The 57,093-nt window shown below is 43.5% G+C and carries 57 protein-coding genes; 40 read left to right on the top strand and 17 right to left on the bottom strand.

Annotation, left to right across the window (positions count from 1 at the left end):
* Positions 1-257 precede the first annotated feature (257 nt).
* The gene (locus ASG85_RS15935; protein WP_060646829.1) at positions 258-1,424 is read right to left on the bottom strand and encodes a M20 family metallopeptidase; all 1,167 of its coding nucleotides are present in this window, start codon (positions 1,422-1,424) and stop codon (positions 258-260) included.
* Positions 1,425-1,589: 165 nt separating this feature from the next.
* Here ASG85_RS15935 and ASG85_RS15930 point away from each other — a divergent pair, with 165 nt between their 5' ends.
* Both ASG85_RS15930 and ASG85_RS15925 read left to right on the top strand, forming a co-directional pair.
* Positions 1,590-1,874, top strand: a complete 285-nt coding sequence (locus tag ASG85_RS15930) for a hypothetical protein (RefSeq protein ID WP_057302652.1) — start codon at positions 1,590-1,592, stop codon at positions 1,872-1,874.
* 93 nt (positions 1,875-1,967) lie between these two features.
* Positions 1,968-2,621: a GDSL-type esterase/lipase family protein gene (locus ASG85_RS15925; protein ID WP_057302653.1), complete on the top strand. Its 654-nt coding sequence runs from the start codon at positions 1,968-1,970 to the stop codon at positions 2,619-2,621.
* Here ASG85_RS15925 and trhA read toward each other — a convergent pair whose 3' ends face one another.
* Positions 2,622-3,254 carry a PAQR family membrane homeostasis protein TrhA gene (gene trhA / locus ASG85_RS15920; RefSeq protein WP_060646827.1) on the bottom strand — a complete coding sequence of 211 codons (633 nt, stop codon included), beginning with the start codon at positions 3,252-3,254 and terminating at the stop codon, positions 2,622-2,624. It abuts the gene before it with no gap.
* Between the two features lie 59 nt (positions 3,255-3,313).
* Between trhA and ASG85_RS15915 the strand changes: the two genes are divergently transcribed.
* From ASG85_RS15915 to ASG85_RS15905, 3 genes are all read left to right on the top strand, one after another.
* A complete protein-coding gene (locus ASG85_RS15915; RefSeq protein WP_060646825.1) occupies positions 3,314-4,084 on the top strand; it encodes an SDR family NAD(P)-dependent oxidoreductase in 771 nt (256 codons plus the stop codon).
* Between the two features lie 190 nt (positions 4,085-4,274).
* A complete protein-coding gene (locus tag ASG85_RS15910) occupies positions 4,275-5,123 on the top strand; it encodes a DegV family protein (protein ID WP_060646823.1) in 849 nt (282 codons plus the stop codon).
* 16 nt (positions 5,124-5,139) lie between these two features.
* Entirely contained in the window at positions 5,140-5,982 is an 843-nt protein-coding gene (locus tag ASG85_RS15905) for a DegV family protein (protein WP_060646821.1), read from the top strand.
* 336 nt (positions 5,983-6,318) lie between these two features.
* Here ASG85_RS15905 and ASG85_RS15900 read toward each other — a convergent pair whose 3' ends face one another.
* A complete protein-coding gene (locus tag ASG85_RS15900; RefSeq protein ID WP_060646819.1) occupies positions 6,319-8,481 on the bottom strand; it encodes a HelD family protein in 2,163 nt (720 codons plus the stop codon).
* Between the two features lie 180 nt (positions 8,482-8,661).
* On the opposite strand from ASG85_RS15900, the gene ASG85_RS15895 reads away from it, so the two are divergent.
* From ASG85_RS15895 to ASG85_RS15880, 4 genes are all read left to right on the top strand, one after another.
* Positions 8,662-9,141: a glutathione peroxidase gene (locus tag ASG85_RS15895; RefSeq protein WP_060646817.1), complete on the top strand. Its 480-nt coding sequence runs from the start codon at positions 8,662-8,664 to the stop codon at positions 9,139-9,141.
* A gap of 259 nt (positions 9,142-9,400) precedes the next feature.
* Positions 9,401-9,766: a His/Gly/Thr/Pro-type tRNA ligase C-terminal domain-containing protein gene (locus tag ASG85_RS15890; protein WP_060646815.1), complete on the top strand. Its 366-nt coding sequence runs from the start codon at positions 9,401-9,403 to the stop codon at positions 9,764-9,766.
* A 20-nt stretch (positions 9,767-9,786) separates the two neighbouring features.
* Positions 9,787-10,476, top strand: coding sequence for a PIG-L deacetylase family protein (locus ASG85_RS15885; RefSeq protein WP_057302661.1), 690 nt, complete (start codon positions 9,787-9,789; stop codon positions 10,474-10,476).
* 45 nt (positions 10,477-10,521) lie between these two features.
* Positions 10,522-11,058 carry an MOSC domain-containing protein gene (locus ASG85_RS15880; RefSeq protein WP_057302662.1) on the top strand — a complete coding sequence of 179 codons (537 nt, stop codon included), beginning with the start codon at positions 10,522-10,524 and terminating at the stop codon, positions 11,056-11,058.
* Between the two features lie 820 nt (positions 11,059-11,878).
* On the opposite strand, the gene ASG85_RS15870 is transcribed toward ASG85_RS15880, so the two are convergent.
* Both ASG85_RS15870 and ASG85_RS15865 read right to left on the bottom strand, forming a co-directional pair.
* On the bottom strand, positions 11,879-13,588 hold the full coding sequence (locus ASG85_RS15870; protein ID WP_060646813.1) for a vWA domain-containing protein: 1,710 nt from the start codon (positions 13,586-13,588) through the stop codon (positions 11,879-11,881).
* Between the two features lie 12 nt (positions 13,589-13,600).
* Entirely contained in the window at positions 13,601-14,902 is a 1,302-nt protein-coding gene (locus ASG85_RS15865; RefSeq protein WP_268796114.1) for an AAA family ATPase, read from the bottom strand.
* Between the two features lie 161 nt (positions 14,903-15,063).
* Here ASG85_RS15865 and ASG85_RS15860 point away from each other — a divergent pair, with 161 nt between their 5' ends.
* Positions 15,064-15,390 carry a DUF1904 family protein gene (locus tag ASG85_RS15860; protein ID WP_060646811.1) on the top strand — a complete coding sequence of 109 codons (327 nt, stop codon included), beginning with the start codon at positions 15,064-15,066 and terminating at the stop codon, positions 15,388-15,390.
* Positions 15,391-15,432: 42 nt separating this feature from the next.
* Positions 15,433-15,930: a metallophosphoesterase family protein gene (locus ASG85_RS15855; protein WP_057302666.1), complete on the top strand. Its 498-nt coding sequence runs from the start codon at positions 15,433-15,435 to the stop codon at positions 15,928-15,930.
* A 24-nt stretch (positions 15,931-15,954) separates the two neighbouring features.
* On the opposite strand, the gene ASG85_RS15850 is transcribed toward ASG85_RS15855, so the two are convergent.
* Both ASG85_RS15850 and ASG85_RS15845 read right to left on the bottom strand, forming a co-directional pair.
* Entirely contained in the window at positions 15,955-16,230 is a 276-nt protein-coding gene (locus ASG85_RS15850) for a MoaD/ThiS family protein (RefSeq protein WP_057302667.1), read from the bottom strand.
* 1 nt (position 16,231) lies between these two features.
* On the bottom strand, positions 16,232-17,332 hold the full coding sequence (locus ASG85_RS15845) for a WD40/YVTN/BNR-like repeat-containing protein (RefSeq protein WP_060646809.1): 1,101 nt from the start codon (positions 17,330-17,332) through the stop codon (positions 16,232-16,234).
* Positions 17,333-17,498: 166 nt separating this feature from the next.
* Between ASG85_RS15845 and ASG85_RS15840 the strand changes: the two genes are divergently transcribed.
* The 6 genes from ASG85_RS15840 to ASG85_RS15815 all read left to right on the top strand — a co-directional run bounded on the left by ASG85_RS15840 (position 17,499) and on the right by ASG85_RS15815 (position 22,996).
* Positions 17,499-18,554 (top strand): YheC/YheD family protein, encoded by a 1,056-nt coding sequence (locus ASG85_RS15840; protein ID WP_057302669.1) that lies wholly within the window; start codon positions 17,499-17,501, stop codon positions 18,552-18,554.
* Between the two features lie 138 nt (positions 18,555-18,692).
* A complete protein-coding gene (locus tag ASG85_RS15835) occupies positions 18,693-19,367 on the top strand; it encodes a response regulator transcription factor (RefSeq protein WP_057302670.1) in 675 nt (224 codons plus the stop codon).
* Positions 19,325-20,782 carry a HAMP domain-containing histidine kinase gene (locus tag ASG85_RS15830; RefSeq protein WP_156396615.1) on the top strand — a complete coding sequence of 486 codons (1,458 nt, stop codon included), beginning with the start codon at positions 19,325-19,327 and terminating at the stop codon, positions 20,780-20,782. Before ASG85_RS15835 ends, ASG85_RS15830 begins: the two co-directional genes overlap by 43 nt.
* A gap of 90 nt (positions 20,783-20,872) precedes the next feature.
* Positions 20,873-21,493: an undecaprenyl-diphosphatase gene (locus ASG85_RS15825; RefSeq protein ID WP_060646806.1), complete on the top strand. Its 621-nt coding sequence runs from the start codon at positions 20,873-20,875 to the stop codon at positions 21,491-21,493.
* Between the two features lie 263 nt (positions 21,494-21,756).
* The gene (locus ASG85_RS38615) at positions 21,757-22,008 is read left to right on the top strand and encodes a hypothetical protein (protein ID WP_156389921.1); all 252 of its coding nucleotides are present in this window, start codon (positions 21,757-21,759) and stop codon (positions 22,006-22,008) included.
* Between the two features lie 28 nt (positions 22,009-22,036).
* Entirely contained in the window at positions 22,037-22,996 is a 960-nt protein-coding gene (locus ASG85_RS15815; protein WP_162257266.1) for an alkaline phosphatase family protein, read from the top strand.
* 138 nt (positions 22,997-23,134) lie between these two features.
* On the opposite strand, the gene ASG85_RS15810 is transcribed toward ASG85_RS15815, so the two are convergent.
* From ASG85_RS15810 to ASG85_RS15800, 3 genes are all read right to left on the bottom strand, one after another.
* Positions 23,135-23,653 (bottom strand): C40 family peptidase, encoded by a 519-nt coding sequence (locus ASG85_RS15810; protein WP_156396611.1) that lies wholly within the window; start codon positions 23,651-23,653, stop codon positions 23,135-23,137.
* Positions 23,654-23,957: 304 nt separating this feature from the next.
* The gene (locus tag ASG85_RS15805) at positions 23,958-24,725 is read right to left on the bottom strand and encodes a YheC/YheD family protein (protein ID WP_235550141.1); all 768 of its coding nucleotides are present in this window, start codon (positions 24,723-24,725) and stop codon (positions 23,958-23,960) included.
* Positions 24,726-24,735: 10 nt separating this feature from the next.
* Positions 24,736-25,842, bottom strand: a complete 1,107-nt coding sequence (locus tag ASG85_RS15800) for a glycosyltransferase family 4 protein (protein WP_060646804.1) — start codon at positions 25,840-25,842, stop codon at positions 24,736-24,738.
* Positions 25,843-26,043: 201 nt separating this feature from the next.
* On the opposite strand from ASG85_RS15800, the gene ASG85_RS15795 reads away from it, so the two are divergent.
* From ASG85_RS15795 to ASG85_RS15780, 4 genes are read left to right on the top strand one after another with little or no spacing between them, the layout of a single operon-like run.
* Entirely contained in the window at positions 26,044-28,299 is a 2,256-nt protein-coding gene (locus tag ASG85_RS15795; RefSeq protein WP_060646802.1) for a type IA DNA topoisomerase, read from the top strand.
* 12 nt (positions 28,300-28,311) lie between these two features.
* On the top strand, positions 28,312-29,007 hold the full coding sequence (locus ASG85_RS15790) for a uracil-DNA glycosylase (protein ID WP_060646800.1): 696 nt from the start codon (positions 28,312-28,314) through the stop codon (positions 29,005-29,007).
* The gene (locus tag ASG85_RS15785; RefSeq protein WP_057302677.1) at positions 29,007-29,312 is read left to right on the top strand and encodes a YciI family protein; all 306 of its coding nucleotides are present in this window, start codon (positions 29,007-29,009) and stop codon (positions 29,310-29,312) included. The genes ASG85_RS15790 and ASG85_RS15785 overlap by 1 nt, the downstream gene beginning before the upstream one ends.
* Before the next feature lie 45 nt (positions 29,313-29,357).
* Positions 29,358-31,052, top strand: a complete 1,695-nt coding sequence (locus ASG85_RS15780; RefSeq protein WP_060646798.1) for a M3 family oligoendopeptidase — start codon at positions 29,358-29,360, stop codon at positions 31,050-31,052.
* On the opposite strand, the gene ASG85_RS15775 is transcribed toward ASG85_RS15780, so the two are convergent.
* Complete coding sequence (locus tag ASG85_RS15775; RefSeq protein ID WP_060646796.1) at positions 31,049-31,981, bottom strand: zinc dependent phospholipase C family protein; 933 nt, start codon at positions 31,979-31,981, stop codon at positions 31,049-31,051. The two genes, ASG85_RS15780 and ASG85_RS15775, sit on opposite strands and share 4 nt — an antisense overlap.
* Positions 31,982-32,182: 201 nt before the next feature.
* On the opposite strand from ASG85_RS15775, the gene ASG85_RS15770 reads away from it, so the two are divergent.
* The gene (locus ASG85_RS15770) at positions 32,183-34,381 is read left to right on the top strand and encodes a PAS domain S-box protein (protein WP_060646794.1); all 2,199 of its coding nucleotides are present in this window, start codon (positions 32,183-32,185) and stop codon (positions 34,379-34,381) included.
* A gap of 59 nt (positions 34,382-34,440) precedes the next feature.
* On the opposite strand, the gene ASG85_RS15765 is transcribed toward ASG85_RS15770, so the two are convergent.
* A complete protein-coding gene (locus tag ASG85_RS15765) occupies positions 34,441-34,671 on the bottom strand; it encodes a hypothetical protein (protein ID WP_057302681.1) in 231 nt (76 codons plus the stop codon).
* Positions 34,672-34,838: 167 nt separating this feature from the next.
* Here ASG85_RS15765 and ASG85_RS15760 point away from each other — a divergent pair, with 167 nt between their 5' ends.
* From ASG85_RS15760 to ASG85_RS15740, 5 genes are all read left to right on the top strand, one after another.
* Positions 34,839-35,912, top strand: coding sequence for a DUF3900 domain-containing protein (locus ASG85_RS15760; protein WP_060646792.1), 1,074 nt, complete (start codon positions 34,839-34,841; stop codon positions 35,910-35,912).
* A 108-nt stretch (positions 35,913-36,020) separates the two neighbouring features.
* The gene (locus tag ASG85_RS15755; protein WP_057302683.1) at positions 36,021-36,677 is read left to right on the top strand and encodes a deoxynucleoside kinase; all 657 of its coding nucleotides are present in this window, start codon (positions 36,021-36,023) and stop codon (positions 36,675-36,677) included.
* Between the two features lie 471 nt (positions 36,678-37,148).
* Positions 37,149-38,333, top strand: coding sequence for an FAD-dependent oxidoreductase (locus ASG85_RS15750; protein WP_200961683.1), 1,185 nt, complete (start codon positions 37,149-37,151; stop codon positions 38,331-38,333).
* A gap of 26 nt (positions 38,334-38,359) precedes the next feature.
* Positions 38,360-39,346, top strand: coding sequence for an NAD-dependent epimerase/dehydratase family protein (locus tag ASG85_RS15745; RefSeq protein WP_060646791.1), 987 nt, complete (start codon positions 38,360-38,362; stop codon positions 39,344-39,346).
* 117 nt (positions 39,347-39,463) lie between these two features.
* Complete coding sequence (locus ASG85_RS15740) at positions 39,464-39,772, top strand: DUF4870 domain-containing protein (RefSeq protein WP_047677714.1); 309 nt, start codon at positions 39,464-39,466, stop codon at positions 39,770-39,772.
* Positions 39,773-39,847: 75 nt separating this feature from the next.
* On the opposite strand, the gene ASG85_RS15735 is transcribed toward ASG85_RS15740, so the two are convergent.
* Positions 39,848-40,606: an MBL fold metallo-hydrolase gene (locus tag ASG85_RS15735; protein WP_060646789.1), complete on the bottom strand. Its 759-nt coding sequence runs from the start codon at positions 40,604-40,606 to the stop codon at positions 39,848-39,850.
* Positions 40,607-40,852: 246 nt separating this feature from the next.
* On the opposite strand from ASG85_RS15735, the gene ASG85_RS15730 reads away from it, so the two are divergent.
* The 5 genes from ASG85_RS15730 (at position 40,853) to cyoD (ending at position 45,280) form a co-directional block, all read left to right on the top strand.
* Positions 40,853-41,116 (top strand): hypothetical protein, encoded by a 264-nt coding sequence (locus tag ASG85_RS15730; protein WP_235549191.1) that lies wholly within the window; start codon positions 40,853-40,855, stop codon positions 41,114-41,116.
* A gap of 239 nt (positions 41,117-41,355) precedes the next feature.
* Entirely contained in the window at positions 41,356-42,330 is a 975-nt protein-coding gene (gene cyoA / locus ASG85_RS15725) for a ubiquinol oxidase subunit II (protein ID WP_057302688.1), read from the top strand.
* 34 nt (positions 42,331-42,364) lie between these two features.
* Complete coding sequence (locus tag ASG85_RS15720; RefSeq protein WP_060646787.1) at positions 42,365-44,338, top strand: cbb3-type cytochrome c oxidase subunit I; 1,974 nt, start codon at positions 42,365-42,367, stop codon at positions 44,336-44,338.
* The gene (gene cyoC / locus ASG85_RS15715) at positions 44,338-44,949 is read left to right on the top strand and encodes a cytochrome o ubiquinol oxidase subunit III (RefSeq protein ID WP_057302690.1); all 612 of its coding nucleotides are present in this window, start codon (positions 44,338-44,340) and stop codon (positions 44,947-44,949) included. The genes ASG85_RS15720 and cyoC overlap by 1 nt, the downstream gene beginning before the upstream one ends.
* 1 nt (position 44,950) lies before the next feature.
* Positions 44,951-45,280: a cytochrome o ubiquinol oxidase subunit IV gene (cyoD, locus tag ASG85_RS15710; RefSeq protein WP_047677705.1), complete on the top strand. Its 330-nt coding sequence runs from the start codon at positions 44,951-44,953 to the stop codon at positions 45,278-45,280.
* 267 nt (positions 45,281-45,547) lie between these two features.
* Here cyoD and ASG85_RS39590 read toward each other — a convergent pair whose 3' ends face one another.
* Positions 45,548-45,679 (bottom strand): hypothetical protein, encoded by a 132-nt coding sequence (locus tag ASG85_RS39590; protein ID WP_268795878.1) that lies wholly within the window; start codon positions 45,677-45,679, stop codon positions 45,548-45,550.
* Between the two features lie 176 nt (positions 45,680-45,855).
* On the opposite strand from ASG85_RS39590, the gene ASG85_RS15705 reads away from it, so the two are divergent.
* Positions 45,856-47,334, top strand: a complete 1,479-nt coding sequence (locus ASG85_RS15705; RefSeq protein WP_060646785.1) for a L,D-transpeptidase family protein — start codon at positions 45,856-45,858, stop codon at positions 47,332-47,334.
* A gap of 106 nt (positions 47,335-47,440) precedes the next feature.
* On the opposite strand, the gene ASG85_RS15700 is transcribed toward ASG85_RS15705, so the two are convergent.
* On the bottom strand, positions 47,441-48,556 hold the full coding sequence (locus ASG85_RS15700; protein ID WP_060646784.1) for an aminopeptidase: 1,116 nt from the start codon (positions 48,554-48,556) through the stop codon (positions 47,441-47,443).
* A 160-nt stretch (positions 48,557-48,716) separates the two neighbouring features.
* Between ASG85_RS15700 and ASG85_RS15695 the strand changes: the two genes are divergently transcribed.
* Positions 48,717-49,259 carry a hypothetical protein gene (locus ASG85_RS15695; RefSeq protein WP_060646782.1) on the top strand — a complete coding sequence of 181 codons (543 nt, stop codon included), beginning with the start codon at positions 48,717-48,719 and terminating at the stop codon, positions 49,257-49,259.
* Positions 49,249-50,406, top strand: coding sequence for an MFS transporter (locus tag ASG85_RS15690; RefSeq protein WP_060646840.1), 1,158 nt, complete (start codon positions 49,249-49,251; stop codon positions 50,404-50,406). Before ASG85_RS15695 ends, ASG85_RS15690 begins: the two co-directional genes overlap by 11 nt.
* Positions 50,407-50,461: 55 nt before the next feature.
* Here the strand turns inward: ASG85_RS15690 and udk are convergent, their stop codons facing one another.
* Both udk and ASG85_RS15680 read right to left on the bottom strand, forming a co-directional pair.
* Positions 50,462-51,097, bottom strand: coding sequence for a uridine kinase (gene udk, locus ASG85_RS15685; protein ID WP_057302694.1), 636 nt, complete (start codon positions 51,095-51,097; stop codon positions 50,462-50,464).
* A gap of 115 nt (positions 51,098-51,212) precedes the next feature.
* Positions 51,213-51,530, bottom strand: coding sequence for a hypothetical protein (locus tag ASG85_RS15680; protein WP_060646781.1), 318 nt, complete (start codon positions 51,528-51,530; stop codon positions 51,213-51,215).
* A gap of 310 nt (positions 51,531-51,840) precedes the next feature.
* Here ASG85_RS15680 and ASG85_RS15670 point away from each other — a divergent pair, with 310 nt between their 5' ends.
* From ASG85_RS15670 to ASG85_RS15650, 5 genes are all read left to right on the top strand, one after another.
* Complete coding sequence (locus ASG85_RS15670; RefSeq protein WP_060646780.1) at positions 51,841-52,221, top strand: hypothetical protein; 381 nt, start codon at positions 51,841-51,843, stop codon at positions 52,219-52,221.
* Positions 52,222-52,230: 9 nt separating this feature from the next.
* A complete protein-coding gene (locus tag ASG85_RS15665) occupies positions 52,231-53,766 on the top strand; it encodes a sensor histidine kinase (protein ID WP_057302698.1) in 1,536 nt (511 codons plus the stop codon).
* Entirely contained in the window at positions 53,763-55,328 is a 1,566-nt protein-coding gene (locus tag ASG85_RS15660; RefSeq protein ID WP_200961682.1) for a DUF3369 domain-containing protein, read from the top strand. Before ASG85_RS15665 ends, ASG85_RS15660 begins: the two co-directional genes overlap by 4 nt.
* A 189-nt stretch (positions 55,329-55,517) precedes the next feature.
* Positions 55,518-56,369, top strand: coding sequence for a patatin family protein (locus ASG85_RS15655; protein WP_060646779.1), 852 nt, complete (start codon positions 55,518-55,520; stop codon positions 56,367-56,369).
* A 20-nt stretch (positions 56,370-56,389) separates the two neighbouring features.
* Positions 56,390-56,800 (top strand): VOC family protein, encoded by a 411-nt coding sequence (locus tag ASG85_RS15650; protein ID WP_082588097.1) that lies wholly within the window; start codon positions 56,390-56,392, stop codon positions 56,798-56,800.
* Positions 56,801-57,093: the final 293 nt, after the last annotated feature.

The raw sequence follows: 57,093 nt of genomic DNA, 5'->3' as shown, positions 1-57,093 counted from the left end.
CCGCAGAGGCAGCTTAGAAATCGAATTTTCAAAAAATGAGGGACACCCTGCTAGGGGAACTCCGTGCATTAACCAATATTTAATTATGAAATTGACTCCATTATACAACAATGAGGCGAGAGAGACAGGATATGAGCAGTAATTGTTGCACTTTTTACAACATCATACTTCAAGGAATCAAATAAGCCTCAAATAAAACAGCCGCATGAAACAGAGCAGGAGCTCTGTTTCATGCGGCTGGTCTTTCGTATGGGGAGTTATTTCTTCGCCGCAGCAAACTCTGTTTTGATTTTACTTAACAGCTCTGGGCTAGTGAGTACTTCGTATGCTGTGAAAGCCAGCAGCTTAGCTGTGAAAATCATGGCATTAAGAGCGGGTTCCTGCAGCGCGAGATCACGGAACTCCTTGGTATGGAGCATATGTCTCTCGTCTACAACTTTGACGAATGGGTGAATCGTCGGGCATTGGGTAGACACGTTGCCTAGGTCGAGGGAACCGTGATCCTTGCCAACTTCGATCTCTTTCGGATCAATTCCCATTGTTAATAACTGATCAGTAAAGACGGCTGATAGTGTCTCATTGGTTCGAAGTTCGTCATACGAATACTCGTAAAAGGAAGTTTTTAACGTGCAGCCAGTTTGCAGGGCAGCGCCCTCAGCGCAGTGAAGGACTTTCTGGACGAGCTCGTTCGTATACGTGCGTGAAGCTGAACGGACATAGAACTGAGCGACGGCATAGTCAGGGATAATATTTGGAGCTTTGCCGCCTTCGCTGATGATGCCGTGAATACGAGCATCTGACTTGGTTTGTTGGCGCAGCGCATTTATGGAATTGAAAAGCTGAAGCACAGCATCAAGCGCATTGACGCCTTCATAAGGTTGCGCTGCTGCATGAGCGGAACGACCAAAGAATTCGTACTGAATAGCGTCCATAGCTAGTGATTCGCCTGACTTCTCATACGTATAGTACGGGTGAGCCATCAGCGCGATATCCACATCTTTGAATAGTCCAGCCGCGGCCATTGGCACTTTGGCGCCCTTGGTTTCTTCGGCAGGTGTGCCATATACACGGATACTGCCGCCTGTTTCGTCGATGACCGACTTAAGGCCTATGGCTGCGCCAATACTCATCATGCAGATAAGATGGTGACCGCAAGCATGACCCAGGTCGGGCAATGCGTCATATTCAGCTAAGAAGGCCACGACAGGGCCGGCTTTACCAGAATCATATGTAGCAATAAAAGAGGTTGCAATATCTAATACACCGCGTTCAACATGGAAGCCATGATAGGCCAATTCCTCAGTTAAGCGATCAGAAGCTTGAAATTCTTCATGCCCTAGCTCCGGGTTTGCCCCTATAAAGCAGGATATGGCTTTGAATCTGTCCGCATGGCTTTCAATGGTTTGCGTAATCGTTGTTTTCATAAATGGAAGGCTCCTTTGTTGAATGGTTCTTAGCTCCATTGTAGTATAAAGGAAGGCGAACTACCACTTTAGAGCGCACTGGGTTACAATTAACGAACACAAAAGAGTTAACAAACGTAATCTTACGAAAAAGATTTTTTTGCGAAATATTAGGGGGACTCTCACATGATGAAATATGGAGCCGAACATGAAGAACACCGATTTACATTATCTTTCACAGAATCAGAGGTAAGAGGGCAATGGCGCGACATTTTCTTAGGTATTCATAAAGAGGTTGGCGAGGAGTTTCCGGAGGATTTAATCGATCCATCTATACTCGTCATCTGTAATCTAGATGGAGAAATTGTTCAAATTGTTCTTCACGACGAGGGCTGTGATTGTGAATTCCAATTTACGTTTTCGGAAAAGGCACAAATCGAAAATTATGTGAAGCAGTATGTAAACGTATAAAAAAACGACGAAAGAACTGGTGAGAGTGTCCCTTCCCAAACTGGGCGCTGGCGCATATAGTATTATACGTCAGGCTTTAGGGAGAGGATAGCAATGGAAAAGACGATCAATTATTTGGCATTTGGAGATTCACTAACAGTTGGTTTTGGAGCTCCGGAAGGTCACGGATTCGTATCTATCTATCGGCAAAAGTTGGAGCAATTGCTGAAGGTTCCTATTCACTTAAAGCCTGCAGGCAAGAATGGTGCTACAACTAGTCAATTGCTTCAAACACTTGAGTTAGATCCGCAGATCCAAAGGGATATAAGAGAAGCGAATCTCATCACGATCACAGCTGGTGGCAATGACTTAATCCAGGCAGCAATTCCTTTCTTTTATCAAGGAGATCCTGCTTACTTAAAATCTGCTCTTCAAACGTATGAATCCAACTATAAGAAATTGATCGGTGAAATTGAGGCGCTGCGGCAAGGGGTTGAGGAGCCTTACTTAATCGTTTTAGTCGGGCTCTACAATCCTCTGCCGCAGGTGCCGGATGCCGCATATTGGGTACAGCGCTTTAATTTATTTCTTCGCAAATTAGAGCAACCACATATTCTTGTGGTTCAAGTGTATGATGCTTTCGTAGGGCAAGATAGCCGTTATTTATCAGAAGACGCCATTCATCCCAATGAAATTGGTTATGAAGAACTGGCGCGTCAAGTGGAGAATGCGGTTTCTCTCCAACACCTCCAGCAATTGATCCAATAATTAAGCGGGTATGACATACCAGAAAATGGAGAAGAAATGACAGGCGCTACCAGCAAGCACGAAAACATGCCATATGGCATGGTGATAAGGGATGCGCCGCCATACATAAAAGATGGAACCAAACGTATAGAACAGTCCGCCTACGACAAGCCACACGATACCGCCAAATGGCAGGTTTAAGTACAAGGGTTTAAAGGCGAAAACGATCAGCCAACCCATGAGTATATAACAAAGAGTTGAAACCAAGACGAATCGTTTCACGTAGAAAACTTTCAAGACAATCCCGGCAAGCGCTAAGCCCCAAATCACACCCAAGAAGGTCCAGCCCAATGGTCCTCGCAATGTGACGAGTAAATAAGGTGTATAGCTGCCTGCAATTAACAAATAAATGGCGGAATGATCGAGAAGCTCAAACACATCCTTCAATCGCGGATGGCTCACACTATGAAGCAGCGTGGAGCAGGTATAAAGTATGACTAAAGCTGCACCAAAAATGCTGAAGCTTACAATGTGCCAAACCGTGCCATGTAAGGAAGCCTGCACGATGAGCAGGACAAGCGCTGCGATGCTTAACAACACGCCTACGCCGTGGCTGATGGCGTTGGCCTTCTCTTCCCGAACGGAATAGTCCATAGATAACCCTTCTTTCGCTCTAAAATATCCTACTACCTTATAGATTGGACGATGAAAAGATGTTTTTACCTTCATTTCAATTAATTAATAAAATAGCTTTAGTCACAGGAGCAGGAAGAGGCATTGGCAGAGCGCTAGCGATAGGCCTTGCTGAGGCGGGGGCAGATGTAGCTCTTTTTGCGCGTACAGCGAGTGATATTGAGGAAGTAGCTCAAGAAATTCGTGCCTTTGGACGAAATGCATATCCGTTTACAGTTGATGTCACGAATAGAGAACAGATCGAGAAAGCTGTCCAACAAATCATTGAACAGACGGGTCGACTGGATATTCTAGTGAACAATGCGGGAATGAATATTCGCAGTCAAGCGCTGGCTGTTACGGATGAAGAATGGGACACCATTATGCAGACGAATCTTAAATCTGCTTTCTTGTGCTCTCAAATCGTAGGTCGTCACATGCAGCAAAAAGAATATGGAAGAATTATCAACATCGCTTCTGTTGCAGGACAGGTTGCCCTTCGAACAGGTGTTGTATACGCAGCAACCAAAGCTGCGATGATCCAAATGACGAAGGTGCTAGCACTTGAATGGGGTAAATATGGGATCAATGTGAATAGTATTGGACCGTGGTATTTCAAAACGCCTTTGACAGAGAAAATACTTTCTAATCCAGATTACCTGGCAGAAATTATTGCGCGTACACCTCTAGGGCGCGTGGGTGAGCTCGAGGAGTTGGTAGGGCCCGCTGTTTTTCTCGCTTCAGATGCGGCGAATTATGTAACAGGTCAGACCCTGTTCGTTGATGGTGGGATGACCATTTACGGCTTCTAAATTGGAGCTGCTTTATTTTGTAGGATTGAGCTTTCCGACTAGTTCAATTATACTTTACACAATCTTAATAGAGTTGTTGTGGGTTCAAGATAGATAGATAGATAGATAGATAGATAGATAGATAGATAGATAGATAGATAGCATAGATAGATTAACAGATAGACAGCATAGATAAGGTGGTATGACCGCAATGTCCCGGGTTCGCATATTTACAGATAGTACAAGTGACTTAAGCGAAGAACTTTATCGACGCTTTCAAATAGAGGTGGTGCCTCTTTATGTCATTTTTGAGGATAATTCCTACAAAGATGGCATTACGATAAAACCTGATAGACTATATGAATTAGTTGACCAAACCGGCAAGCTGCCCAAGACTGCGGCTCCATCTCCTACTGATTTCGAACGAGCGTTTGAACCCATTATTCAAAGAGGAGAAGACATTGTCTTTATTGGTCTTTCTTCTGAGCTTTCATCAACGCTTCAGAATGCTACTATTGCAGCTGCGAGTTTTCCAGAAGGCAGGGTAACGGTCATTGATTCTAGAAATCTATCAACAGGAATAGGTCTACTAGTTTTAAAAGCTGCGCAAGCGGCAATAGATGGTCGGAGCAGCTCTGAAATAAAATCATTGATTGAACCTTTAATCACCCGAATGGAAGTTGAATTCATCATTGACACATTGGAATATTTGCATAAAGGCGGAAGATGTTCAAGTGTTCAGCATTTTATAGGGAGTCTGTTGAAAATTAGACCGATCGTTAAAGTCATTGACGGGGCTATGATATCGACGGATAAGGTAAGAGGTAAACGGGAAAAAGCACTCCATCAGCTTCTGGAAAATGCTTTAGCGCAAAAGGATGACATGGACACGGAAATCCTGTTTATCACTCACTCTTCGGCAGCAGAAGAAGCCGCTTACATCAAACAACAAATTGAACAACAAACGAATGTGAAACAAGTTCATATAACTGAAACGGGCTGCGTTGTTGCCAGCCACTGCGGACCGCATACATTAGGTATTGTTTTCGCCAAAAAATAAGAAATGAGTGGACACCATGACGACAATCAAGATTATCACAGATAGCAGTTGCGACCTCCCCGAAATGATTGTAGACGAGATAGGGATTGCGATTGTTCCATTATCCGTACATTTTGGAGAGGAATGCATGCCACCTGACATGGTGCTAGCTGATTTTTATGCGAGAATGAAAAAGGAGAGCGTCCTACCGAAGACGTCAAGTCCGGCTCCGCAGCTATTCCTCGCTGAGTATCAGAAAGCCCAAGTAGATCAAGATATTCTTGTGATCAGTCTTTCATCGGCTCTTAGCAGTACTTACCATCATGCAGTCATGGCTAAAGAGATGCTTCTCGAAGAAGGTTATACGGGTCGTATCGAGGTTATTGATTCGAAAACAACTTCACTTGGACTTGGCGTTCTCGTCTATAAGGCAGCCAAAATGGCAGAAGCGAATGTTCCATTTAAACAAATAGTAGAAGAAATAGGTCAATCCGTAACGACTTCAGGCACTTTTTTCTTTCTAGACACATTAGAAAATGTAATAAAAGGTGGCAGACTCGACCGAGTGCGCGGAGCTGTTGCGTCTGTGCTGAATATAAAGCTTTTAATGAAAGGCAGTGAAGAAGGTACCATAGAAGTGATTGAGAAAATCCGTGGTACCCAGCAAGCTTTGAAACGATTAATCACCAAAATTGGGGAAGCTCACCACGATTTCGATAAAGATGTGATTGCTGTCGCGCATTGCAATTGCGAGGATAGAGCGCGTGAAGTCTTGAAGCAACTACTTGAGAAATATCCGTTCCGCAAAGTGTTGTTCTCTAACATGGGCACGGTTATTGGTACCTATGCTGGTGAAGGCGGCGTACTGATCGCTTACTAAAAAAGTAGAAAAGACACCTATTTACTCGATCCTAATGATCGGTGAAGTAGGTGTCTTTATTCATTGTACAAACTATGAATTTTACATTATTGTTGGCCAACCTTGCCCCTCACGGGGAGCCACGGAATTAATTTCATCTGTAAAGTTGTATAGCGTGCAACAATTTATCTCGATTTCTTTTACCGACGTGAAGATGTTGTAAGCTGTACAACAATTTATTCGAATTTCATGCCAAATGGCTATTTTGGTGATAAAATGTTGTGTTTTCTGCAACTTTCTCAGAGATAACGGAGTAAATCTTGGAAAATGTTGTACAAACTACAACACTTCTTGAAATTATTCAGGATAATGGGTTTCAACTATCTCCGTATCTTCCGTCGAGACAAGAGGGGACAGCTCGCCTGGGGCCATCAGCCATAATTCATGAAGCGCGCGCGTACAGCCTACATACAAAAGCTTGGCATCCATAAAAGTGGCTTCGTAATGCCCGGCAGTAACATCCATGAGCAGCACAGCATCAAATTCAAGTCCCTTGGTCAAAAAGACGGGAAGGACTGAGATGCCACCGCGGTATACCCGCTGCTTGGAGGTTATGAGATTCGTTTCGATGCCAGCTTCAGTCAACGCATCATGAAGCTCTTGTGCTTGCTTCTCCGTACGGGCAACAACAGCGATTGTACTCGAGCTCCCTTGTTTCAAGGTTGCGATGGCACGCTGCAGCAGCGGCAATCGGCCTTTGATATCCGTCTGTAGAACACGGACTTTGTTGCCGCTGCGGAACACTGGAACAGCAAGGAGCGGATTCTCGACGCCTCGTTTTAAGACCTGATTGGCAAACAAGATGATCTCCATCGTGGAACGATAACTGCGTTCAAGTTCGAAATAACCAGTCTCTTCTACTTCAAACAAGCTGGAAAATTCCTTCCAGTCTGTGATGCCTTGATAAGCGTGAATTCCCTGTGATAAATCGCCTAGTATCGTGAACGAACTATTCCTTGTATAAGAATCAAGCACAGCTACCTGGAAAGGCGAGAAGTCCTGCGCCTCATCGATCACCACATGGTCGAATAACCGATCTGAGGGAATGCCGAAAAGGCGTGTATGAATATAAAGGAGTGGAGCGAGATCCTCGAGCTGCACTTCTTTTTTCTTGAAAAGCTTCAGCGAAGCGGTGACAATAGGTTCTGGTATTTGGCTGAGCAGGTCAATGGGCAAGCTGTCTGGGCGACCTTTGTCTGAGAAGAGCATTTTGTAGAAGCTGAATGCCGAGTGATCAGGCCATCCTGTCAGATACGTGCGCAGGCGCTGAGAAGCTTTCTTTTTCAGCTCTTTCTTCCGACTTTGCTCCCAAATCTTGTCGAGCTGAATTTCCATCCAGCGTTTGATCCGAGCAATGACACGCTCGCGCCTTTTGACAAGCGGATAATGCTTATTCTCAACGAAAAACCATTCGCGAATGGTTGCAATTGGAAGCTTGATACCCTCCCACGGGATGAAATCGGAAGTAGGTACATAAGACTCCTCGAACCTTGTGAGACAGAGATCTAGGTATTGTTTGAAAGCAATGGATCCTTTAAATCGTCCCGGCGCTTGATCATCTACCTGCGGTCTTTTGCTGCCGAGCGAGAACCAGGTTTGAAGAACTAGTGATTGATCCGCTAGCTTCACTTCTTGGTCGAGCACATCGATTGCCCAATCTGTGAAAGTGCTTTGCTGGATATTTCCGACTCCAAGTTCGGGCAGTACGCCGGATATGTAGTCGAGAAACATGGAGTTGGGTGCAAAAATAATCATCCGTTCTGCACGAACCTGTTCACGGTATTGATAGAGTAAGAAAGCAAGTCGATGCAGGGCGACAGTTGTTTTACCGCTTCCTGCGACCCCTTGGATAATCAGTGCGGTATTTTTCGCTGCGCGGATAATGCGGTCTTGCTCAGCCTGGATTGTAGATACAATGTCGCGCAGCTTATTGTCTTTATTTTCGCCAAGTCGGTAGAGTAAGAACTCATCGCCTACGGCCAGAGAGTCTGCATTGCGGTCATAGGTATCAACGACACGCTGGAGAATTTGTTTACGGACAACGAGGTTTCGTTTGAGATATACGAGGCCATCGATAAGGCCGTCCGGTGAATCATAAGAAGCTGCGTCCAGTCCACCCGTGAATGAATAGAAAAGGCTAGCGACTGGTGCCCGCCAGTCAATGACAAGCAATTGGCCTGTTCGCTCGTCCTCGACACCTGATTTGCCAATATAAAGCGGAAGGGCGGAAGCCGTTCCCGTCTCTTGGAAGTCAAGGCGGCCGAAATACGGTTCATCGACGGCTTTAGCTAAATTGTGTCGACCATTCTCGCGTGCTGCCTCCAACGCTTGCTCCGTTAAATCCGGTCCATAATAAACAGGAGTCGACCTAAGACGCTCAAGCTGTTTGTCAATTTCGGCATTCGTTCGTTCAAGTTGTTGTAATTCTTCTTGATAGGCACTTTGAGTCTTTGTGTCCAAGATCAGTTACCTCCTAAGATCAGATGTTGTTTATTTTATGAAATAAACAGGTAAACAATATATCACACCTGTCAGTATATGGGAAGCGAAACAGTCAAGCTTATGATTTGGGCTCTCCTAAGAAAGAATGTTATAATGGACAGGAAGGAACTTATTATAATTTTAAAGGAGCGTGGAGCTATGTCCATCTACAATATCGAGGTTAAAACGAACTCAGGCGAAACGAGGTCACTATCCGAATATAAAGGAAAAGTGCTGCTCATTGTAAATACAGCAAGTGCATGTGGGCTTACACCGCATTATAAAGGGCTCCAAAGCTTATATGAGCAGTACCAAGATAAAGGATTGGTAGTTCTGGGATTCCCTTGTAATCAATTTGGCGGTCAAGAGCCAGGCACGAATGAAGAAATCCAAAGCTTCTGTGAGCTCAACTACAACGTGACATTCCCGTTATTTGATAAAATCGATGTGAAGGGTGAAAATGCTCATCCTTTATATACTTTCTTGTTAAACCATACACCTGAGCCGTATCGTACAGGAGAAATCGAATGGAATTTTGTGAAATTCCTAGTTGATGCAAGCGGTATTGTTGTTAAGCAGTACAGTGCTAGTACGGACCCAGCGACTATCGCTCCGGATATTGAAGCAATTTTAGCATAGAATAAATAAAAAAGCTGTTGCATCTACGACAGAGGCTCGCTATAATCATAATAATCATGAAGTTGAAGGAGACGAATCATATGAAAAACACAGCTTGGTTCGTACAAATTCATTATTTTTATAGGCGTTAGCACACACCTGTACATATCAGGGTGGGCTAACGCATTTCGCGTTGGCCTCCCTGCGGGATAGCAATTCGCGCAGGACCATAGGTCCGGCGCGTTTTTTTATCTCGTTAAGAATGGAAAGGGTGGATGGTATGCAAAACGTGGAAGGATCAAATGTAGGTTGGAGTTCAGAAGATTCGTATGGAAAGCAGCAAGAAGAGCAAGCTATGGTCATCCTTCTTGACCCTATAGCTTCTGAAACTGCATGTCGAATGAAAAATGAGCTGAAACTAGCTGGTATAGGTATTATGATGGTTGATGAGAAGTTGGATATGGATAAGCTGCTAACTGCTGCGACAAAGCTTGGAATTCGTTTTATTATCAGCATAGGCTTGGAAGACAGCTCGACTGACCAAGTGAAGTTAATGGATATGCTGGATCTACATGAGAAAGTGATGCCGATGGATCAAGCGATTTATTGCATCGAAAAGATTTATCCGCCAGCAGATTTTACATAAAAAGAGAGTGGAGTGAAGAGATGAAGCACCGATATGGATTTATATTTGCACATCCGGATGATGAGACGTTTCTTAGTGCGTGCATCATTCGCAAGCTTGCCGATCAAGGGGAAAATCCTGTTTTGTTGTTGGCAACACGAGGTGATGCGGGAAGACAAGGGCTAGAGCGGGCAAAAGATCGATCAGAACTGGCTAAACTGCGAGAGAAAGAGATGGAGGAAGCCGCCAAAATACTGGGCTTATCACACGTGGAGCACTTAGGTTGGCCAGATGGTCAGCTCGCAGAGATTAATTTCGATGCACTAGTTGCAGGTGTTATCGCTTTTATTCAGCGGTACGAGGTTGAGGTACTATTCACTTTTCCAGAGGATGGGGGCAATGGTCACCCTGATCATATCACCATTTCCAAGGCGACAACGGCGGCAGTATTAAGTGGGAAATGTCCGAGTGTACGCAAGTTATATTATGCAGCAGCAGCTTCATTACTAGCAAAAGGTCACAAGCCTTCGATAGTAGTAGATACAGAAGCTGGTTGGCCGATCAAGGCAGCAGCCTTGCGGGCTCATGCAACTCAGCATGTAACAATTTCCAAACATTTCGGTGAACTTGATGTTTTTCCGGAAAATCGTCGATGGGAAGCTTTTGTGCTCGGTTGGCAGGATGGAACGATATGGCCAGAGCAGGACTTAACGAAGGTACTGGAAGAATAGGGAAAGTAAGTGGTATAATAGGGGACAAGGCAGGTGAACGACTTCATGGCAATTATAGCCAAAATTGAAGCTGTACTTATCGCGGATGACGCTTCAACGTTTGTAACGAGAGAAATCGACGGTGTCGAACTAAGTTTTGGGGGCATTGAAGGCGATCGTCACTTCGGTTTATTCGCCAAAGCGGACTCGCGGCAGCCCATGTACAAAAGAGGCCAAGAGATAATGAATCGTCGTCAACTCAGTATTGTATCTGTTGAGGAACTGCAAGGCATTGCGCAGCGACTGGGTGTGGAAACAATTAAACCTGAGTGGTTGGGTGCAAATATTGTTGTGAGCGGTGCTCCTGAATTAACCAAGCTTCCTATGGGAATCCGAATGATCCTGCCAAGTGGCGGCGGACTTGTGTGCGAAGGTGAGAACGAGCCTTGTGCAGGTCCTGGTAAGCAAATTGCCAATTACTACGGAGACAGAAGTCTAACGCAACAATTTATCAAACATGCTGGGCAAAGCAGAGGGATTGTCGCTTACGTGGAACGCCCAGGTGAACTAAAACCAGGTGACTTGGTCGAGATTCAAATTTAATTGCATTTATTTCATAAGGTACCCCCAGAAGTGTGCGCCTCTTCTCGAAATCTATATTAGAGAGATTTATCATAGAGAATTGGATCAGGAAGGTGTAGAGAAATGTCACTTTGCAACTGTGAAACATGCGGACAAGTTTATATTTCGAAATTTGAAAAGCATTGTAAATCTTGCTCCCAGCTTCAAATAAAAGAGTCCCACAAAGTGAAGGATTTCGTTCGGGCTCATCCGCGTGCCACACTTATTGAGGTTTACCACCAAACGGGTGTATCTTTGAAAACGATAAAAGAACTTATGAGAGCTTGAATACATAGAAAATGACAAAAACCATGATGATCTTCATTGAAGATTTCATGGTTTTTTTTATGTGGGAGCGGATTGATTGGATGCGCCTATAAGGACTGGGAGGCAGCGATAAGAAGTGGTGAGGAACTAGTGAAAGGAACCAGCTAAAGGAACTAGAATGCGCTATTTGTCTCAAATATACGCCTATATTCGTTTAAAGGGAATAAGGATTCGTTATTTTGCAGTTCTTGTCCAAAAATACGGCATTTGTAGAGAAATAAGTGATTGACGTTCCGTTTCCAAAGCAAAATAGCGACTTTCGAGCAAAATAAGGCATTGGCGTTCCGCTCATGAAGGTTCAGGGTGGGGGTATTATGAAAGTGATAGCTATTCTAGTATATGAATCAGTTGAAAACCAGCACCCAGCTCCCCCCGCCGCGCTTTTACTGGTTCAAAAGGAAGTAACTGAGACAAGTAAGAAAAAGCCTTCAATTCCCAAGGGATTGAAGGCTTTTACGCTATCTAGAAGCTCTCACTATCGCTTAGCAAACACATCCAGAAGAAGTTCATCCTTCACTGGATCTTGAACATCCCAGGCTGTCGCGAATCTAACTTGGTGAGAAACGCCGACAATTTCGTACTTCTGAACGAGATGTTGGCGGGCGGAGCCGATAATGAGCGAATGCAGCCGCAGCTGCTTCTTCTGACCAAGAGCTCCAAGCTTTTGCAGCGTTGCTTTGGAGATTTGGCCGACACCATCGGTGACCATCACGAAGTCGGCATCGTGAAACTGCCGCTCGTGCTGTACGATGTCCATGCCTCTGCTCAGCGGCGCGTCGAAGTTCGTGCCGCCACCGAAAGCGAGCTGAGCCAGACCATAGAAGCGGTCCCAATCCGGCCGCTTATAAGATAGCACATGCTCGATGAGCTCGCCCTTCGCCCCGAACAAGAGCAGGACGAAGTCCCGCCGCTCGAGGAGGGAGAAGGAGGCAAAGGTCGCCGTAAACAGCTGCGCAAGCCGCAGCTTGCTGCCTCGCATCGAGTGGGAGGTATCGAGCATGCAGATAACAGGACCTTTCTGCGGCTCTTCAACTGAGCCGGTGTAGTTGTAGGTCATGAGCTTATTTTCCATCCATTTGACGAGAAAATAAGGCTCGAAATCTTCATCAGCGAGCAGGCTGGCTTCGCTCGGAAGCAGATGCGCGATGTCGCCAGACTGGCGTAAATCATCGTAGGCTTCCGGAACGTAAGGCGAGCGCAGCTTCTTCCGCTGCACCCGAAGGTGATGGATGTTCCGTCCCACCTCCTGCAGGAAAGACACCAGATCCTTGCTGCGCTTCAGTTTCTCAATCCACTGCACGTAGCGCTCGAACGTCTGCCGCCGCAATTTCCCCAGCTCGCTGCCCCAGCGCCGGTTCGCTAGCCGCTGACTCGCTTGCACGAGCTCGTGCACATTGAAGCTGTCCGTCTCTTCGAGGGACAGCGTCTCCTTTAAAGCCTGACCGAGCCAGTCGCCAAGCTCGGCCTCGATCTCCTTCATGGCCGCGATGTCGCGCGCGCTCATGCGGTCCAGCTGCCGCTCGCGGCGCTCGAGTTCCTCTTCCGCCTTGCGCAGCTTCGCCTTCAGCTTATCGCGCTTCATGAACTCGGTGCGCATCTCGCTTTGCAGCTCCGTGATGCGCTGCTTCAGCGTGCGTATCTCCTCGGCGATGAGCGGCCTCGAATCGACGGCTTCCTGCTTGTCTTCGACGGCGCGTTTCCCTTGCTGCAGTGTATACCCAACGAGCCGCAGCTTCTCGATTTGCTTCTCGGAGAGACGCTCACTGACGCTCTTTTCCTCTTGCCCGCTCATCTGCTGCTTCTTCTCGAAGCCGAAGCCGCTCATTTGCTGTTCCTTTTGTCTGCGTTTGACTTCTTTTTCATAGGACTCGGTAAGCCACATAAGCGCCTTAAGCGCTGTTTTGAAAGAAGCATTTACTTGTCCAATTGTTCGAGGATGTATGGACACATAGAAATACTGCTTGCGCAGCGTTAAGACCATCCAGCGGTGGAAGGGGGTTTCCTCTACGGTGCCGTCCACATCAGGCTTCGTTAAATAGAAGCACATAAAGAAATCTGCAAAAAGTTCAAGCGTAAACCAAGGGGCTTGCCTTACGGCCTCGCGCATCCATTCTTGTGCGACGCGCGATGAGTGTACGTAGCCCTCGAACACATACCTGTCAACCCGAGTGCAGCGTATGATCATATAGGTAACCTCTTATAACGTATAGTCGTATATAATTCCCGGGACTTCCCGGTCAAACAATGTGCGATATAAGCCTTGGATCGATTGTAATATGCGCTCGCCCTGAATGCGTAAGTGCGTGAATTTAACGGCATATTGCTCGGGATGCTGCAGAAAAATAGATTGAGAAGCAATCCATTCCGGTAATTTCTTTTCTTTCTCCTGCCAGGAGACAAGTTTGCCGCGTAAGCTTCTGGCTGTTTCTTCCAGCTCAATGCGACAATCTTCCAAAGTTACTTTCAATCGCTCGGAAGCATCCTTATTTAAAGCGCCGCCGATTTCTTTTTTAAATTGGAAGGCATGTAATTCATCTTCTTTCTCCAACCATTTCTTAACCGTCAAGTTATATTGAAGCAGCGGGAGTTCTTGTTCCATTTCTCGTTTGAGCATGTCCTGGAATAAGGAGTCGAAAATGGCTTTGAGCTCTGCCAAATCTTCAGGGAAATCCCACAGCATATGCGGGGTCAGTACGGTATCCCACACATTGACAGCGCTGCGCCCATGGATAGCTGCTGAAATCTTCCACGAATGGCCAATCTTGTGGTAGCGTCGATCCGAAAGCACGTATTCTTTCTCTTCAAGAGCTGTCTTCAATTGAAAAAGCATGTAAACCAGCGCATCTGGCAATTGAACCTCGGCCGCTTGAGACTTCAACTGTTTCACCAATTCCGTTGATAGAAGGGTAGGGAGAGGTGTGGTTGGTGCCTGAAACATGAGTTCAAAGCTGGATATTTGCTTGACATATTCGACTTCAAAACGGAACAGAAAACGGTCGTACAGCGCTGCTAATTGTTCGTTATCTTCAGGCAATTCATTGGATGCTGCCATTAAGAATAGAAGGGGAGATTGCTGCTTTTGCCGTCCATTGAAGAAGACACGTTCATTCAAGACAGAAAGAAGCGCATTAAGTATGGCGCTGTTCGCTTTGAATATTTCATCGAGAAAGGCGAAGCGGGCACTTGGTAAGTAGCCGTCTGTGAGCCTTACATACTCATCATTTTTAAGCTTTTGTAAGGAAACAGGCCCGAATAATTCGTCAGGTGTTGTGAATCGGGTTAATAAGTAATCATAATAAGGTTCATTACCGAATAATTCGGCGGCAGCGCGTGCTAATTGAGATTTGGCTGAACCGGGAGGTCCAACCAATAAGACATGTTCGCCGCTCATGATAGCGAGCAGTAAGACACGGATGAGCTCTTCCCGTTCCATGAACCGTTTTTCGAGATGACCCATAGCTTCTCTTAATTTGTTCTGTATGACGATGGGTTCTTTCACATTGTTGTCCCCCTTGGCGTAATCAAAGCTCGTATGTTTATATTGTATCAAACTGCCCGGTAAACATCGAATATGCTACAATAAGACCTGTAGTATCTACACTACTTTTATCTGAGCCTGCAGCTATCAGTCTTCTAAGAAAATACAAAGGAGCGTTATCCATGCCACAAATGATCGTTAGAGGAATTAGTGTTCCTCAAATTCAATCCATTAGTGCGGCGTTAATTGAAGAACTAGCTCAAGTATGCTCGTGCGGAACGGACAATTTTATGCTGGAATGTCTTCCCACAGTTTCTATATTTGAAGGAAAGCAAGTCCATACATACCCTTTTATTGAAGTAGGTTGGTTCGAGAGAGGGCAGGAAACGCGTGACCAGTATGCTAGCGTGCTGACCAAACACGTTCTTTCGCTGGGCATTCCTGAGGTGGAGATCGCTTTTCGGGTATACCGGGAGGATAGCTATTATTGGAATGGGAAGTTAATTTGAACGAATATCATGGCTAATAGATTTAATGAAGGAGTGGTCCATATGCGAATTGGTGTGATCTCGGATACTCATTTATCACCTCGGGTTCAGAAACTGCCAGATGCGTTAATTGCAGGTTTACAAGGTGTTGATCTTATTATTCATGCCGGAGACTGGGTGAGTGAGCACGTTGTTGACTTGGTTGAGCGAATCGCACCTTGCGAATCTGTGGCAGGTAACAATGACGGATCTGACATCATAGAACGATTTGGCTTGAGGAAAATACTGACACTCGGCGACTATCGAATAGGTCTTATCCATGGAGACGGCTTTCGTAAAACGACAGAGGAAAGAGCCCGAGAAGCGTTCCAGGCCGAGCGGCCGGATATCGTCATCTTCGGACATTCCCATGTTCCATACCAGCAAACGATTAATGGCATTCTCATGTTTAATCCAGGCTCGCCTACGGACAAAAGAAGGCAGCCGCAATACTCCTACGGTATCATCGAGATCGGTGATAGCATTCATGCGAAGCATTTCTTTTACGATAGTAAGGCTTAGCATCTGACATTGCGTACATCTGCTCTATCCGCCGGAGACAGCCTGGAAAACGATAAGCTGATCCCCTTGCTGCAGCGTGATATTTAAGTCATCCAGCCATGCGATATTCGTGTCATTGTAATAGAGCAGGACATGCTTTCGGACTTGTCCAGTTTCGGTCCAAAGATGAACGCGCAGCAGGGGATAGCTCGATATAAGTTGATCTAGTGCATCCTGTAACGTAAGCGCATCCAATTGAAATTTAACGTTTCCCCCTGTGCAATCACGCAGCAAGGAGGGGACGCTGACGGTAATAAGCATGCTAGTCCTCCAAAATCATTGGCTTCACAGTTAGGATTCGTGATAATTGTCCTGGCAGACGTTCCCAGCTTTCTCCGCGATCTAATGAACAGTAAATTTCACCTGATGTTGTTCCAAAATAAAGTCCATAAGGCTCAAGTGAGTCCACAGCCATCGCATCTCGCAGTACACTGACATGTCGTTCTTCTTCTGGGAGAACATCCCCAATAGGCTTCCAGGTATGTTCACCGCGTGCCATTCTGTAAACAATTAACTTGCCGTCACGCATAGATCGTTGTTCGCTGCTTTCCAGCGGGATAAGAAATAAATCACCTGTTGGTGAAATACTAATCGGGAAACCAAACGGGGCATCGCCTTCGCGTAATGTGAGGCCTTTCTCGATAGGATGCCAGCTGTCACCGCCATCAATGGATTTGAACACCCCGCTATGCTCCTGCATATAGAGAACATCGGAGTTTTCCGGGTCGAGCACCATCTTATGCACACAGTATCCGACACGCTCATCAGGTTGACCTGTTGGTATCCGGTTCAAGCCGTTATTGCAGGGCTTCCAGCTAATCCCCCCGTCAAGTGTACGGAAGACACCAACCGCAGATATTCCGATCCACATGCGCTGCGAGTTCCTTGGATCGATGAGAATGGTATGCAAGCACATACCGCCGGCTCCGGGAAACCACTCTGGACGTGTGGGGTGCTTCGTTAAACCATCTAACTCTTGCCACGTCTGACCGTTGTCGCGGCTAACGAATAATCCCGCTTCTTCGACACCCGCAAAAAGAGTTCCGGGCTGTGATGAAAGACCTGGTACCAACTGCCAAATACGGTTTAGTGAAAAACCGCTCTCCTCGGAGTACCTCGGACTATCCGCAATCTGTTCCCACGTTTCACCGCCATTGCTGGACACTCGTATGGTCGCACCATAAGCGGCATGAGAGGTTCCCGCATACAACGTACTTGCTGTTCGTGTATCTCCAAGAACACTATAAGCTTCCCATCCTGGTAAAAAAGGTCCTTGCATGGACCAGTTCCGTCTTTCAGTCGTTGAGGAATAAATGAAAATGCCTTTATTGGTGCCGACGAGCAGTTGAACGCGCTTTGACATACGTGCCCTCCTTTAATCATACTCCTAAGATAATTTCGACAGATGGCAAAAAATTCCTTCTCTTAAATTGTGTCATTTCCTTCCTTTGCTTAGGTGTTCACCGTGTTTGCAAGAGTAAGAGGGACATACACTGTCATAGTTCTATTATTCGAATGGTGGTGATTCGATGCGTACTACGGTAGGTGTCCTATTGGACTTGGAAACTTATTTGGGTATTGCAAGAGGAAGAACAGGAAATGAACGCTTAGCCCTGTATAACAAAGCAGGAAAGATGCATGGAATAAGGCCTTTTTATATGTGTTTACAGCATGTAAAAGGTAAATCTGTTTTGGGTTATTACTATGAGAATAATGCGTACAGGCTCGTTAGGCGATCTATTCCTCGTGTGACACATAACCGAGCCATTTGCTTATCTCCTTATTTAAGAAAAAAATTAAAAGAGCTTTCGCAATCGAGCATCGTGTTCAACAGACAAAATCGATATGACAAATATCGCATACATCAACTCTTAAACTCCAATCATTCGCTGCGTAAGTATCTTCCTGATTCTATTAAATATTCGCGGGAAAAATTAGAAGACTCCATGAAGAAGTACGCCTCACTTTTCATCAAGCCGACAAACAGCAGTGTAGGTGACGGGATTATTAAAATATCCAAGCAGGAGAGTGGGGATTGGACTTTGTACTGGATGAAAAGGAAACCAAAGCTTGTTTCCAAGAAGAAAGCCATTTCATTCATTGGGAAGGTAGTGGGTAAACAAAACTACATGATTCAGGAAGCAATCCAATTAGCAACTTACAAAGAAAGGCCTTATGATCTTCGTGTATCGGTACAGCGTGGAAGCAGTGGGCAGTGGCAAGTTACCGGAATGATTGGGAAAGTCGCAGCCTCCGGCCGTCATGTGACTAATGTGGCAAAGGGAGGGAAAGTTAAACGGTGCGAGCAGCTGTTTGAGTCCAGTAGTTTTGATTCCGACCAAATGAAGCAAGAATTACAGCAAGTATCTCTGGCAATTGCCCAATATATTGGCGTTAAATTGCCTCATATGGCTGATATCGGATTAGATGTGGGCGTTGATCAGGGGGGCCGCATCAAATTGATCGAAGTAAACGGCAGAGACCAACGCTATACCTTTAAAAAAGCAGGCTTAGAAACGACTTTTTATCGCACATATGAAACACCAATGCGATACGCAAAGTTTCTCTTACATCAATCAACGTAACTGAATGGTTAATTTGCCCCAGTATTCTGGGGCTTTTGAAATAGAAACTAGGCAGAGACGGATTACAGCGAAAATTCTCATTATTTTCTCATTCACATAGCCTATACTTATTGGATTAACGAGACAAGGGAGATATTCATGAAACGGGTATTGCTCATAGAAGACGAAAAAAACCTAATTCGTTTTATTCAATTGGAACTGGAGCACGAATCATTCGAAGTACATACAGCTTACGATGGGAAAACAGGATTAGAATTAGCCCTTCAAGATCATTGGGATTTGATATTGTTAGATATTATGCTGCCAGAGCTGAACGGAATTGAGGTTTGCCGCCGTATTCGTGCAGCGAAGAAGACTCCAATCCTCATGTTGACAGCCAGAGATAGCGTTGTTGATCGTGTATCAGGCTTAGATAGCGGCGCCGATGATTATATGCCCAAACCCTTTGCGATTGAGGAATTATTGGCTAGGATAAGGTCTATTTTCCGTCGTATCGAACTCGAGGGAAACGACCCGCATGCTATGCTTTCATTTCAAAATATTCACGTCGATATGGATGCTCGTATGGTTTATAAAGACAATCAAATCATTGAGCTTACTAAGCGTGAGTTCGATCTATTGGTGATGTTCATGAAAAACCTTAATCTCGTGCTGACGCGCGATATGCTTTTGGATCATGTATGGGGGTATGATTCGTTAGTGGAGACGAATGTTGTCGATGTTTATGTCAGGTATTTGAGGAACAAGCTAGATCAAGCGGGAGAGAATAGTTGTATTCAAACGGTTCGGGGAATCGGATACGTGATGCGATGATGGAACGATTAACTCGTTTAATTCGACAACTCCCCATCAAATGGAAGCTCATGTTAGGAGCAACTGCACTCATCTTCCTTTTATTTGCAACTTATAATTTCTCCCAATATCTTGTTCTCAAACAGTGGATGATGAATCAAGAAAAAGACAAAATTCAAGTTAGTATGACGCAGCTTCAAGACTATTTACTTGAAAAATCAAATACAATGGATGCCTTGTTGATAACGGAAGCTCGACCCTACATAGAAAAAATGATTGGAAAAAACCAATTAGTACGTATTATTGGGAATAATGGAGAGCCACTCCTGACCGTATCCAATCATTTTGATGAAAGTTGGGTTACACCTAGGACTGTGACAGCGTCTGAACTTTTGGATACCATCCGCCAAGAAGATCACATTCTCATTTATAGGAGCCCATTTATAACGGCAAAGTTTGTTGGAACTTTAGAGTTCGCAAGTAATCTAGAAACGTTCGATCATTTTAGTAAGACGTTATTCTGGGTGATGCTGATCGGCGGGGTGTTGGCTGTTTTTATAAGTGCAATTAGCGGCTTAGCGATTGCGAAGCAATTGATGCGCCCTATTCGGGCATTGGCAGCAACCATTCGAAGTGTAAAGGAGAAAGGGCTGATTGAGCGGGTTAGTAACATAGAAAATGGAGATGAATTATCCAGTTTAGCACAATTATTTAATGAATTGATGAATCAGTTGGAAGTCTCCTTTCGCCAACAAAAGCAATTTGTTGAGGATGCCTCTCATGAGCTGCGGACACCCATAACGATATTGGAAGGTCACTTGTCCCTCTTAAATCGCTGGGGTAAATCAGATCCAGAAGTCTTAAATGAATCTTTGCAAGCTTCCCTCCAAGAGACTAGACGCTTGAAAGGGATCGTCGAAGAACTTCTGACCCTAACGAGAGTAGAAACTCACCTCGATTCTGAAATTAGTGAGCCTATTCCAATAGAACCCGTAATCTTAGAAACGCTAAAAAGATTTGAGGTCCTTAATCCCGATTTTGAATTTCAAGTGAATACGGAGAAAATGAGTGATGCTTTGGTATCCATAAGCCCGCTGCACCTGGAGCAAATTTTCCTAATCGTTCTGGATAACTCGGTTAAATACTCCACTCAAGATAGACGGATCGTTATTGAGGGACTTCGATTGATAAATCAAGTGCATATTACTATCGAAGATCATGGAATAGGGATTCCGCAAGCCGAATTACCCTATGTATTTGATCGGTTCTATCGTGTTGATAAAGCAAGAAATCGTGAGATAGCGGGTACCGGGCTAGGATTGTCTATTGCCAAGCAATTCGTTCACAAGTATCAAGGGGAAATAACCATCCGAAGCAAGGAAAACGAAGGTACCATAGTCTTAATTACATTACCAATAAATCAAATTATTAAATAGTACATTTCTCATGTCGTTCTCATCTTTATCATGTAAAGTCAATGCAAATGCTTTCGATAGAGCATTCAGTATAAATAAAGGATGATGAAGATGAGCTTTACACAGTTGGATTATCATTGGTTTCAACTCATTAATCAATTAGGGGATATGATACCCGCTCTAAACCCGATTATGCGTTTGTTAGCTTCTTATGCGGAGTACGTGTTTTACATCGGAATTGTGATTTATTGGTTTACGAGGCATGATCTCAAGCGTAGAATGATTGCTGAATCACTTCTGTCCGCATGTGTGGCAGTAGCTTTCAGCGGAATACTTGCGCATTTCTTTTACCGGGATCGCCCGTTTGTCACACATAATGTCATTCAACTGATCGCTCATCCGGCCAATGCCTCTTTTCCAAGTGACCATGCCATCGGCGCTTTCGTTATAGCCACATCCATTTGGATTCACCGGAGAAAAGAAGGGGAGTTATGGCTTGTATTAGCAGCTGGTATTGCTTTCTCAAGAATTTGGACAGGGATTCATTATCCTTCTGATGTTATAGGAGGCGCTGTGATTGGAATAGCTGCCGCGGTTCTCATCCATCAGTTATTTAAGCGTTCGTTGTTGGCACTGACATGGTTGAATAAATGCATCCATTGTTATGAAGCTGTCGAGTCCAAGATTTGGCGAAGGAACGTATCGCCGCAATCTTCAGTAAACGAATTATGAATACATTCTGGGCGAAAGACCGTAAATGGGTGATTCTTAGTCTTGGAATTACACTGCTAATCGTCATATATGGCACATGGACAATGTTCCATGTACCATCTATACAATGGCATGATCGCTCTTTCAAAGGTTTATATAAAAATTATGGATCCCAAGCAAGTTTTTTATTATTTGCCGTTTTGGCGTACTATGTGCTCAAAATAATAATACAGAGACGATGGGTGGAACAATGGCTTATACTGAAAAGGAGTGTTATTACCCTTTTGAGAATAACTCGGAAATTCCATACACCTATCGCCATTCTTGCCATCGGCGTCATTGTTCTGCATATCGTGGGTGCTATTCTATATGGTATCAAGCTAGACTTTGCCAATATAAGTGGACTTCTAGCAGGACTTGCCTTGTTGCCTGTACCGATTGCAGGGGTATTTCGATCTCGAGGACTTGATCGGAAATGGCATTTGCGATTAGGACTAATCTTTGCTGTTTTATTTTTAATTCATGCATACCTTTGATAAGCGGGGAATGACGGGAGGACATCCATTGAAAAAAACATTCTTGGCAGTATCCATTCTTATACTAATGGTTACAGCTTGTTCCAATCCGGATCAAGGTCATGTAGCGACATCAATCCAACCACAAACTCAAATAGCAACACCCGCTGCTTCGCCAACCCCTACCATATTACCTTCACCAAGTCCGTTGACCACGGCTTCAAGTCCGGCGAAAGCGCCTAACCCGGCAATTTTCGAAGGCGGTAAACCCGACCATGTTGTTATAGTGGTAGAAGAGAATCATTCCTATGAGAAATTGATTGGCAATGCTTCAGCCCCTTATATCAATGCTTTGGCTGGGCAAGGAGCGTTCTTCACACATTCATATGCCGTGGCACATCCCAGTCAGCCTAATTATTTCGTCTTATTCTCAGGCTCCGATCAAGGTGTTAAAAATGATTCTTGCGGTCATGAATTTAAGACGGCTAATTTGGCTAGCGAACTGGTGAAGGCAGGCTATTCGTTTGCAGGCTACTCGGAGGATTTACCTGCGATAGGTTCAACCGTTTGTACGAATCATCAATATGGCCGCAAACACAGTCCATGGGTGAGTTTCTCCAATGTTGCCAAAGAGAGCAATCAACCTTTTAACCAATTTCCAAAAGACTTTAGCAAACTGCCAACGGTATCTTTCGTCATCCCTAATCTGGATAATGACATGCATGACGGGACAATCCTTGCCGCAGATGATTGGCTTAAAAAACACATAGGTCCCTATGTAACCTGGGCTCAAAGCCATAACAGCTTGCTCGTTCTTACGTGGGACGAAGATGATAATTCCAAAGACAATCATATCCCAACAATCTTTGTAGGACCAATGGTCAAAGCAGCTAAATATGATCAGCATATTACGCATTTGAATGTATTACGTACGTTAGAAGAGATGTATAAATTGCCTTATTTGGGCAGTACAAATGAAGTTCCTGCTATTCGAGGTATTTGGAAGTAAAGATAAAAACACAAATAACTCACCATATTCTTATCATTCCCGGAAAAAGCGTAGATCATGAAGAGAATAAAGTCATTTAATGAATAAAAAAACTCCTTCAGATGGATATCTGGAAGGAGTTTTTTGTGAATATCCGGCTTAGTTAATCACGCGGCGAGCCGTTTTGTAATTTCTGCTCCACCAACCGGAATTCATATCTGAAATCGTTACGCCAGGATTGCCGTACGTATGAAGAATCTTACCATTACCCATATAGATACCTACGTGATGAATAGGTGAATAGAAGAAGACAAGGTCTCCAGGTTGCAGCTGATTCCTAGGCACAAATGTACCTACCTGTGATTGCTGTTTGGAGGAACGAGGCAAATTGATCCCATTCTTGCCATATACATATTGCGTAAAAGACGAGCAGTCAAAAGAACTTGCACTGCTTTTCTGCGATCCGAACTTGTACCTCACGCCAAGATATTGCTTGCCGGTTGAGATAACACGATTTGCTTTTCCCGGCATCGATGTTGAAGCTGCTGTTATAGAAGCTGCACTTGCAGCATGTGCGGATTGAGGGGCTGCTATTAGATTAGCTGATGCAAATAAGGACACACTAAGTGTAATTCCTAATAGCGATTTACTTAGGCGGTTCTTTTTCATGTTGTTCATGATTGGATGTCCTCCTTCAGGATCGTGTTTTAGGCTTCCACCTGGGATAACCTTAACACATCCAGAATGACCTATAGATTACCAACAATAGGGGAACACTAGGTCAAATCAGGCTTAAACGAGGTTTATTAGAAAACCATGAGAATCCAATGAGGCCAAAAACCTTGACAAGAAAAAAACAAAGGTCTGTTCCACTTCTGAGAACGGCAGATGGTTCGCTAACGCCGATTAACCTCATAAAGCAAATAAACCTCCAGTCCCATTTCAAGTGGGATTGGAGGTTTTTACTAAGCATAGGAAATGATTACTTACGTTTTTTGGGTAAGAATCGGCCGTTTACTCTCGAATAACGGAGTACTTTGAAGAACATTTTTTTATCTTTTAATTGGTTAAATATAAAGGGGTCAGGTGCTGTGTTTACTTCTATGACCCATGGTTTTAACTTTTTATCAATACCGATATCAACACCAATTTCTTTAAATCTCGGATAAACCTTCTGGTAATGCGTTGCGATTTGATATCCTAGATGTCGCAAGCTTTTGATATAATAATCTTTTTTCGGATTCTTTAAGTAAGTAGCAAGTAATAATTCTAATGGAAGCGGTTTGCCGCTATTATGAAAGTTCGTTACTATTTTTTGTGGATGAGCAACTCGACCAATATAACCAGTAGTTTCCCAAGTTTTCTTAGGGCTTTTTTGTACCATTATACGTATGTCGAATATTCTCTTTTGATGGGTTAAGAGATGAATGCCTTGCTGAATCAAATAGGATCTAGCTAACTTGGCTTTGTTTAGGGCACCGAATAAACCTAAAAAAGTTCGAAAGGATTTAGCTCTTTTGCCGGACTGAAATCGATAAGTCTCATTTTTCTCTACACGAATAACACCATGCCCAGAAGAGCCATTGAGTGGTTTGACATAAACCATTTTATGTTTATTTAGCATTTCAAGCAGGTTCTTTTGACTATAGATTCTTGTTTCCGGAACAAATTTGCGAAGTTCTTTGTTTAATAAAAGAACTTTCGTCTTGACCCATTTGCTGCTTACTGTTCTAGCTCGGTTCATGGACATAACAGCACCTCTACGTGGAATTTTTCGTATAAATCTTTTCTAATTTGCTTGCTGTGGCTCGCCAACTGAATTTTCTCGTTACATCTAGTCGGGCTTGCTTGGCCAGTCTTCTGGCCTTAGAAGGGTCTTTGGCTAGTTTAATAATTTCTTTGGCAAAAGCCTTCGGGCTTCGATAATTCGCCACTAAAAGTCCGTTATGCTTATGTCGAATAATTTCAGGAATCCCGCCATTTCTGGAGGCGATCGCTGGAATGCCGGATGCCATCGCTTCCACATTCACTAAACCAAACGCTTCATGACCTTGAGACGGGCAAACGAAACAATCCCCGGACTGATAGAAACGAGGCATTTGACTGCGTGAAACATAACCCTTGAACGTTACTGGGATTCGGAGTGAGGAAGCTAGATGCTTCAAGTATTTCTTGTAGCTTGGCTTTCCGGTTCCGCCAGCAATTTTAAGCCTTACTGAAGGGATGGATTTCATAACGATCTTTGTAGCTTTCATTAGTACGGGGATTCCTTTTTTCGGAATCAACCTACCTGCAAATAGAATGACAAATGGACGGCGACCGTCATTTGAATGTTCTTTCTTTTTACGAGGACGGAATTGAGTGAGATCAACGCCTAGATGAACGTAACGAACCTTATGGCTGATTTTTGGAAAGGTTCGTTTCAGGTGATTTTGCAGCGAAAGGCTGTTGCCAATAATGCGATTAGCCCCGCTGAGATCCCTTGCAGCTTGCTTTTTGGATGTCATTGGCGGGGATATAAATGTCTTTGAATGCAAAAAAACAGAGATTGGCGTATGTGGGAATACTTTTCGCACCGAACGCACAAATCTAGGGCGATTATCGATTTGAATCCTATCATAATGATGGCCTTTGACAGTCTTAAGTACATTAGATAAATAAGCTTGTTTATTGGCACCTGGGACTCGAAGAATCGTAATATGACCTAATCTACTTGTCTTTGGGTAGTTAGAGCGCAGCCGACTTATTATGGTAACTTTATGCTTGGAGGATATTTTTTTGGCGATTTGGTATATACAATGCTCCACAGAGCCTCCGACGGGAGGAGGGACGGGGATTTGTTCAGGAGCAATAATCAGAATATGCATAATAAGAACTTTCACCTCTTGGCTTCATTTGATGTTTCCAGTTATCATATTCAAAGGAAGTAAAGGGACTTGGAGTAAAGTCTACTTGCTAAAAATAAAATTTTTCGATCATTACCATATTGCAGCCATTTATAAAGTGGGATACACTGAGGCGACAGATTCTGATCTACTTAGAAAGTTCAATTAAGGAGCGATACTCTCTTGAAGACATTAATTATTGCGGAAAAACCCGATATGGGACGTAATATAGCCGCCGCAATAGAACCCAAAGCCAAAAATCTCAGGTCCCATCTAGAGGGTGAGCAGTACATCATCACCTGGGCGATCGGACACTTAATTGAGTTGGCTGAACCTGATCAATATGATGATAAATATAAAAAATGGAATATTAATCACCTGCCGATTATTCCTAATGAATTTAAGTTGATTCCAAACCCGCGGACTTACGATCAGCTTAAAGTGATTGCTGAGCTTGCGAAGAAATGCGACATGCTTGTCAATGCTTGCGATGCGGGGAGGGAAGGGCAGCATATCTTCTCGCTTATCCAGCGGCATCTTGGTCTGAAACAGCCTGTTAAGCGTCTCTGGATTTCCGATTTAACCTCGGAAACGATTCGAAATGGCTTCGCTACATTAAAGGACGGCGCTGAATACGAGAATTTAACGCGCGCCGCGCGCTCTCGCAGTGAAGCTGATTGGCTAATCGGCATGAATGGTTCTCGTGCATTCACAACTAAGCATAACGTATTGCTCTCTGTTGGCCGCGTTCAAACGCCCGTTCTAGCACTTATTTATGATCGACAGAAGCAGATTGAAGCCTTCTCTTCGCTCAAGTTTTATGAGCTGGAAGGGCATTTTACACAAGGCGAGACGACGTATAGAGGCATGTGGCAGGGAGAGCGCTTGACGGATGGACCGAAGGTCGAGGCGCTTGCTGCCAAGGTCAAAGGGAAACCGGCACGGATTATCTCCTATGAAGTGAAAGAGACGAAGGAATATCCGTTTAAATTGTATGACTTGACGCTGCTGCAGCGTGAGGCGAATGGGAAATACGCCTTCTCAGCGAAAAAGACGTTGGATACGGCTCAGGCACTCTATGAGAAGCATAAGGTCATTTCCTATCCAAGAACCAATTCCAACTATGTGACTGAGCAAAATATTCCGGAAATGCACAAGTCCTTATCTGCATTACAAGGAACGGCTTACCATGAGCTTGTGCAAGGGGCAAATCGTAATCTGGTGCATAAAAATAACAAGTTTATTTGCAATCCGAGCAAAGTTGAAGATCACCATGCGATCCTTCCGACGAATCGCAAAGCATCAGGACTGAGTCCAGATGAACAGAAATTGTACGATTTGATTGTAAGACGTTTCTTATCCCAGTTTTACCCTCCAGCTGAGTATAAGGTTCACACGGTTATGACTGAAGTAGAACAAGAAATGTTTAAAACAACGGTCAAAGAACTGCTCCAATTAGGCTGGAAGGTCATCTACGCCGATCAGAAAAAAGAAAAGGCGAAGAGCACGAAGGGCAAGGAGAAGGAAGAGGAAGAAGACGAAGAGGTTGAAGTAAATGAGCCTTTCTCCATCGATTCACAGGGAAATGTCCTTTGCCATGACGCGATCGTAAAGGAAAAAGATACGCAGCCGCCAAAGCATTTTAACGAAGGAACGCTGCTCAAAGCTATGGAAAGCGCCGGCAAGCAGATTGAGGATGAGGAGCTCCGCGATGCGATGAAAGATTCGGGACTCGGCACTCCGGCAACTCGTGCAGCGACTATCGAGCGTCTCAAGAAGGTTGGCTACATTGACATGCAGGGCAAGAAAATCGTCCTGACCCAGAAGGGGCGAACGGTTGTTGAATTAATTCGCGGCGCGGGCATTGAACTGCTGACTTCACCTGAAATGACAGGGCAATGGGAGCGAAGACTGAATGAAATCTCCCGTGGTACGGCTTCGGACGAGCAGTTTATGCATAACGTCAAAAGATTCGCAACCCTTATCGTTGATAAGGTTCGCGTGCAAGCTAGGGCTTCCAAAACAGCTTTCGAAGGAGAAACGCCTCCTGCTAGTGCACCCAAACGCGGGTCTGTACGATCGAGTGCGGCTTCAGCTTCAGGCGGCACCAAAACAGCATCCGCCCCTAAGAAAGCGGCTCCTGCTAAACAAACAGATGGAGCTAGTACGTTCCTTGCGACATGTCCAAGACCAGGGTGCGGAGGCTCTCTTTTCATGGGACGTAAAGGTTACGGCTGTTCGCACTATAAGGAAGGCTGCAAATTCGTCATCTGGAAAGAAAGCTTTGGCCGGAATCTAACGGACGCCCAAGTTCAGGCGCTCGTAAATAAAGGAAAAACGACGAAGCTGAAGCTCGTACTTGCAGATGGTACATCGGCGGATGGACGAATCGTGCTGAAAAACATGGATACGGGAGAGCTCGGTACGGAAACGGAGTGATAGGAGGGATGAATGGTGAGACATTTAACGAACGACTGGGCTTCTTTGTTGGGGTCAGAGTTGGAAGAGCCCTATTTCCATGAGTTGCAAAAATTTCTTAATGATGAGTATTCGACACAAACCATTTTTCCAGGACAAAATGAGATTTATAGTGCACTTCATTTAACATCTTATACGAATACCAAAGTAGTTATTTTGGGACAAGATCCCTATCACGGTAGAGGCCAAGCCCATGGCCTTAGTTTTTCCGTTAAACCGGGTATACCGACACCGCCATCTTTGCAAAATATGTATAAAGAATTACAGTCTGACCTTGGCTGCTATATCCCCGATAACGGCTACTTGAAGACTTGGGCAGAACAAGGCGTACTGCTGTTGAACACTGTCCTAACAGTGAGAGCTGATACGCCGAATTCGCATAAGGGAAAAGGGTGGGAACGTTTTACAGACAAAGTCATAACGACACTTAGTGATCGGGAGAATCCGGTCATTTTTGTACTGTGGGGAAGTCATGCACAGGCTAAGCAGCGTCTAATTGATACTTCGAAGCATGTAATCATAAAATCAGTTCACCCAAGTCCGCTTTCTTCGTATCGCGGATTTTTTGGCAGTAAGCCTTTTTCGCAAGTGAATGCGCATCTTAGGGACTTTGGAAATTCGGAAATTGATTGGCAAATACCAAATTTATTTGTGAAGGAGCGGGAATAATGAGCGACAATAAAGAATTTATTTATGTCTTACGATTAAAACCTGCTTTTCTAGATCGCAGTGTTTGGACAGATAGAGAAGAAAAAATTGTTGAAGAGCACTTTCAATACCTTTTACAGTTGAAAGAGGAGGGGGAGCTCATTTTAGCAGGAAGAACACAAACTTTTGATGAAAAAACATTTGGCATTGTTATCCTGAGGGTGGATAATGAGTTAGAAGCTACACTGATCATGGAACAAGACCCTGCTGTTTCTAATCAACTTATGACCAGTGAATTGTTTCCATACAGTATTGCAGTTATGTAATTAGACTGCCAGTTTTTCTGGCGAAAACTCAAAGGAGTGAATCCAATGAAATTTCAAGAATTTAAGTACGAAAGACCCGACTTTAACGCTTTTGAAATTAAATTTAAGGAGCTTTTAGAGGCATTTAAACGAGCATCTTCGTTTGGCGATCAGGACCAAGCGATGGAAGCGATCGTTAGCCTGCGAAGTGAGTTGGAGTCAATGGAGTCTATTGCGCGGATTCGTCACAGTGTGGATACAAATGATGAATTTTACAAAGCGGAGCAAGAGTATTTCGACGAAATTGAGCCTTTATATCAAGGGCTAATTACCGAATTTTATAATGCTCTCATTGAGTCCTCCTATCGATCAGAGTTAGAAGGCAAATGGGGGAAGCAATTGTTCACGATTGCCTCCTTATCACTGAAAACGTTTTCGCCGGAAATTGTTGAAGATCTCGTTCAGGAAAACAAACTGGCCAGTGAATATTCGAAGCTGCTTGCATCTGCGAAGCTCATTTATGAAGGGGAAGAACGAAATTTATCCCAACTCGTGCCTTTTCAATTATCAACAGACCGAAAAGTCCGTAAAGAAGCGAATGATGTGAAATATAGCTTTTTTATAGAGAATGAAGCGAAATTGGATGAATTGTATGACCAATTAGTGAAGATTCGCACTCTCATAGCTAAGAAGCTCGGATACAACAATTTTGTTGAACTCGCATATGCTCGTTTGAACCGCTCTGATTATAATGCCACAGATGTGGATGTATTTAGGAATCAAGTTCTTGAACACATTGTACCGGTGGCAACCAAACTAAAGGAGCGGCAGAAGGCTAGAATCGGCGTAGACTCGCTGCACTATTACGATGACAAGTTTGGTTTCGCCTCCGGGAATGCAACACCTAAAGGCGATGCAGATTGGATTGTGGAACAAGCTCGTAAGATGTATGCAGAGCTATCCCTAGAAACGGATGAGTTCTTTACCTTTATGATCGATAACGGTTTGATGGATTTAGTGGCTAAGAAGGGAAAACGCGTAGGTGGTTATTGCTCTTATATTAGTACATACAAAGCACCGTACATTTTCTCTAATTTTAACGGAACTTCAGGTGACATTGATGTCTTAACGCACGAAGTAGGACATGCTTTCCAGGGCTATAGCAGCCGAGAGTTTCAAGTGCCTGAATATATATTTCCAACCTTGGAAGCCTGTGAAATACACTCGATGAGCATGGAGTTTCTCGCTTGGCCTTGGATGTCGTTGTTCTTCGAGGAAGAGACAGATAAGTATAAATTCAAGCATCTTAGTGAGTCGCTCTTATTCATTCCATACGGTGTTGCGGTAGATGAATTTCAGCATCGGATCTATGAGCAGCCGGAACTTACACCCGCTGAACGTAAGTTAGTTTGGCGCGAGGTTGAGCGCAAATATTTGCCGCATCGTGTTTACGAGGATAATGACTATTTGGAAAGAGGGGGCTTTTGGCAGCAGCAAGCCCACATTTACAAAAGCCCGTTTTACTACATTGATTACACCCTTGCGCAAGTGTGTGCGTTTCAATTCTGGAAACGAGCTAATGAAAATCCAGAACTAGCTTGGGAGGATTACTTAAGACTTTGTCAGCAAGGCGGAAGTTTGAATTTCACCGAGCTTGTGCAAGTCGCTAAGCTAATTTCACCTTTCAAGGATGGCTGTGTGGCTTCGGTAATTGGTCATATCGACTCATGGCTTGATCAGGTTGATGATGCTAAGCTTTAAATCATAGGCTTCACATGAGTGATTTGCAGTCCGCTGTCACAGTCTTTACCTGTTTCATAGGAGAGATTGCTGAGAACTTCTTTAAAGGCTTGGTAATCAGCCGAAGAACCTCGTTGTATGGCTTGTATGGCTGCTTGGAGGACGATTTGTCCATCTTCCATCGCGATATCCCATAAGTCCCAGACGCTGTATGTGTACGTTTCTTCTAAAGATGTAGGACAATTCCAAACCGTCTTGGCTTCGTTTAAATAATCAAGCGGAGCCGGATGTCTGGTATAGACAAAAGGCGATATTTGACCGAAGGTAAATAAACGTTTGATTCCTTTCGGATCGTGGAATAAGCGTTGAGCTCGAATCATGTCCATGTAAGCATCGTTCCAATCCTTGTCAGTAATCTGTGATGCATGATCAGGATAGTGGATGGCGGCAGCGTGGGCAAGCGCAGGTACAATACCAAGGGGCAGAGCTTCTCCAACATATATTTCTTTCCATACAGGCGTATTCCATGTCTGAAGTCCAAGCTTGCGACGAACAATGAGTGTGTCCATAATAATCTCAAATCGTTGGTGATCCCATTTCTTGAAGCCTGATTTGTAAAAAACATAGGGATGCATGTTGCGGTCGAGAATATGGTGTGTAAGGAATCCAAGTGCATAAACAACAGCGGGATTATACAAGCCCCGGCCTTGCATATGGGAAAGTAGATCCATCAAGAACGGACCGCATGCTCTCGCATGCATGAGACTTCCCAATTGATTGAGTTTCTTGTCTTTTTTCCAAGGTAAGAAGTTATGATAGAACAAGAAATCGGGTCCTTGGCAGCCAAGGGAGAAAACATGTCGCATCTGCTGATCATTCAGCATATTGGCGTGCCCCAATTGGTTCATTAATTCTTGACCGAAAATCAGATGTGTCCAGATGTTAGGCAATTGTGCCCCTCCTAATTTGTGATGTTCAAACATACATAGAAGAACCATTTTATTTTATCATAACGAGGAATTTCAGGGGCACATTTCATGAACTATTTGATCAACTAAGAGCTATTACGGGAGGAATCATCTTTAAATCGTCGAATTCAAACATTTGGTGATGGAAACCATCCATGTATGTTTAAGATGGGGGATAAATGAATGGATATGCTTTCGAGAACGGAACCGTCATTTGCCACGGTATTCGAATTCACAACGATGGGCATGGCGATTATTTCGCTCAATGGACAATGGATGAAGATGAATAACAGCTTGAGCGCGATAACTGGATATTCGGAAGAAGAATTAGTAAATACGGATATAACTACGATCTTTTTGCCCGAAGAGAACGACAAACTGCCTGGACACTTAGAGCGATTGTTGTCTGGGGATTTACGCTATTTTCAGATCGAACAACGATTGAAGTCAAAAGAGGGAGCAATCAAAAGGGTGGAATGCGGAATTTCGCTAATTAGAAACTCTGACAATGAACCTCTTTATTATATGGCTCAGATGAAAGATCTCTCGATAAAGTCCGAGATGGAACTTAAACTTGCTGAGAGTGAGCAGCGGTATAATTCATTAATTGAGCATAATCCTGCGGGGATCATAACAAGTGATTTGAACGGTGTGATCATAAGTGTGAATCCTGCTATGGAACGGATTCTGGGTTACTCGAAGACGGATATGGTTGGACGGTCCATCCATCAATTCTGGGAACAAGAGAAACAAGAGGATCCATCTGAATACCCGACCGATAGTGTGCTCTTGCAGACGGATAATTATATGCTTCGGGTTACGCATAAGAGTGGCGGCATGATAGAATTAGGCTTAAAAAATGTGCCGATTATTGTGAATGGGATAACGGAAGGCGTTTATATTATCGCTAGAGATATCACCCAGCATAATAAAGACCGTGAGTCCTTGAGAGTTGCGCAGCAGGATCTGCATGACACTGTTCGCAGACAGCAAGGAATGACCATGAAATTCAGACAAATGCAAGGGAAATTCATTCATACCTTATGTGACGGTGAACTTCTGTATAGGCTCGGCTATAAGCCATCGCATATCCTTGGCAACGGCTTATACGAGATATGGCCTTTCTATATGGCTGTCAATATCGATAAGTATTATCGCAGGGCATGGAGCGGGGAAGAAAATGTCATGTATGAAGCCACATTCCGGGGGATTACCTATTTGACATCGTTACGTCCCATTTTTGAAAATGGCCGCGTGATTGAAGTGATCGGCTCTTGTGTGGACATTACGGAACGTAAACAGATGGAAACAGAGCTTAGAGAAACGAAGGAGCTGCTGGAATCTTTTATTAATAATACAACAGATGCCATCTGCGTACTTGATCAACGGTTTAAGGTTATTTCTGTCAATTCCGCCTATGAGAAAGTATTTGGTTGGAATCAGGATGAGCTTCTAAACCAACTATTACCCATATATCCAGATTTCTTGGAAGAGCATCGTATAGAAATTCATGACATATTGAAAGCGGGTAATCAAATTTCTGGGTTAGAGACGGTTCGAGTTCGTAAAGATGGACAGCTCATTCACGTAAGTGTGACCAAAACGCCGATCAAGAATGAGAAGGGCGAGATTATCGGGTTTGCTGGTATTACGCGAGATATTACTGAACGGAAACGAACTGAGGAATTGTTGCGTAAATCAGATAAACTCTCCGTCGCTGGCCAATTAGCTGCCGGACTTGCTCATGAAATCAGGAATCCGCTCACGTCACTCCGAGGCTTCCTACAGCTGCTGCAGAACGATATGAAGGGAAAACAGCACTATTTTGACATTATGCTGTCCGAACTGGATCGGATTAATTTCATTGTTAGTGAATTCCTCGTCATTGCGAAACCGGAAGCTATTCAATACAAAAAAAGTGATTTGATAAATATATTACAAACCGTGATTGCGCTGCTTGATACGCAGGCTAATCTATGTAATGTGCAGCTTTTGCTCGAGTTTGAGTCTGATATTCCGGAGTTCATTTGTTCTGAGATGCATCTTAAGCAATTGTTTATTAATTTGGTGAAAAATGCGATTGAAGCGATAACGAAGGATGGACAAATTAAGATTACCGTTTCCATGCAGGGCAGCGGGATGATTCGAGTAAGGACTCAGGATAATGGATGCGGCATCCCAGAGGAGCGAGTCAAGCAATTAGGTGAACCTTTCTATACAACGAAGGAAAAGGGCACAGGACTCGGTCTGATGATGTGTTTCAAAATCGTTGAAGCTCACAAAGGCACAATGTCAATTCAGAGCCAAATTGGAGTAGGAACCATTATTGATGTGTTTTTGCCGACGCAGACGATAGGTAAGGACATGAGTGAATTTGAATAGCATGAATGTAAAAACCGCCAGGCCTGTCAAGTAACAGGAACGGGCGGTTTTATTCATTTCTAGAAACGGATACTAAATTCATTCGTCTCTCTTGAATACCATTTTGTCATTGAGGAGTCCTGTTCAGGATGAATTTGTACTTCATCAGGTGTATATTTTACGATAAAACCCGAATTTACCTGATAATAAACGCCTAATGAATCTAACGACCAAACATAAACAGGTGTTTTTGTAAGAGCGGCAATGAAAATTTCTGTATCTGTTTCCAGTAGTTTGGTTCCGTAAATCATCTTCACACCTCTGTCTTATTATTTTGAAAAAGCAGCGCTTATTAGTAGTGACAGCATGAGCTTACAAACAATCACAAACTGTTCCTTTTTTTTTGTGGTGTTTCGGTTTTATACCAAGTACAATCAAAGTTGTGCAATTTTGAATACGATTGACAGGGAGAAGCAGCATGAAATTCGCAGTTCAATATATATCATTTTTTGTGATCCAAGGGGAAGGTGCCGACTCGGCATCCGCTAAAAGTTATCGCCATTATCAGACTTTGGACGAGAATGATTATGAAGACAGTGCGTTACAACAATTCTTAGACGGAGAGTTCGCCCGAATTGCTAAACGCAAAGTTGAGCGAAACCCGAGAGCTGAGCAGGTGCCTACGAAGATAGGACGTTTCATTACCGAGCCAGGCTTCGAATTAGAAAGTAATCCGAACTATAATCTATTCGCGCGTTTGCGCTATGCAGAGAATAAACAGGACTTCCTTAATGTCGCTGACGAACTCTTAAACGCTTATCTGAACACAAGTGCGGTCAGGGGCGGAGCTTTTCTTGTCGCAAGTGCGAAGCTCAATCAATATTTTGATGATCCTTTTGTATTTATCCTTAAGTGCGATTTTGAGCCGAAAATTGCACGGATTACCGACGAAAAGAGCTTATTGAATCAAGTGGAAATGGCGATTAATGCAAAAAACATGAAATCGATCCAATATCCGTTTATGCCTGAGGAAGGCATGTTAGAACCAGCGGAGCTGAAAATTCACCAGGCTTCACATGCTCGTTACTTTGAGGATTTCCTAAAATATGTAGAATATGAGCAGTCCATGCCAGAAATTTTGCATCATCAAGTACTAGGGCTCGTTCAGCAGCAGCTGGAGAGAGACTATGAGCATAAACCGGAGGAACGCGAGCAGGAAGAAAAGGATTTGGAAATTTGGGCAGCCAGTGAAAAGCGCGAGCTTCAGGAGAAGTGGACACCGACTCAGGTCATGGATGCCGCTAATTATTTGGCCCAGCAGAAGCCGGATCTGGAAATGCGCATCAAGCTAGATCATATCAGTGTGAAGGCGCAGCTTGCCGATTATGGACGCAAAGTTCACATTGCCAGACAAGGTGAACGGTACGTCATCCTGATTGAAGGCGATTATTTACACTTCGAAAAAGGCGTATCACCGGTTGAATTACTTAGACCAGATGATCTTCATGCTGTCATTGAGCGGATTACAAGAGAAGAAGAAAACGATAGATAAAGTTGAAAAAATAGGGTTCCCACCACTATGAATTCCTTGTATAATAGGGAAGCTTTGCAAGAATTGACTGACGGTAAATTACGAATGGGCAGAAGGAGAAAGGGGTCAATGGCTGTGATCGTGGTTGGGGGAATGATCGGTCTAGGTAAAACATCGGTATCTACTTTACTTGGGCAAGAATTAAATTCTAATGTTTATTATGAAAGTGTCGATGATAATCCGATACTACCGCTATTTTACACGGCATCACCGGAAGAAATTGAGTTGAAGCGATATCCGTTTTTACTTCAATTGCACTTCTTGAATACAAGATTTAAAGCAATTAAACAAGCGTTAGTACATAATCGAAATGTACTGGATAGAAGTATTTATGAGGATTGGTACTTTGCCAAAGTGAATCGGGAGTTAGGCCGTATTTCACAGCTGGAATTTGATGTTTATGAGGGGCTTGCTGACAATATGATGTCTGAGCTTGCCGAGCTTCCTAAGAAAGCGCCAGACCTTATGGTATATCTAAAAGCTTCATTCGAAACGGTTATGTACCGCATCGGACTGCGGGGACGCAGCTTCGAGCAGGATCAATCTTTGGTTGATTATTATCGGCAGCTTTGGTCAGGTTATGATGACTGGGTGATGAATCATTATCATGCCTCTGAAGTGTTGATTGTAGATATGGATCGTGTTGATGTTGTGAATCGTTCCGAAGATGCGATTGAATTAGTTGAGCAGGTACGTGCCAAGCTTTCCGAATTGGTCATCGTTTAAAATATCGAAGGGCCCCCTCATTCCGAGGGGGTCTTTCGAATTATGTAGGAGTTTAATGGTTATAAAGTCCTGTGAAATTACATATACTATCGAAATATGACGGTATTTATCTCTATTTGTTGTATCTAGAGTAAAATTATTGTATGATACGTTATGTATCAAGTGAAAATGTGAATTCTTGAATGGAAGAGTAGGTGATGAGTTTGTTATTTATCGTATGTTACAGAGGAAAGCCTATGTGCCCGCCACTTTCTAAATTGGCAGCAAATGAGAAAATGATGAAGTTAAGCCGATTTTTCTCGAATCTTGAGATCGTTGAGGTTAAACAACAATTAGTTGCAACATAACAGAATATAAACTTCATACCCTCATAATAACGCACCTCCTTAACCCTTGGTTTTAGGAGGTTTTTGTCTTGAATGGAATATGTTACAGTAGATGGAAATGGTTCGTTTGGTTATGGAGGGCAACATGAAGAATATCTTACCTTCTACTAGGAAAGCAATTATCATTGGAGCTGGGATTGGTGGATTAACGACAGCGCTTTTCTTAGAAAAGCAAGGTTGGGAAGTTGTCATCTACGAGAAAAAGAAAGAGCTATCCGAGTTCGGTGCTGGAATTGTGTTAGCTGCGAATGCGATGCATGTATTATCGGAGCTTGGCTTGGATGAACAGGTGCGGGGGGCCGGCGCTAAAGTTGGCTTGGCTGAAATTCGCTCATGGGATGGTAAACCGATCACTTCAGTTCCCGTCTCGAAGCAAGCCGCTCAATATGGAACTTATAGCTACCTTATTCATCGCGCGAAGCTTCAAATGATTTTATTTCAACAACTAGATGAGCGAACAATCGTTTATATGAATAAAAAGCTGATAACCTTTGAACAGGATCTGCATCAGGTAGTTGTCCATTTTGATGATGGAACAGAAGATAGCGGACATATCTTAATCGGTGCAGATGGTATTCATTCACGAGTTGCTCAACTATTATTTGGTTTAGAACAACTGCGATATTCAGGTTTTAGAGCTTTCCGAGGCATTACTACATTCTTGGATAAGCGTTATATGCCTGAGATCGGTGGAGGATTTGAGGCATGGGGGAGAGGACGACGGTTCGGTTTTTCTCAGATTGGCGAGGGGCAAGTTTTTTGGTTCGCGGCAATCAATGCAGCTTCAGGGACAGGTGTAGATCGTAAGAAGGACTACGTTCTTATGCAATTTGAGGGCTGGCATAATCCGATTGAGCAGGCTATCCAGTCTACTGATGAGGGGGCAATTTTAACGCATGACATTCATGATCGTAAACCACTTGAAAGATGGAGCCGAGGGAGAGTAACACTGGTTGGTGATGCAGCTCATCCTATGCTGCCTAATCTCGGGCAAGGAGGCGCTCAGGCGATGGAGGATGCTCTTGTTGTAGCTAGATGTCTAGAAGGAATTTCAATGCTTTCTTTAAATAGCGTTACATCCGCACTTCATTCTTATGAGAGCAATCGAAAACCACGAGCCAATCAAGTTGTGCATCAATCTAGACGAATGGCGCGCATCGTGCAAATGAGCAATCCAGCCGCTATTATGCTGCGAAATCAGGTGCTTAGACTCCTTCCTGATAATGTCCAAATGAAGCGGTTGGATTGGCTTCTGGGTTATCGCGTGTAGATAAACTAAATATTTGGAGGTAGTCCATGAATATACTAATTCTAGGCGGTACGAAATTCCTAGGAAGAGCGCTTACAGAAGCCGCATTAGCTAGGGGGCATGAAGTAACTTTATTTCACCGGGGACAGCATGACGCTAATGCCTTTCCACAGGTCCGGCATATCCATGGTGATCGGTACGTTGATTTACACTTGCTTCAAGAGCACGAATGGGATGCGGTAATCGATACGAGCGGATATCAGCCAGAGGTTGTAGATGCCGCTGCAAAGCTGTTGAAGGATCGAGTGAAGCACTTTACCTTCATTTCTACTGTTTCCGTCTATGACGATCTTCGGAAGGAAAATTTGAATGAGTCGGCACCAGTGGCTGAATTGGAATCGGTAGAAACAATTGATCCAGGGCGGCGTTACGGTGCGCTAAAAGCCCTCTGTGAGCAAGCGGTGAACCAATCATTTCCTGACCGGTCACTAGTTATACGTCCAGGTCTCATTGTTGGACCTTATGATGCATCGGATAGATTCACCTATTGGCCATCTCGTTTTCATCGGGGTGGAGACGTGTTAGTTCCTCTGCCGAAAGAACGGAAGCTCCAATTTATTGATGTAAGAGATTTATCGGCTTGGATTATTCGGTTAGTTGAACAAGGTATAACGGGCACACTCCATGCAAGCGGCAACGATTATACAATGGAAGATGTAGTTGAGGCATGTAAAAGTGTATGTGCATCTGAAACATCTTGTTCATGGGTATCGGAAACGTTCTTAGTGGCACATGAAGTCGGGGAGTGGATGGAGCTTCCACTTTGGATAAAGAGCGATAGTTTAGTTGGGATGTTTGCTTTGGACAATGCCAAAGCCTTCGAATCGGGACTAACAACTAGGCCGTTAAGTGAGACTGTCCAAGACACTTTGGTTTGGGATTTAGGACGATCATCTGAGATAGTTCGCCTTGCAGGTATGGACCCTTCCCGCGAACAAGAATTACTCAGACTCTGGCGTGATTTTAGCAACTGATGGGATATTTGACTCCGGAAAATAATTTTTCGAAAAGTATGAAATTCAATAGAATAGATGGAAAACACCGAATATAATGGAATAGTATACTTTGAGAAAAAGAAAGAGGTGCTGTCTATGTATGATTCTTCGGATATTCAAAGTAATAAGGGAATGGCCATCATTGCATACATCTTGTTTTTTATCCCGCTCATCGCTGCAAAGGACTCCAAGTTTGCATGGTATCATGCTAACCAAGGTCTTACGTTATTACTAGCCGCTGTCATCGTAAATGTTGTTTTGGGTATCATTCCTTTCATTGGTTGGATTCTATTGCCTTTAGCGAATTTAGCTGTGTTTGTTTTAGCCATTCTAGGTATAGTCGCTGCGGCCCAAGGCCAAGTAAAACCCCTTCCGTTTATCGGAGGTTACACGTTATTGAAGTAGCAGGACATACATATGAGAAGCAGGTTGCCAATTGTGGCAGCCTGCTTTTTCGATTTTAAACGATAAGATGATGATTCAGTTAAAAGAAGAAGCTGCCAATTGCGCAATACGTTGATTTACGTTGTCTTTATACAACCCGCCGTGATAGCAGATAACAGCCTCAATGTCGTATTTGATGAACTTCTTAATTGATTGCATCGCTAACTCATAGTTAACGGAGTACTCCGGAATAGGGCCGAGAAGTTGACCATCTGAAACGACCAAGGCATCAGCCGCAATCAATGTTTTACTCTGTTTGTGGTACAGACTAACATGTCCCGGAGTATGACCTGGGGTATGTATGACGATAATTCCACCACTATAGGTAAGTTCGTGTCCATCTTCAAGAATGCCATTGACCGGTCCTTTGGGCGGATTCTCCAAAGCTGATCGAAAAGCTTTTCGCCATTCAGGAGAAATGTCCGCAGGTAAACTAGCGACCGCTTTTTCGATCGATTCTGGTGTGATTTTGATCAACATTTTCTCACCTTGAATATAAGGTTTCTCGATTTCACTGGCCAAGATATCAAGTTTATGCGGAGATTTGCTTATGAAATCAGGTAAACTTCCGATATGATCTATGTCTTGATGTGTAATAATAATTGTTTTCAAATGACGGAATGGAATGTTATGTTCCTCCATGGCATTCTGTATAAGCGGTAATATACCGGGATATCCGGTGTCCACGAGAGTGGCGCCCCCTTCATCGATTAAAAGGGTTGGGTGTATGACATCGATACGCCCCATTACAGGAACTGACAGTTCAAGCATGTAAATACCGTTCGCAATCTGCATTCGAATCCCTCCAAAGAGAAATGATAATGGAATAACAGTGCTATCATACCCAGGAGGTTGGTGAGTTGTCAAACAAATATTTTATTATAACACAAATTCATATTAATGTCAACATATTTCTATTTGTGAACTAAACGTATTTAGTTTTGTCCAAATTTTGATCAACGTGTGAATAAAGTATGAACAAATTTTGGATTTGTGATATACTATGTTTATAAAGCACTTACATTGGAGTTTGGAGTGATAATGATGGCAAATAGAGCCGTTTTGATCAGTAGTAATGAGCGCAGTGAGCGCGATGTAATGCCATTAGTCAAGATGATGACAATAGCGGCATGGACGTTGCTAGGCATAGGATTACTATTAAGCTTGATGAATATGGATCATTTTAGTGACCGTAATGCTTCTTTAATGGTTGGTATTGGCTTCATGGTAGGTAGTGTGCACATCTATGTCATTCGGACGGCTATTCACTTGGTGCATTCTCGTGCAGCTTCAAAGTCGGAATGATTACAACGTATTATGAGTAATAAAAAAAGCCTTTCAAGTTACAACTTGAAGGGCTTTTTCGTTTTCATGCATTTTCATACATTTTTATAATAGTCAACAAACGTTCTGTGACATTTGTTTTACAGTAAAACGTCGATCCTTTGACGTATTTGTTAAGTTGTATTTGCGACAGTGTACTTTTATCAGCGAGATGATATCTTGATAGTAGATCAGATTTGTTGATAGGGAGGTTAAGTAGGATGAAGAAGAGAACACTCGTACAAGCTTTGCTGCCCTTTATGATGGTCGCCATCATTATTTTATTGGCAGGCTGCAGTAATCAAGCTATGGTACTGAATCCCAAAGGACCTGTGGGTGCTGAACAGAAAGATTTGATTGTGATTTCTACTATTTTATGTACGGTAATCCTCGTACCTGTTCTTGCGCTAACTGCATGGATCGTATGGCGGTATCGGGATAAAGAAGGCAATAAAGCATCTTATAAGCCAAATTGGGCGCACAGTACTACTTTAGAAATCGTTTGGTGGTCAATTCCCATCATTATTATTGTGGCACTGGCAGTCATAACTATTCGTTATACGCACTCACTAGAGCCTTCTAAGCCGTTGAAATCCAATAAACCACCCGTCACCATTCAAGTGACATCACTGGATTGGAAATGGTTGTTTACGTATCCGGAGCAGGGCATAGCAACGGTCAACTACTTGCAAATTCCAGAGGATACGCCGATTAAGTTTGAACTGACCTCAGATGCTCCGATGAACTCGTTCTGGGTCCCGCAGTTGGGTGGGCAGATATATACGATGTCAGGTATGAAGATGACACTGTATTTGCAAGCCGATGAGATCGGGCATTACTTCGGAACGGGAGCGAATTTCAGCGGTGCGCATTTTGCGGATATGACATTCGATGTGAATGCGACATCTCAGAGCGATTTCGATGCTTTCGTAGCCAAAACGAAAAAGGTTCCAACAAAACTTACGATGGAAAGCTATGAAACATTAGCAAAGCCTGGTAAGTCAGATGTGCAATACTTCTCATCGGTACCAGATGGACTTTTCGATAAGATTGTAACGAAATATACGAATGGTCAATCCATTCACAGTGGTCATGGAGGTACAGAATCCGTGAAAGAGACGAGTAAGCCTCAAGCTACGGACAAAAATGCCCCTATGAATCATAATGATCACAGTCAAATGAAAATGACAAAATGATCGATCAAAGCTTTTGAGAAAGGGAGATCTGCTCATGTTGGATAAAATAAAGCAATTCGCATCAGAGTTTTTCGTAACGGGCGATCCACTCATCCTGGGTGCTCAGGTTAGTATCGGACTCTCGATGATCGCAATGATTTTCGTGCTGTCTTATTTCAGGAAGTGGGGCTGGCTCTGGCGTGAATGGTTAACAAGTGTTGACCACAAACGAATCGGGATCATGTATATCATTTGTTCGATCATGATGCTGTTTCGCGGCGGTGTGGATGCGCTTCTAATGCGTGTACAGCTAGCAATGCCAAACAGCGAATTTCTGCAACCAGAGCACTATAATCAAATTTTCACAACGCATGGCGTGATTATGATTTTATTCATGGCTATGCCTCTAATGTTTGGTTTATTTAATATTGTAGTCCCTCTGCAAATTGGAGCTCGAGACGTCGCTTATCCGTTCTTGAACTCACTTAGCTTCTGGATGTTCTTCTGGGGAGCGATGCTTTTCAACGTATCGTTCGTCATTGGCGGATCACCGGATGCAGGATGGCTTAGCTATCCGCCGCTTTCGGAAGTGTCCCACAGTCCGGGTGTTGGACAGAACTTCTATATCTGGGGGATTCAAATATCCGGTATCGGTAGTTTGGCAACAGGGATTAACTTTATCGTAACTATTTTGAAAATGCGTGCACCTGGCATGAAGTTGATGAAAATGCCGATGTTTACATGGTCCGTATTTTCAAGCTGTATTATGATTATCTTTGCTTTCCCGATCCTAACAGTTACGTTAGCCTTATTATTCCTTGACCGTTTCCTTGGCGCCCATTTCTTCACGTTGGACGGCGGCGGGAATCCGATGATGTACATTAATTTGATTTGGATGTGGGGTCACCCCGAGGTCTATATTGTTGTCGTTCCAGCTTTCGGGATTTTCTCAGAAGTTGTTTCGACCTTCTCCAAAAAGAAATTATTTGGTTACAAATCGATGGTTTTTGCTATGCTGATCATTAGTTTATTGTCCTTCTTCACTTGGGCGCATCACTTCTTTACGATGGGCTCCGGCGCGAATGTTAACGCCTTTTTCGCCATTAGTACGATGTTGATTGCGATACCGACCGGAGCTAAAGTATTTAACTGGTTATTCACTATGTTCCGCGGTAAAATTCGTTTTACGACACCAATGATGTGGACGATTGCCTTCATTCCTTGTTTCGTTGTTGGGGGCATGACAGGGGTATTGTTATCTGTTGCGCCTGCTGATTTTCAATTCCATAATAGCTACTTCCTGATTGCGCATTTCCATCAAGTTTTAATTGGTGGTGTAGCTTTTGGTTACTTCGCTGGACTTTACTACTGGTGGCCGAAAATGTTCGGCTTCAAACTTAATGAACACTTAGGTAAATGGGCATTCTGGCTGTGGAACATTGGATTCTATGTTTGTTTCATGCCGCAATATTTCTTAGGCTTAGATGGTATGACTCGTCGTACGTACACGTACGATTTCGATATGGGCTGGGGACCGTTAAATCTTGTGTCAACAGTTGGTGGTTTCCTTATGGGTATCGGGTTCATTTTCCAAGTATGGCAAATTGCCCACTCGATTAAATTCAGAGAACCGGATGTTTCCGGGGATCCGTGGGATGGCAGAACACTAGAGTGGTCGATTCCTTCGCCAGCTCCAATATATAACTTTGCCGTATTGCCAGAAGTAAACGAGGCAGATGCATGGTGGGAAATAAAGCAGAAGCAAAGCTTATCTGCCAAGCAACCAGCCAAGATCGTATATGATGCGATTCACATGCCTAAGAATTCTTCCATACCATTCATAATGTCCGCTTTGTGGTTTTTCGCAGGATTTGGTTTTGTATTTGATTGGATGTGGCTGACGATTCCTGCCTTAATTGGTGTCGCGATTAGTATGATTGCACGTTCGTTCAGCTATGATACGGATTATTATATTCCTGCTGATGAAGTGAAACGTACGGAAGCCGCATTGAAAGGGGCGAAAGTATAATGGCACATGCAGCTGCGCAAGGTGGGCATCACGCCCACGATCATGAACATGATCACGAGTCGCTCAAAACGTTCGGATTCTGGATATTTCTAATCACGGACTGTATCTTATTTGGATCTTTATTTGCAACGTACATGGTTCTTCATCAAAATACGAACGGGGGACCTACCCCGGAAGAATTGTTCAAGATGCCAGGTATCATTGCAGAAACCTTTATCTTGCTAACTAGCAGCTTCACAAGCGGTTTAGCCGTGCTTGGTATGCATAAAGGGAACATGAAGCAGTTAATCGGTTGGCTCGCCGTAACCGTGCTTCTGGGAGCGTCATTCGTTGGACTCGAGCTTAATGAATTCATTAACATGGTTAATCATGAGGGTGCAACTATTAGTACGAGCGCTTTTTTATCAGCCTTCTTTGCATTAGTTGGTACACACGGTTTGCACGTATCGGTTGGCTTGATCTGGATGGTCGGGTTGATGCTGCAATTGAAACGCCGCGGCATCACAGCAGTAACCAAACGGAAAGTAGCTGTCATTTCCCTGTACTGGCATTTCCTTGATGTTGTTTGGATCTTCGTATTTACAGTCGTTTATTTGATGGGGGTGATGTAAGATGAGTCAACCGCATACAGGTTCACATGAAAACCATGACGCTCATGGTTCATTGAAATCTTATATCATTGGCTTTGCTCTCTCAATCATTCTGACCATCATTCCACTCGTTGCCGTCATGAACCATATGTTGAGCAAAACAGGCACAATCGTTTTGATTCTCATCATGGCCGTACTGCAATTCGGTGTTCAATTGTTCTTCTTCATGCATGTGAAAGAGGGCGAGAACGCTCGCTGGAATATCATGGCGCTGATCTTTGGTCTTGTTATTTTATTGACGATTGTGGCCGGTTCGATTTGGATTATGACTTATAATCAAGTGGCTCATTAAGTTTTGATAAAAGGAAAGACGTTTTCACCATGTTTGGCGTGGTGAGAACGTCTTTTTTATTGTGTTGGAATGCAGCAGTTCCTCGGACAAGTCAAAAAATTAGGAGAAGGCATCTGAAACGATGAAATTCATCGCTAAAGAACATGGAGTAGCTAGAATTGACTCCATAACGATGAAAAACATCCTTTCAGGCACCGAGCCAGCCTAAGTCCTCTGAAGATAGCAACTGAGACGATGAATTTCATCACTAAAGTATTCAGAGTATCACTAGCATGTCGGATTGTTACGTTCCTTAGCTTCTCGTTTCTCTTGTTGTACGGCTTTTTCTCCGAATTGATCTAAGCGAGAAGGGCTGCCTGCAGGTCCAGTGTTCTTGGGCTTACTATTTCTTCCACTCATGATTTATCACCTCCGTCGATACAGCTTTTGCTAAATGATTATCGTTCATTCAATAAGACAAAAGGTAATAAATAGTTGTCTTTTTATCTTACGCATGATACATTATGTATCAGAGATACTAATTGTATCATTCAACTAGAGTGGACAAGCAATTCTATTGAACGGAGAGGAGCCGAATGATTCGCAGAAGCCAACGATTTCGTAACCATCTCGACGATAATCTGATTCATCTGCATAAGAACTTGTTCATAAGCCCTTCTGATCCACAATATTACGAAAAAGTGATCCGATATATTGACGCTAATTCTCCGGAAGCTCATTATAAGATCGGACAAAAATTTCAGTTAAAAGGAAATTTGAAAAGAGCGATTTTCCATTACAAAGAAGTTCTTCGAACGTATCCATCGCCATTTTATTCGGCTGCTAATCGAGCCATTCGTGAATTGGATCAACAACAAGCGGAACATGCAGCTAGTATGCAAAAGGCATTCCCAGAGGCGGAAAAACGGCTGTTACCTCCATTTATGAAAACAATGCTTATCGTTCTCTTTGTACTTAATTTGATGTTAGTCTTCTTGTTTGTTGGAGATGCCCCGATCTATAAAGCGATTTCGAAAATGAAAGTCTGGGGTGTTGGAAGCGATGTTACATATGAGACAGTAGATGTCCCATTTATCATGTATCTTGATCCTGACACCAAAAATGAAGATATTGAAACAGCACTGCATAAGCAGGCTTTGGAATTAGCCAAGGAGATGCCGAATTCCAGTATTCTTATTTATGGCATCGTTTCACAAGATAACGTGAACCAAGGGAAAACAATGCTTCTCACGAATGATGAGTTGACGAAAAGCGCCATTGTTATCGCTCAATATCATCCCGCGACGGATCGTACAGTGAGAATTCGCTTTCTGAATTCCGAATTTGAAAAGCACCAACCGCTTAGTGCGATTGGTGCTAATTTAGTTCGTACAGCTTTGGAATCGTACCGCAAAGATTATGGAAATGCTCCCGTTCATCTGAATGCTCTCCTGCAAGATTATCCGAATAATTATTTGAGCTTCATACCGTTAGAAGCGTTCACAAGTTCCAATGACATATCCACGGTGTTTAACGGGCGAGGCGGGTGGGTCTACAATTTCGGCGCGGCTGATGTCGAGCAGATGTTTTATGCGAATGAAGCAGTCGTTGGTCGAGTACCCTATGAACCTGTGCATATAGAAATCAACAAGGCAGAACATCAATTGAAACTGGTTAGCGGCAGCTATTTACTGTGGGTTAAAGATATTGGTCTTGGAGCCAACGGGAGCACACCCCAAGGAGATTTTCGGGTGATGGATCGTGTACAGAAGCCCAAAGGTAAACATGCACAAGTATATGGGGAGGCCGGCTTGGGACTTGGAGCGATTGCACTTCATGGAACATTCGATGAGAGCTCAATCGGCACGGATCAATCATTGGGCTGTATTCGACTGACGAATCCGGATGTGCAGCAATTATTCCAGTTTGTTCCTAAGGGCACAGAGGTTCAAATAAATTCTTCCAAATGGGCTGCGATCCATAATGAGCAAGTGAAGGACACGTTATTGCTTATTCCCAATAAGCTGCCATCCCTTGATCAATCGCCGAAACAGGTATTTCATTGGCTTGGTTAATCACGTTTTGTTAATGGCATTACTTATTATTTCCTGCGATCTTATGAAAAAAGCAGCCTAGGCTTACCGAGGATTAGTCGGAAGCAGCGGCTGCTTTTTAAATTAACTACATTAAGTTCTCAGGGTTCAGTTTTTCCAATTCAGGGATGACGAAGCGTCCGTCTTTGCGAATGAGAACATCATCAAAGTAGATTTCGCCGCCACCATATTCGGGACGCTGGATCAGCACCATATCCCAGTGAACGGAGGAGCGGTTCGTATTATCCGCTGTTTCATATGCTTGTCCTGGAGTAAAGTGAATGCTGCCATCAATCTTCTCATCGAATAAAATATCTTTCATTGGATGTTGGATGTAAGGGTTTACGCCAATTGCGAATTCGCCGATATATCGAGCACCATCATCGGTATCCAGGATATCATTCAATTTCTTGCTGTCATTGCTTGTAGCTTCAACAATACGGCCATTTTCGAACCGTAATACAATATTTTCAAAAGAAGTGCCGGAATATATCGTAGGTGTGTTATAGCTGATTACTCCATTGACGGAGTCTTTCACAGGCGCTGTGTATACTTCACCATCAGGTATGTTTCTCAAACCAGAGCAAGGAACGGCGCCAATATTTTTGATCGAGAAGCTAATATCAGTCCCTTTGGCAACAAGGCGAACGCGGTCTGTACGGTTCATCAGGTCGACAAGTGATTCCATAGCGGCAGCCATTTTGCTGTAATCGAGATTACAAACATTGAAATAGAAATCTTCGAAAGCCTCGGTGCTTTTGCCGGCAAGCTGAGCCATAGAAGGATTCGGATAACGCATTACACACCATTTGGTATTGTTAATACGTTCGTCGAAGAGAGGACGTTGGAAGTATTTTAGGTAGAGCCTCATTTGGTCATCGGGTACATCGGACGATTCGGTAATATTATCACCGCTACGGACGGCTACGTAAGCATCCATCTGCTTCATCCGCGCAAGCTCAAATTCGGACCATTGGGTAAATAGCTCTTGTGTGCCTGTCATCTGTAAACTTCTCATGATGGCTGGATCGCGCAGCTCGATGAATGGTTTACCGCCTACGGCATAAACTTCTTCAATGAAGCATTTGGCGAGTTCGGGGTCTTTGACTCCAATCATTTCAATCAATATGTTCTCACCAGGCTGAAGGCTAACTGAATAACGGATTATATTTCGGGCAAAAGTTTGAAGTCTTGGATCTCTCATTCTATAGGTCTCCCTTGATTGAATATATGTACTAACAAATTATATCGCAACAAGCGTTCTTAAGCCAATAATGACTAATGATTTCGTGGAACTTAATGGGGTATGCTACAATATATCAAGGAATGACAGACAACAGAAATTACAACTAGAGGAGGACGCAATGGCAAGAGATCAGATTAAAGTACCATTCGGGTACGAACCTCCAGCGGAGACTCATAAAGGAACCGTTTTATTATTTGAAACATTTGAGGACTGGACGGAGACAGAGCTGCAAGCTTTTACCAAATGGGCGGAGGAAAGAAAGTTCGTTCGGGCTATCATTTATCCCCAGCATGAGGAAACGCTACGGAGAATGGACATACCTAGTCAGCAGCCCTATTATGCCCGTGTGAAGCATTTGGAAAGCCTACTGGAACATGTGGATACCACCCTTCAATTGGACGTGGATAAGTGGGAAGGGAAGCGTAAGAAGTACACACCGATAGATACATCTTTGAAATTTTTGACGGATAAAACGCCCGGACCCCATTTCGTATGCATGAGTGATCGCTATGCGAATCTATTCGTGACATATCCTTCCTTCAAGGAATGGATCAAAAAAGTAAGACTCGTCATCATCAACCAATTCCATGTCCCACTCCATGGTAAGCTGAATGAATACGCGGAGAGATGGGAAGCTGTGGATTTTGGAAATGGCTCTTAAACAACGGATCTCAACTAACAAATTAATCATATTAATTATGGTCGTTATCGTGGCAGGGATGAGTCAAGGCATGCTCCTGCCGCTGCTAACGATCCTTTTGGATCGTTCGGGTGTCTCAACGGAAGCCAATGGCCTGAATGCTGCTGCGCTTTATATTGGTATTTTCTCCACGATGTTCTTCATAGAAAGACCTGTGCGAAGATACGGATATAAGCCAGTCATCATGGTTGGGATGGGACTGGTCATCTTGGCAACTTGTTTGTTTCCGTTATGGCAGCAGATTGGTTTCTGGTTTGTACTTCGTTTGCTTGTAGGGATCGGGGATAGCGCCTTGCATTATGCAACCCAGTTATGGATCGTTACATCAAGCCCTAAAGAGCGTAGAGGACGTAATATCTCTTTATACGGCATGGCTTATGGCGTTGGTTTTAGCTTAGGACCTATAGGAATTACCTTGCTCAAAGCAGGTAGTTGGGTTCCCTTTTTGACGACCAGCTGCTTTTTCTTAATCGTTCTAACGCTTGTGCTGCAGTTGTCCAATGAGAAGCCAGAGCAACTAGACAAAGTGGAAGCGGTGCATAAGCGTGCTTCAAAGGTATTAGCAATCGCTTGGTTCCCGCTTATTACCTCCTTACTCTATGGCTATATGGAAGCCTCGATGAACAGCAACTTTCCGATTTATGGACTGCGTGCAGGTCTCACGGAATCTAATATTGGTGTTCTGCTGCCCATCATGGGGGTAGGGGGTCTCATCATGCAGCTGCCGCTAGGGATTTGGAGTGATCGTGTGGGGCGGAGAAGTATCCTTATTGTGAGTGGCCTCATTGGCTCCATCGCATTTCTATGTATTCCGTTTGCTGGCTCGAATCTTTGGTTGATTGGACTCTGTTTCGGCGTTGCTGGGGGCATGGTGGGCTCGTTTTTCTCACTAGGTTTGGCCTACGCGGCAGATATATTGCCCAGACATTTAGTACCCACTGCGAATGTACTTGCTTCTATCCAGTACAGCTTAGGAAGTATAGCCGGCCCTTTAATGGGAGGACTAGCTATACGGTATATTAGCACGGCCAGCATTTTTTACTTAATAGGCCTTATCTATATCTTATTTGCCCTATCTGGGTTTACTTTTCGACGTCAATCTGTATGAAAAAAAGACACTAAACCTAACGAAGGTTTGGTGTCCTTTTTCATTTAGTCAACATTTAGCCTATTTCATAGCTTGCTGCTTGATCCGTCATATACCGCTCTGTCAAAATAGTGAGCATAGAAATTCCGATTTGATTCTCTCCGCCCTCAGGAATAATAATGTCAGCATATTTCTTGGACGGCTCAATAAATGCGTCATGCATTGGCTTAACGGTTGTCAAATATTGATCAAAGACAGATTGGAGCGTTCGTCCACGTTCATTAATATCTCGGGATAGTCGGCGCAGAATACGGACGTCTGGATCGGTATCAACGAACACCTTAATGTTCAAAGCACCGCGCAGCTCTTCATCTGTTAAGACATGAATGCCTTCAAGAAGCACAATCGGTTTTACTTCGATACGAATCGTCTCTTGTGAGCGAGCGTGCTGCGAGAAATCGTACACAGGAATGTCAACGGCATTGCCGTTTTTCAATTCATTTAAATGCTTGAGCAGCAAGGTGTTTTCGAAGGCACGGGGATGATCATAATTAATACGTTCCCGTTCTTCAAAAGTAAGACCACTATGATGAAGATAATAATTATCTTGTGAAATTAATGTCACGTTCGTGGATCCTAGCTTGGTAATGATAGATCGAGCTACTGTAGTTTTTCCTGAACCGGTACCACCGGCAATTCCGATAACGAGCATGAAATGTAGTGCCTCCCCAAATAACTTGAAAACCTTCCTCCGTAGTTTAACATAATGTTCGTATAAAAAGAAAAAGCGATCGAATTTCGATCACCTTTTGCAGAGAATAATAGCCTTATCGAATTTGCTTCGGGGTATGGAACTTCTCTTGATTGGCCTCGATATCTTGTGAAGCTTGCGTCAATTGTTCCATGGTTTGCTGTATTTGCTGCCCATACTCATCGTTATTAAAAGCTTGTAGCTGCTCGTGTGCTTCATGAACTTGCTGCTTAGCCTCTGTAAGCGCTGCTTGTGCAGATTGAATAGACCGAGGGTTGGCCTGTGTAATGGCAACTTGCAGTTGATGCTCAGCGTCTTGAGCTTGGAGTATAGCATGATCTGCTGCGTCAATGGCGTGCTGAAGCGGCTGCTGATGCTGATGGGTTTCTGTCATAGGGGAATGCCTCCTAAGGATAATTGTTATGGGTAAAAAAGAACAGCGACTTTACTACATTGCTCCAAAGTTGGGGAAATCATTCTTCGATTGGGAAATGAAATTATTTCCTGGGGAAGCGCAAAATGTGAGCGTTCTTATGATAATTCGACATGAAAAGTCAGAAAATTTCGAATACAAAATCAATTACATGAAAAGGCTATTGTTTCCAAAATAAAAGTGGACAAACCGCTTGAATATTCATAAGCTAAGGAAGATAGCTTTTTTTTGACATGATTAGACAATTTGGGTCTAAATAGGGGATGAAACGATGAGAACATGGAAAGGTTTTTGTATAATTGCAGCTGTTACACTAAGTATTTCCGGATGTGGATCATCCAAAACAAATACTTCACCGGCAAATTCATTCACACCTACCTTAGAGGCAAGTATTATTGTTAATGGAGATGCTGCAACCCTTCGAATTATAACGGACCTTAAGCTTTCCAAAGAGCATTATGATCAACAGCGCAAGCAAGGGGAAGGGCACGTTCATGTTTCCTTGGACAAAGCAGAAAAAGAAATTATGACGACCACTGAAAAAAATTATGAACATTTAAGCAAAGCTCCTCACGAATTAAAGGTTTCCTTACATAATAACGATCACACACCTTACGATGTAAGCAAGACGATCACGTTTGAAGTGAAGTAGGAGCATCCCATGTCATTTCTTCCAAAGAGATTGAGCTTACAGAAAAGAATTGTTTTCCTCGTGACTACAGTTACGGTCAGTATGCTCTCAACAATGTTGGTTTTCGATACCATAAGTTTAAATCAATCCATTCGAGAAGCCTATGTGAGTCAAATAAGCGGTATGACGATTGCCATTAATGGACGCTATGAAGAATCTCGTTCCGTTACAGATGTACAGCAAATATTTGATTATATTCAATACAAAAATACGCGTGTACTCGAAATGAAGCTTTACGATAAACAAGGCGTAGTTCTTGCGGCTTCCAATCGTTCTGAAGTCGGTAATCATATGCCTCTTGATAGTGTAATCATTCCTAAGCAGGATCATACCATTGTTGACCGTGTGCCTATGGCACAAACGGATAAACCGGTAGTCCGTCTGACGGCGCCTCTACAGGAGGATGGCCTTGTTGTAGGTGCGGTAGAAGTTATTTTTGATTCGTCCGAGGAAGCCGTACTACTTGCAAAGCGAACGAAACTTATTCTGATTGTGGGCATTAGTGTAGCTATTGTTATGTCAACATTGCTTTGGCTTATTTTGAGAAGAATTGTTATTCGACCATTAAGCCGACTTCGTGAAGCCGCGCTTGTTGTAAGGCAAGGAGGAGATCTTCCTAGCCTGCAGTTCAAAGCTTCCCCTGAAATCGACGAAGTGTCTGAAGCTTTTAATGATATGGTCAAAAATTTGGATGAACGCTACCAAGAGCTTCAGCAGGTACTAAAAACATTGCAGGTGACTCAGGACCATCTTGTCCAATCGGAGAAAATGGGAGCCTTGGGTAATCTTGTAGCCGGGGTCTCACATGAAATCAACACACCAATTGGAATTGGTGTAACAGCAATCAGCTATTTAGATCAAAAGACGAAGGAATTTAAGAACCTGTATGAAACAGGTAAAATGAAAAAGTCTGACCTTGAGCAGTTTCTATCCATCACACAAGAGACGAATGCCATGGTGCAGACCAATCTGGAACGCGCTTCTTCCTTGGTGCGCAGTTTTAAACAAATTTCTGTTGATCAAAGCGTTGAAGTCAAGCGCTCGTTTCATTTGAAGGAGTATTTAGAGGGAATCATTTCAAGCTTGAAACCTACGCTCAAGAAAACAAGGCTACGAGTAGATGTTTATTGCGATAATGAGCTGATTCTTTACACTTACCCAGGTGCTTTATCACAAATTATTACGAATTTAGTCATGAATTCTTTGAACCATGCCTATGCGATAGAGGAAGAAGGCAGTTTAACCATACGTGTTGAAGAGCATCAAGACTATATTATCCTTGCCTATACCGATGACGGTAAAGGGATGACGAAAGAAGTGCTAGATCAAATTTTTGATCCTTTCTTCACGACGAGCCGCGGCAAAGGCGGAACAGGGTTAGGGATGAATATTGTCTATAATCTCGTTACACAATCACTGAATGGAACCATCGAAGGTTCTAGTACCTTGGGACAAGGAAGTTTATTTACCATTACAATTCCGAAAGAGGAGGAAGCTGTGCAATGACAGGACAAGATGGGTTAATGGACCAGGATGAGCTTTTTTTTGCTGAGGAAGAAGAGACCGATTCAGCAAAGGAAGTTCCGATCGAACAAGACCCTTGGGTCGTACTCATTGTTGACGATGAGAAACAAATCCATCAAGTGACGAAAATGGTTCTGCAAGACTTTGAATTTGATGGAAAGAAGCTGGAATTCCATAGCGCTTATTCGGCTTTAGAAGCCAAACAGCTGTTAAAACAACAACCGAATGCCTCATTAGTCCTTTTGGATGTTGTCATGGAACAAGATGATGCAGGGCTGCAAATTGTTAAGTACATACGCGAAGAATTGAATAATCAGGCGATACGCATTATTTTGCGGACAGGTCAGCCAGGTCAAGCGCCTGAACGCACGGTCATCATGGATTATGACATTAATGATTATAAAGAAAAAACAGAACTCACAACACAGAAGCTGTTCACCACAGTGGTTACGGCGCTGCGCTCCTATCGCGATATTAAAACAATTGAGAAAAGCAGATCGGGCTTGGAGGAGATTATTAAGTCATCTGCTTCGTTATTCGAGCTGCAATCTATGAAGAAATTTGCTTCCGGCGTTTTAACACAAATGACCTCCATCGTTAACTTACATAAAAATGCGCTTCATTGCAGCTTTGCTGTTACTAAAGGTGTGGAAGATATTTATATCCTAGCAGCAAGCGGGGATTACGCATCCAATCAAGACGAACGAGCACGGGATGTTGTTCCTACAGATGTACTCCAAGAGATTGAACATGCCTTTCATTCCAAAAAAAGCAGCTTCGCATCGGATCGCTTTGTGATTTATTTTCAAAGTAAGATGGGGATGGAAAATGTCATCTATATGAATGGATTCAAAGCACTCAGCGAGTGGGAGCATTATTTAGTTGATATTTACTGTGCGAATGTTTCTGTGGCTTTCGAAAATATTTATTTGAATGAAGAGCTTGAAAGCACACAGCAAGAAATTATTTATACGATGGGTGAAATCACGGAAACGAGATCCAAGGAAACGGGACACCATGTGAAAAGAGTTGCCGAATACTCCCGTTTACTGGCTATTAAATATGGATTATCTGAGCAGGAAGCCGAAGTCATTCGCTTGGCTTCGCCGATGCATGATGTTGGTAAAGTTGGCATACCAGACGCGATTTTGAACAAGCCTGGATCGCTAACAAGTGAAGAATTCGATGTTATGAAAACTCATTCGAATCTGGGGTACGAAATGCTCAAGCATTCGAACAAGCAAGTCTTAAATGCCGCTGCTATCATCGCACAGCAGCATCATGAGCGTTTTGATGGAACAGGGTATCCCCAAGGACTTCGAGGCGACGAGATACACCTCTATGGTCGTATAACCGCATTAGCTGATGTATTTGATGCTTTATGCAGTGATCGTGTTTATAAGAAAGCTTGGGAACTTGATCGTGTAATGGATTTGCTTAAAACGGAACGCGGTCGGCATTTCGATCCTGTGATCGTAGATCTCTTTATTAAGCATTTGGATGAGTTCCTGGTAATCAAAGAGTTCTACAAGGAGCAGCGTTAACATCATCATCCGTAAAATTCGCCAAAAACGTGGATTATCTGGGGTAATTCCTGAATCCATCTAATAAAGTGGCATGAAATCTGCTTCTTTGTCTCTTTTACGGAGATGGAGGAGCATTTCTTTTAATTGACATTTCCTGTATGCTAGAAAGGGGCTAGAGACAGAGAGAAAGAGAAAGAAGGTGTGACCATGGAAGGAATTGGACTCGTACTGGAAGGCGGAGGTATGCGTGGCGTATACACCGCAGGAGTCTTGGAATACTTTATGGAAGAGGATTTATATTTTCCTTATGTGGTTGGTGTATCCGCAGGTGCATGTAACGCAGTTTCGTATATTTCCAAACAACCCGGGCGTAATAAAAAAGTAACGATCGGTTATATTAGAGATCACCGATATTTAAGCTATCGCAATTTATTCCGTCATAAGAGCATATTTGGGATGGATTTTATATTTAAAGAGTTGCCGAATAAGCTGGTACCGTTTGATTACGATACCTTCTATAACTCGTCACAGCAGTTCGCGATCGGTACAACCGATGCGCATACGGGCGAACCTATTTATTACACGAAACATCAGCTTATGCAGCAAACCTTGCCGATTGTTCAAGCATCAAGTTCATTGCCATTTGTAGCCACTCCGATTCATTATGAAGGTCGGACCTTGTTTGACGGCGGCTTAGTAGATCCGATTCCTGTGAAGAAGTCTCTTGCTGATGGGAACAAAAAGCATGTTATCGTGTTGACCAAAGAACAGGGGTATCGCAAGAGTCCCTTTAAGCAGCGGTGGCTAGCTAAAAGTTTCTACCCGGCTTATAACGGCCTTGTAAATGTACTTGTCAATCGAAGTGAAATCTATAATGGAACCTTAGAAACCATTGAACGAATGGAAGCAGATGGAAGTGCGATCATTATACGACCTTCGTCGAAAGTAGTAGTAGGCCGTATGGAAAAGGATCCAAAGAAACTAGAAGCGTTGCACGAGCTTGGCTATCAGGATGCGAAACGAATGGGATCACAGATGAAAGAATGGTTACTTAGTTGACCGTAAGGAGCTGTGTGTATTTGGAAAAATCAAATCAAAAAATTACTACGTTTTTAATGTTTACCGGTCAAGCTGAGGAAGCCATGAATTTCTATACTTCTTTATTTGACCATTCCGAGATATTGACCATAAAACGCTATGGAGCAGGCGAAGCAGGCGCGGAGGGAAGTGTTGTGCACGCCACGTTTTCACTTCATGGACAGGTTTTTATGTGCATAGATAGCTATGTAAAGCACGATTTCACTTTTACACCTGCGATTTCTTTGTACGTTACATGTGACAGTGAAGAGGAAATTGATCGCGTGTATGAGAAGTTAGCGCAAGACGGCAAGGTGTTCATGCCATTAGCGGCCTACCCATTTAGTGAAAAGTTTGGTTGGGTTGGTGATCGTTTCGGCGTCACATGGCAATTGACTCTTGCGAGAAACTAGACATATTAATTAAGGCCACTGTTCCTTTGAAGAGCGCCCCTTAGAATAAACATTGGAAAAACCCCTGGGTTAAACCGATGAAAAATTTAGGGGGGGATTCATAAGGTAAACGGTGGTTTTTTCTTGTTTTTAAAGGTTGGTGAAGGGCTGGACGAACTCTCGATGGATGATGTTGTAGGAAATGCAACAATTGCAGCCTATAAAAGCGCTATTGCGATACGATGTTGCATAAAGTGCAACAGTTTGGACCCCTACAGGTCATTTCTCCAAAGGGGTAAAAAGAAGTGTTGTAC

Source organism: Paenibacillus sp. Soil724D2 (assembly GCF_001427935.1).
In the GTDB taxonomy this organism is placed as follows: domain Bacteria; phylum Bacillota; class Bacilli; order Paenibacillales; family NBRC-103111; genus Paenibacillus_E.
The sequence above is the reverse complement of the archived record's forward strand: the minus strand, read 5'-3'. Positions and strand labels throughout refer to the sequence as shown.

Bases quoted from the DNA above. Each gene is read 5' to 3' on its own strand.
- ASG85_RS15745 (WP_060646791.1), top strand. From the start codon at position 38,360: ATGAATATACTAATTCTAGGCGGTACGAAATTCCTAGGAAGAGCGCTT.
- ASG85_RS15760 (WP_060646792.1), top strand. From the start codon at position 34,839: ATGAAATTCGCAGTTCAATATATATCATTTTTTGTGATCCAAGGGGAA.
- ASG85_RS15665 (WP_057302698.1), top strand. From the start codon at position 52,231: ATGTCATTTCTTCCAAAGAGATTGAGCTTACAGAAAAGAATTGTTTTC.
- ASG85_RS15780 (WP_060646798.1), top strand. From the start codon at position 29,358: ATGAAATTTCAAGAATTTAAGTACGAAAGACCCGACTTTAACGCTTTT.
- ASG85_RS15805 (WP_235550141.1), bottom strand. From the start codon at position 24,725: ATGTCCATGAACCGAGCTAGAACAGTAAGCAGCAAATGGGTCAAGACG.
- ASG85_RS15890 (WP_060646815.1), top strand. From the start codon at position 9,401: ATGCAAAACGTGGAAGGATCAAATGTAGGTTGGAGTTCAGAAGATTCG.
- ASG85_RS15925 (WP_057302653.1), top strand. From the start codon at position 1,968: ATGGAAAAGACGATCAATTATTTGGCATTTGGAGATTCACTAACAGTT.
- udk (WP_057302694.1), bottom strand. From the start codon at position 51,097: ATGCTCGTTATCGGAATTGCCGGTGGTACCGGTTCAGGAAAAACTACA.
- ASG85_RS15810 (WP_156396611.1), bottom strand. From the start codon at position 23,653: ATGAACAACATGAAAAAGAACCGCCTAAGTAAATCGCTATTAGGAATT.
- ASG85_RS15910 (WP_060646823.1), top strand. From the start codon at position 4,275: ATGTCCCGGGTTCGCATATTTACAGATAGTACAAGTGACTTAAGCGAA.
- ASG85_RS15855 (WP_057302666.1), top strand. From the start codon at position 15,433: ATGCGAATTGGTGTGATCTCGGATACTCATTTATCACCTCGGGTTCAG.
- cyoA (WP_057302688.1), top strand. From the start codon at position 41,356: ATGAAGAAGAGAACACTCGTACAAGCTTTGCTGCCCTTTATGATGGTC.
- ASG85_RS15895 (WP_060646817.1), top strand. From the start codon at position 8,662: ATGTCCATCTACAATATCGAGGTTAAAACGAACTCAGGCGAAACGAGG.
- ASG85_RS15835 (WP_057302670.1), top strand. From the start codon at position 18,693: ATGAAACGGGTATTGCTCATAGAAGACGAAAAAAACCTAATTCGTTTT.
- ASG85_RS15670 (WP_060646780.1), top strand. From the start codon at position 51,841: ATGAGAACATGGAAAGGTTTTTGTATAATTGCAGCTGTTACACTAAGT.
- ASG85_RS15800 (WP_060646804.1), bottom strand. From the start codon at position 25,842: ATGCATATTCTGATTATTGCTCCTGAACAAATCCCCGTCCCTCCTCCC.
- ASG85_RS15825 (WP_060646806.1), top strand. From the start codon at position 20,873: ATGAGCTTTACACAGTTGGATTATCATTGGTTTCAACTCATTAATCAA.
- cyoD (WP_047677705.1), top strand. From the start codon at position 44,951: ATGAGTCAACCGCATACAGGTTCACATGAAAACCATGACGCTCATGGT.
- ASG85_RS15930 (WP_057302652.1), top strand. From the start codon at position 1,590: ATGATGAAATATGGAGCCGAACATGAAGAACACCGATTTACATTATCT.
- ASG85_RS15655 (WP_060646779.1), top strand. From the start codon at position 55,518: ATGGAAGGAATTGGACTCGTACTGGAAGGCGGAGGTATGCGTGGCGTA.
- ASG85_RS15785 (WP_057302677.1), top strand. From the start codon at position 29,007: ATGAGCGACAATAAAGAATTTATTTATGTCTTACGATTAAAACCTGCT.
- ASG85_RS15705 (WP_060646785.1), top strand. From the start codon at position 45,856: ATGATTCGCAGAAGCCAACGATTTCGTAACCATCTCGACGATAATCTG.
- cyoC (WP_057302690.1), top strand. From the start codon at position 44,338: ATGGCACATGCAGCTGCGCAAGGTGGGCATCACGCCCACGATCATGAA.
- ASG85_RS15720 (WP_060646787.1), top strand. From the start codon at position 42,365: ATGTTGGATAAAATAAAGCAATTCGCATCAGAGTTTTTCGTAACGGGC.
- ASG85_RS15790 (WP_060646800.1), top strand. From the start codon at position 28,312: ATGGTGAGACATTTAACGAACGACTGGGCTTCTTTGTTGGGGTCAGAG.
- ASG85_RS15700 (WP_060646784.1), bottom strand. From the start codon at position 48,556: ATGAGAGATCCAAGACTTCAAACTTTTGCCCGAAATATAATCCGTTAT.
- ASG85_RS15755 (WP_057302683.1), top strand. From the start codon at position 36,021: ATGGCTGTGATCGTGGTTGGGGGAATGATCGGTCTAGGTAAAACATCG.
- ASG85_RS15845 (WP_060646809.1), bottom strand. From the start codon at position 17,332: ATGTCAAAGCGCGTTCAACTGCTCGTCGGCACCAATAAAGGCATTTTC.
- ASG85_RS15860 (WP_060646811.1), top strand. From the start codon at position 15,064: ATGCCACAAATGATCGTTAGAGGAATTAGTGTTCCTCAAATTCAATCC.
- ASG85_RS15750 (WP_200961683.1), top strand. From the start codon at position 37,149: ATGAAGAATATCTTACCTTCTACTAGGAAAGCAATTATCATTGGAGCT.
- ASG85_RS15735 (WP_060646789.1), bottom strand. From the start codon at position 40,606: ATGCAGATTGCGAACGGTATTTACATGCTTGAACTGTCAGTTCCTGTA.
- ASG85_RS15765 (WP_057302681.1), bottom strand. From the start codon at position 34,671: ATGATTTACGGAACCAAACTACTGGAAACAGATACAGAAATTTTCATT.
- ASG85_RS15915 (WP_060646825.1), top strand. From the start codon at position 3,314: ATGTTTTTACCTTCATTTCAATTAATTAATAAAATAGCTTTAGTCACA.
- ASG85_RS15870 (WP_060646813.1), bottom strand. From the start codon at position 13,588: ATGATCATACGCTGCACTCGGGTTGACAGGTATGTGTTCGAGGGCTAC.
- ASG85_RS15880 (WP_057302662.1), top strand. From the start codon at position 10,522: ATGGCAATTATAGCCAAAATTGAAGCTGTACTTATCGCGGATGACGCT.
- ASG85_RS15695 (WP_060646782.1), top strand. From the start codon at position 48,717: ATGGCAAGAGATCAGATTAAAGTACCATTCGGGTACGAACCTCCAGCG.
- ASG85_RS15850 (WP_057302667.1), bottom strand. From the start codon at position 16,230: ATGCTTATTACCGTCAGCGTCCCCTCCTTGCTGCGTGATTGCACAGGG.
- trhA (WP_060646827.1), bottom strand. From the start codon at position 3,254: ATGGACTATTCCGTTCGGGAAGAGAAGGCCAACGCCATCAGCCACGGC.
- ASG85_RS15770 (WP_060646794.1), top strand. From the start codon at position 32,183: ATGGATATGCTTTCGAGAACGGAACCGTCATTTGCCACGGTATTCGAA.
- ASG85_RS39590 (WP_268795878.1), bottom strand. From the start codon at position 45,679: ATGAGTGGAAGAAATAGTAAGCCCAAGAACACTGGACCTGCAGGCAGC.
- ASG85_RS15885 (WP_057302661.1), top strand. From the start codon at position 9,787: ATGAAGCACCGATATGGATTTATATTTGCACATCCGGATGATGAGACG.
- ASG85_RS15905 (WP_060646821.1), top strand. From the start codon at position 5,140: ATGACGACAATCAAGATTATCACAGATAGCAGTTGCGACCTCCCCGAA.
- ASG85_RS15730 (WP_235549191.1), top strand. From the start codon at position 40,853: ATGATGGCAAATAGAGCCGTTTTGATCAGTAGTAATGAGCGCAGTGAG.
- ASG85_RS15740 (WP_047677714.1), top strand. From the start codon at position 39,464: ATGTATGATTCTTCGGATATTCAAAGTAATAAGGGAATGGCCATCATT.
- ASG85_RS15660 (WP_200961682.1), top strand. From the start codon at position 53,763: ATGACAGGACAAGATGGGTTAATGGACCAGGATGAGCTTTTTTTTGCT.
- ASG85_RS15680 (WP_060646781.1), bottom strand. From the start codon at position 51,530: ATGACAGAAACCCATCAGCATCAGCAGCCGCTTCAGCACGCCATTGAC.
- ASG85_RS15690 (WP_060646840.1), top strand. From the start codon at position 49,249: ATGGCTCTTAAACAACGGATCTCAACTAACAAATTAATCATATTAATT.
- ASG85_RS15935 (WP_060646829.1), bottom strand. From the start codon at position 1,424: ATGAAAACAACGATTACGCAAACCATTGAAAGCCATGCGGACAGATTC.
- ASG85_RS15840 (WP_057302669.1), top strand. From the start codon at position 17,499: ATGCGTACTACGGTAGGTGTCCTATTGGACTTGGAAACTTATTTGGGT.